At 47.5% G+C, this 57,671-nt stretch carries 53 protein-coding genes, 3 tRNA genes and 1 other RNA gene (2 of these 57 cut by a window edge); 5 read left to right on the plus strand and 52 right to left on the minus strand.

Annotated features, from left to right (window positions below; all coding sequences use genetic code 11):
* The 12 genes from BT127_RS07965 to BT127_RS08020 all read right to left on the minus strand — a co-directional run.
* A protein-coding gene (locus BT127_RS07965) for a translation factor GTPase family protein (protein ID WP_075424497.1) crosses the window boundary here: on the minus strand, nucleotides 1-2,114 show its 5' portion. It extends 454 nt beyond the left edge of the window; only the first 2,114 of its 2,568 coding nucleotides appear in the window; its start codon is at nucleotides 2,112-2,114; its stop codon lies off the left edge, out of view.
* A gap of 12 nt (nucleotides 2,115-2,126) precedes the next feature.
* On the minus strand, nucleotides 2,127-2,666 hold the full coding sequence (locus BT127_RS07970) for a hypothetical protein (protein WP_075424498.1): 540 nt from the start codon (nucleotides 2,664-2,666) through the stop codon (nucleotides 2,127-2,129).
* A complete protein-coding gene (locus BT127_RS07975; RefSeq protein WP_075424499.1) occupies nucleotides 2,663-3,436 on the minus strand; it encodes an SDR family NAD(P)-dependent oxidoreductase in 774 nt (257 codons plus the stop codon). The genes BT127_RS07970 and BT127_RS07975 overlap by 4 nt, the downstream gene beginning before the upstream one ends.
* 2 nt (nucleotides 3,437-3,438) lie before the next feature.
* The gene (locus tag BT127_RS07980) at nucleotides 3,439-4,578 is read right to left on the minus strand and encodes a DHHW family protein (protein ID WP_075424500.1); all 1,140 of its coding nucleotides are present in this window, start codon (nucleotides 4,576-4,578) and stop codon (nucleotides 3,439-3,441) included.
* A gap of 10 nt (nucleotides 4,579-4,588) precedes the next feature.
* Nucleotides 4,589-5,968, minus strand: coding sequence for an MBOAT family O-acyltransferase (locus tag BT127_RS07985; protein ID WP_075424501.1), 1,380 nt, complete (start codon nucleotides 5,966-5,968; stop codon nucleotides 4,589-4,591).
* A complete protein-coding gene (locus BT127_RS07990) occupies nucleotides 5,958-6,557 on the minus strand; it encodes a ribonuclease M5 (RefSeq protein ID WP_075424502.1) in 600 nt (199 codons plus the stop codon). The genes BT127_RS07985 and BT127_RS07990 overlap by 11 nt, the downstream gene beginning before the upstream one ends.
* 10 nt (nucleotides 6,558-6,567) lie before the next feature.
* Nucleotides 6,568-7,632: a DNA polymerase III subunit delta gene (gene holA, locus BT127_RS07995; protein ID WP_075424503.1), complete on the minus strand. Its 1,065-nt coding sequence runs from the start codon at nucleotides 7,630-7,632 to the stop codon at nucleotides 6,568-6,570.
* Nucleotides 7,633-9,687 carry a ComEC/Rec2 family competence protein gene (locus BT127_RS08000; RefSeq protein WP_075424504.1) on the minus strand — a complete coding sequence of 685 codons (2,055 nt, stop codon included), beginning with the start codon at nucleotides 9,685-9,687 and terminating at the stop codon, nucleotides 7,633-7,635.
* Nucleotides 9,688-9,707: 20 nt separating this feature from the next.
* Nucleotides 9,708-10,250: a phosphoribosyltransferase family protein gene (locus BT127_RS08005; RefSeq protein WP_075424505.1), complete on the minus strand. Its 543-nt coding sequence runs from the start codon at nucleotides 10,248-10,250 to the stop codon at nucleotides 9,708-9,710.
* A 12-nt stretch (nucleotides 10,251-10,262) separates the two neighbouring features.
* On the minus strand, nucleotides 10,263-10,616 hold the full coding sequence (locus BT127_RS08010) for a histidine triad nucleotide-binding protein (RefSeq protein ID WP_075424506.1): 354 nt from the start codon (nucleotides 10,614-10,616) through the stop codon (nucleotides 10,263-10,265).
* Nucleotides 10,617-10,691: 75 nt separating this feature from the next.
* Nucleotides 10,692-13,319: an alanine--tRNA ligase gene (gene alaS / locus BT127_RS08015; protein WP_075424507.1), complete on the minus strand. Its 2,628-nt coding sequence runs from the start codon at nucleotides 13,317-13,319 to the stop codon at nucleotides 10,692-10,694.
* Nucleotides 13,320-13,672: 353 nt separating this feature from the next.
* Nucleotides 13,673-13,755 (minus strand) — tRNA-OTHER (locus tag BT127_RS08020).
* A gap of 772 nt (nucleotides 13,756-14,527) precedes the next feature.
* On the opposite strand from BT127_RS08020, the gene BT127_RS08025 reads away from it, so the two are divergent.
* Entirely contained in the window at nucleotides 14,528-15,541 is a 1,014-nt protein-coding gene (locus BT127_RS08025) for an SPFH domain-containing protein (RefSeq protein WP_075424508.1), read from the plus strand.
* 1 nt (nucleotide 15,542) lies between these two features.
* A complete protein-coding gene (locus BT127_RS08030; RefSeq protein ID WP_075424509.1) occupies nucleotides 15,543-15,752 on the plus strand; it encodes a type II toxin-antitoxin system antitoxin in 210 nt (69 codons plus the stop codon).
* Between the two features lie 34 nt (nucleotides 15,753-15,786).
* Here the strand turns inward: BT127_RS08030 and BT127_RS08035 are convergent, their stop codons facing one another.
* The 26 genes from BT127_RS08035 to BT127_RS08160 form a co-directional block, all read right to left on the minus strand.
* Entirely contained in the window at nucleotides 15,787-16,515 is a 729-nt protein-coding gene (locus tag BT127_RS08035; RefSeq protein WP_075424510.1) for a hypothetical protein, read from the minus strand.
* A 65-nt stretch (nucleotides 16,516-16,580) separates the two neighbouring features.
* A complete protein-coding gene (locus tag BT127_RS08040) occupies nucleotides 16,581-18,173 on the minus strand; it encodes a peptidoglycan D,D-transpeptidase FtsI family protein (protein WP_139275474.1) in 1,593 nt (530 codons plus the stop codon).
* A 48-nt stretch (nucleotides 18,174-18,221) separates the two neighbouring features.
* The gene (gene dtd / locus BT127_RS08045) at nucleotides 18,222-18,656 is read right to left on the minus strand and encodes a D-aminoacyl-tRNA deacylase (protein WP_075424512.1); all 435 of its coding nucleotides are present in this window, start codon (nucleotides 18,654-18,656) and stop codon (nucleotides 18,222-18,224) included.
* A 6-nt stretch (nucleotides 18,657-18,662) separates the two neighbouring features.
* On the minus strand, nucleotides 18,663-20,633 hold the full coding sequence (locus BT127_RS08050; RefSeq protein ID WP_075424513.1) for a beta-galactosidase: 1,971 nt from the start codon (nucleotides 20,631-20,633) through the stop codon (nucleotides 18,663-18,665).
* Between the two features lie 34 nt (nucleotides 20,634-20,667).
* Entirely contained in the window at nucleotides 20,668-21,204 is a 537-nt protein-coding gene (locus tag BT127_RS08055) for a histidine phosphatase family protein (protein ID WP_075424514.1), read from the minus strand.
* A 33-nt stretch (nucleotides 21,205-21,237) separates the two neighbouring features.
* On the minus strand, nucleotides 21,238-22,899 hold the full coding sequence (gene recN, locus BT127_RS08060; RefSeq protein ID WP_075424515.1) for a DNA repair protein RecN: 1,662 nt from the start codon (nucleotides 22,897-22,899) through the stop codon (nucleotides 21,238-21,240).
* Nucleotides 22,900-22,910: 11 nt separating this feature from the next.
* Nucleotides 22,911-23,354, minus strand: a complete 444-nt coding sequence (argR, locus tag BT127_RS08065; protein ID WP_075424516.1) for an arginine repressor — start codon at nucleotides 23,352-23,354, stop codon at nucleotides 22,911-22,913.
* Nucleotides 23,355-23,367: 13 nt separating this feature from the next.
* Complete coding sequence (locus BT127_RS08070) at nucleotides 23,368-24,222, minus strand: NAD(+)/NADH kinase (protein WP_075424517.1); 855 nt, start codon at nucleotides 24,220-24,222, stop codon at nucleotides 23,368-23,370.
* 8 nt (nucleotides 24,223-24,230) lie between these two features.
* Complete coding sequence (locus tag BT127_RS08075; protein ID WP_075424518.1) at nucleotides 24,231-25,016, minus strand: TlyA family RNA methyltransferase; 786 nt, start codon at nucleotides 25,014-25,016, stop codon at nucleotides 24,231-24,233.
* A complete protein-coding gene (gene dxs / locus BT127_RS08080) occupies nucleotides 25,003-26,898 on the minus strand; it encodes a 1-deoxy-D-xylulose-5-phosphate synthase (RefSeq protein WP_075424519.1) in 1,896 nt (631 codons plus the stop codon). Before dxs ends, BT127_RS08075 begins: the two co-directional genes overlap by 14 nt.
* 35 nt (nucleotides 26,899-26,933) lie before the next feature.
* Nucleotides 26,934-27,824 (minus strand): polyprenyl synthetase family protein, encoded by an 891-nt coding sequence (locus BT127_RS08085; RefSeq protein ID WP_082334955.1) that lies wholly within the window; start codon nucleotides 27,822-27,824, stop codon nucleotides 26,934-26,936.
* A 2-nt stretch (nucleotides 27,825-27,826) separates the two neighbouring features.
* Nucleotides 27,827-28,027, minus strand: coding sequence for an exodeoxyribonuclease VII small subunit (xseB, locus tag BT127_RS08090; protein WP_075424521.1), 201 nt, complete (start codon nucleotides 28,025-28,027; stop codon nucleotides 27,827-27,829).
* Between the two features lie 4 nt (nucleotides 28,028-28,031).
* Nucleotides 28,032-29,228 carry an exodeoxyribonuclease VII large subunit gene (gene xseA, locus BT127_RS08095; RefSeq protein WP_075424522.1) on the minus strand — a complete coding sequence of 399 codons (1,197 nt, stop codon included), beginning with the start codon at nucleotides 29,226-29,228 and terminating at the stop codon, nucleotides 28,032-28,034.
* On the minus strand, nucleotides 29,229-30,176 hold the full coding sequence (locus BT127_RS08100) for a tRNA (adenosine(37)-N6)-threonylcarbamoyltransferase complex transferase subunit TsaD (protein WP_075424523.1): 948 nt from the start codon (nucleotides 30,174-30,176) through the stop codon (nucleotides 29,229-29,231).
* On the minus strand, nucleotides 30,169-30,576 hold the full coding sequence (nusB, locus tag BT127_RS08105; RefSeq protein WP_075424524.1) for a transcription antitermination factor NusB: 408 nt from the start codon (nucleotides 30,574-30,576) through the stop codon (nucleotides 30,169-30,171). Before nusB ends, BT127_RS08100 begins: the two co-directional genes overlap by 8 nt.
* A gap of 29 nt (nucleotides 30,577-30,605) precedes the next feature.
* A complete protein-coding gene (locus tag BT127_RS08110) occupies nucleotides 30,606-30,941 on the minus strand; it encodes an Asp23/Gls24 family envelope stress response protein (RefSeq protein ID WP_075424525.1) in 336 nt (111 codons plus the stop codon).
* A 99-nt stretch (nucleotides 30,942-31,040) separates the two neighbouring features.
* Nucleotides 31,041-31,598 (minus strand): SpoIIIAH-like family protein, encoded by a 558-nt coding sequence (locus BT127_RS08115; protein WP_075424526.1) that lies wholly within the window; start codon nucleotides 31,596-31,598, stop codon nucleotides 31,041-31,043.
* Between the two features lie 12 nt (nucleotides 31,599-31,610).
* On the minus strand, nucleotides 31,611-32,132 hold the full coding sequence (locus BT127_RS08120) for a SpoIIIAG-related protein (protein WP_075424527.1): 522 nt from the start codon (nucleotides 32,130-32,132) through the stop codon (nucleotides 31,611-31,613).
* Nucleotides 32,116-32,580 carry a hypothetical protein gene (locus BT127_RS08125; protein ID WP_075424528.1) on the minus strand — a complete coding sequence of 155 codons (465 nt, stop codon included), beginning with the start codon at nucleotides 32,578-32,580 and terminating at the stop codon, nucleotides 32,116-32,118. The genes BT127_RS08120 and BT127_RS08125 overlap by 17 nt, the downstream gene beginning before the upstream one ends.
* Nucleotides 32,581-32,589: 9 nt before the next feature.
* Nucleotides 32,590-33,690 (minus strand): stage III sporulation protein AE, encoded by a 1,101-nt coding sequence (locus tag BT127_RS08130; protein WP_075424529.1) that lies wholly within the window; start codon nucleotides 33,688-33,690, stop codon nucleotides 32,590-32,592.
* Nucleotides 33,684-34,076 carry a SpoIIIAC/SpoIIIAD family protein gene (locus BT127_RS08135; RefSeq protein ID WP_075424530.1) on the minus strand — a complete coding sequence of 131 codons (393 nt, stop codon included), beginning with the start codon at nucleotides 34,074-34,076 and terminating at the stop codon, nucleotides 33,684-33,686. The genes BT127_RS08130 and BT127_RS08135 overlap by 7 nt, the downstream gene beginning before the upstream one ends.
* Nucleotides 34,070-34,267, minus strand: coding sequence for a stage III sporulation protein AC (gene spoIIIAC / locus BT127_RS08140; protein ID WP_075424531.1), 198 nt, complete (start codon nucleotides 34,265-34,267; stop codon nucleotides 34,070-34,072). The genes BT127_RS08135 and spoIIIAC overlap by 7 nt, the downstream gene beginning before the upstream one ends.
* Nucleotides 34,268-34,285: 18 nt before the next feature.
* Nucleotides 34,286-34,786 carry a stage III sporulation protein AB gene (locus tag BT127_RS08145; RefSeq protein WP_075424532.1) on the minus strand — a complete coding sequence of 167 codons (501 nt, stop codon included), beginning with the start codon at nucleotides 34,784-34,786 and terminating at the stop codon, nucleotides 34,286-34,288.
* Nucleotides 34,783-35,682, minus strand: a complete 900-nt coding sequence (locus BT127_RS08150; protein ID WP_075424533.1) for an AAA ATPase domain-containing protein — start codon at nucleotides 35,680-35,682, stop codon at nucleotides 34,783-34,785. The genes BT127_RS08145 and BT127_RS08150 overlap by 4 nt, the downstream gene beginning before the upstream one ends.
* A gap of 130 nt (nucleotides 35,683-35,812) precedes the next feature.
* Entirely contained in the window at nucleotides 35,813-38,656 is a 2,844-nt protein-coding gene (locus BT127_RS08155) for a glycoside hydrolase family 9 protein (RefSeq protein ID WP_075424534.1), read from the minus strand.
* Nucleotides 38,657-38,686: 30 nt separating this feature from the next.
* Nucleotides 38,687-38,989: a YerC/YecD family TrpR-related protein gene (locus BT127_RS08160; protein WP_075424535.1), complete on the minus strand. Its 303-nt coding sequence runs from the start codon at nucleotides 38,987-38,989 to the stop codon at nucleotides 38,687-38,689.
* Between the two features lie 339 nt (nucleotides 38,990-39,328).
* Between BT127_RS08160 and BT127_RS08165 the strand changes: the two genes are divergently transcribed.
* On the plus strand, nucleotides 39,329-39,844 hold the full coding sequence (locus BT127_RS08165) for a cob(I)yrinic acid a,c-diamide adenosyltransferase (RefSeq protein ID WP_075424536.1): 516 nt from the start codon (nucleotides 39,329-39,331) through the stop codon (nucleotides 39,842-39,844).
* Between the two features lie 27 nt (nucleotides 39,845-39,871).
* On the opposite strand, the gene rnpB is transcribed toward BT127_RS08165, so the two are convergent.
* Together rnpB and BT127_RS08175 are read right to left on the minus strand one after the other, a co-directional pair.
* Nucleotides 39,872-40,218, minus strand: an RNA gene (gene rnpB, locus BT127_RS08170) — RNase P RNA component class A.
* A gap of 86 nt (nucleotides 40,219-40,304) precedes the next feature.
* Nucleotides 40,305-40,380 (minus strand) — tRNA-Lys (locus BT127_RS08175).
* A gap of 174 nt (nucleotides 40,381-40,554) precedes the next feature.
* Here BT127_RS08175 and BT127_RS08180 point away from each other — a divergent pair.
* Nucleotides 40,555-40,631, plus strand: a tRNA-Arg gene (locus tag BT127_RS08180).
* 249 nt (nucleotides 40,632-40,880) lie between these two features.
* Here the strand turns inward: BT127_RS08180 and gdhA are convergent.
* From gdhA to BT127_RS08215, 7 genes are all read right to left on the minus strand, one after another.
* Nucleotides 40,881-42,248: an NADP-specific glutamate dehydrogenase gene (gene gdhA / locus BT127_RS08185; protein ID WP_075424537.1), complete on the minus strand. Its 1,368-nt coding sequence runs from the start codon at nucleotides 42,246-42,248 to the stop codon at nucleotides 40,881-40,883.
* Nucleotides 42,249-42,412: 164 nt separating this feature from the next.
* Nucleotides 42,413-43,666, minus strand: a complete 1,254-nt coding sequence (locus tag BT127_RS08190) for a bifunctional folylpolyglutamate synthase/dihydrofolate synthase (RefSeq protein WP_075424538.1) — start codon at nucleotides 43,664-43,666, stop codon at nucleotides 42,413-42,415.
* A 319-nt stretch (nucleotides 43,667-43,985) separates the two neighbouring features.
* Nucleotides 43,986-44,519, minus strand: coding sequence for a hypothetical protein (locus BT127_RS08195; RefSeq protein WP_075424539.1), 534 nt, complete (start codon nucleotides 44,517-44,519; stop codon nucleotides 43,986-43,988).
* A gap of 99 nt (nucleotides 44,520-44,618) precedes the next feature.
* Nucleotides 44,619-44,921 (minus strand): Dabb family protein, encoded by a 303-nt coding sequence (locus BT127_RS08200; protein WP_075424540.1) that lies wholly within the window; start codon nucleotides 44,919-44,921, stop codon nucleotides 44,619-44,621.
* Nucleotides 44,922-44,925: 4 nt separating this feature from the next.
* A complete protein-coding gene (locus BT127_RS08205; protein WP_075424541.1) occupies nucleotides 44,926-45,450 on the minus strand; it encodes a GNAT family N-acetyltransferase in 525 nt (174 codons plus the stop codon).
* A 22-nt stretch (nucleotides 45,451-45,472) separates the two neighbouring features.
* Nucleotides 45,473-46,900, minus strand: a complete 1,428-nt coding sequence (gene pyk / locus BT127_RS08210) for a pyruvate kinase (protein ID WP_075424542.1) — start codon at nucleotides 46,898-46,900, stop codon at nucleotides 45,473-45,475.
* 21 nt (nucleotides 46,901-46,921) lie between these two features.
* Complete coding sequence (locus BT127_RS08215) at nucleotides 46,922-49,279, minus strand: ATP-dependent helicase (protein WP_075424543.1); 2,358 nt, start codon at nucleotides 49,277-49,279, stop codon at nucleotides 46,922-46,924.
* A gap of 370 nt (nucleotides 49,280-49,649) precedes the next feature.
* Here BT127_RS08215 and BT127_RS08220 point away from each other — a divergent pair, with 370 nt between their 5' ends.
* Nucleotides 49,650-50,693, plus strand: coding sequence for a zinc dependent phospholipase C family protein (locus BT127_RS08220; RefSeq protein WP_075424544.1), 1,044 nt, complete (start codon nucleotides 49,650-49,652; stop codon nucleotides 50,691-50,693).
* Nucleotides 50,694-51,019: 326 nt separating this feature from the next.
* Here BT127_RS08220 and BT127_RS08225 read toward each other — a convergent pair whose 3' ends face one another.
* The 5 genes from BT127_RS08225 to BT127_RS08250 form a co-directional block, all read right to left on the minus strand.
* Entirely contained in the window at nucleotides 51,020-54,265 is a 3,246-nt protein-coding gene (locus tag BT127_RS08225; protein ID WP_075424545.1) for a leucine-rich repeat protein, read from the minus strand.
* 448 nt (nucleotides 54,266-54,713) lie between these two features.
* Complete coding sequence (locus BT127_RS08235; RefSeq protein WP_075424547.1) at nucleotides 54,714-55,166, minus strand: GNAT family N-acetyltransferase; 453 nt, start codon at nucleotides 55,164-55,166, stop codon at nucleotides 54,714-54,716.
* A gap of 11 nt (nucleotides 55,167-55,177) precedes the next feature.
* On the minus strand, nucleotides 55,178-56,110 hold the full coding sequence (locus BT127_RS08240; RefSeq protein WP_075424548.1) for a calcium/sodium antiporter: 933 nt from the start codon (nucleotides 56,108-56,110) through the stop codon (nucleotides 55,178-55,180).
* Between the two features lie 160 nt (nucleotides 56,111-56,270).
* Nucleotides 56,271-57,170 carry a 1-phosphofructokinase gene (gene pfkB, locus BT127_RS08245; RefSeq protein ID WP_075424583.1) on the minus strand — a complete coding sequence of 300 codons (900 nt, stop codon included), beginning with the start codon at nucleotides 57,168-57,170 and terminating at the stop codon, nucleotides 56,271-56,273.
* 19 nt (nucleotides 57,171-57,189) lie between these two features.
* Nucleotides 57,190-57,671, minus strand: the 3' portion of a protein-coding gene (locus BT127_RS08250) for a glycosyltransferase (RefSeq protein WP_075424549.1). The gene runs 256 nt beyond the window's last position; the window shows 482 of its 738 coding nt (coding positions 257-738); the start codon falls outside the window, past its right edge; the stop codon is at nucleotides 57,190-57,192.

The following is a 57,671-nucleotide window of genomic DNA, read 5'->3' on the forward strand; positions in this document are numbered from 1 at the left end:
GACTTCTTACTGTAGTCCGTCTTTTCCTTGAATGTCTTGAACGAGCGTCTCGGATCGCGATCTATTTTACCGTAGGTACGCTCGAATATCTCCATAAGCTCCTTATCTGATACAGCCGCCGCTACGAATCTCTCAGCACGAAGGCGCTTTTGCGGAGCTTCTTCCTCGGGTTCAGCAGAAAGACACGAGGGCAGATGCATATGGCTTTCTACCTCGTCCCACTTTACAACGAATCCTGCACCATGACTGCAAAAAACCGAATCTGCACTGTTCTCAACGTCGCTGTCGCAGTCGTAGTCTACTGCGGCGATAACTTCCTCTGCATTGTGGCACTCACGGAAGCCCGAGGTGATACAGCTGAGGTGTCCCCTGCCCCTTGTATAGCTTATTACCTGTGACTGATAATCGTTCATTTCAGAAACGGGAGCGCTTCCTGTTATCACGGACATATCTCCCATTGTTTCGGGCGTATCGAACTCCGCGGACATATGCTGAAGATCAGCTATAGCTCTGCCTACGCACTCCGAGGGCACTTCCAGTTCATAGTCGTAATAGGGTTCAAGGAGGATGCTTTCAGCCTTGCGGAGACCGTTTCTTACCGCCCTGTAGGTAGCCTGACGGAAATCTCCACCCTCGGTGTGTTTAAGGTGAGCTCTGCCAGCGGCAAGAGTTATCTTCATATCGGTTATTGGCGAACCCGTAAGGACTCCGATATGAGTCTTTTCTTCAAGGTGAGTGAGGATAAGCCTCTGCCAGTTGCGGTCCAGGTCATCCTCATGGCAGGTGGTATCGAACTTAAGTCCGCTTCCTCTGGGGAGTGGTTCAAGTATCAGGTGTACCTCGGCATAGTGACGGAGCGGTTCATAGTGACCTACTCCCTCGGTGATACCCCTGACAGTCTCCTTGTAGGCAACTGTACCCCTGCCGAATGAAACGCTGTAGCCGAAACGTGACTCTATCCTCTCGGTCAGCACTTCAAGCTGGACTGCACCCATAAGCTGGAGATGTATCTCTCTCAACTGTTCGTTCCAAAGTACGTGGAGCTGCGGATCTTCGTCCTCTAAGCGCCTCATATCCTTAAGTGCATCATATGCGTTCTTGCCCTCTGGAAGCATCACCTGATAGGTCATTACAGGTTCAAGGACAGCTCTCTCGGAGTTCTTAATACTGCCTATCCCCTGACCTGCATACGTGCCGTCAAGTCCCGTCACCGCACATATCATTCCTGCCTCTGCACACTCGGCAGTTGTGAACTTCTCGCCCGAATAGAAACGAACGGAGCTTACCTTGCAGGTGACTTCTTCGCCATCCTGGTTGATATATGTAATCTCTTCCCTGACATGCAGCTCTCCGCCCATCACTTTCATATGAGTCAGACGTACTCCCTTGCTGTCATAGGCTATCTTGTAGACCTTTGCACCGAATTCCTGCTGACGTTCAGGCTCGGAAGTGAATCTGTCAAGGGCAGTGATGAACTCGTCCACACCGTCCATTTTCAGAGCAGAACCGAAAAAGCACGGGAAGATGCGCCTGTCCGAGACTGCCGAAGCAATATCGCCGTCCGAGAGACTGCCCTCTGCGAAATACTTCTCCATAAGCTCCTCACAGCAGCCTGCTGCGGACTCGTATATCTCATCATCGGTGAGAGTGAAATCCACACAGCCCTCCGAAAGCTGTCTGCGGAGTCCTTTGAGTACGGCGCTCCTGTCCGCACCTACAAGGTCCATTTTATTCACGAATATGAATACGGGTACTTCATATTTCCTCAGAAGTTTCCATAAAGTAGTGGTATGGCTCTGAACTCCGTCCGTACCGCTGATAACGAGTATCGCATAGTCCATCACACGCATTGTACGCTCGGTCTCGGCGGAAAAATCAACGTGTCCGGGAGTATCGAGCAGTGTTATCTCAGTATCGCCTGATTTAAGCTGAGCCTGACTTGAAAAAATAGTTATTCCCCTGTCACGCTCTATGGAATCTGTATCAAGGAATGAGTCGCCGTTATCAACTCTGCCTGCTTTGCGGATGCTGCCTGTTTTATAGAGCATGGCCTCTGCAAGAGTGGTCTTGCCTGAATCGACGTGTGCGGTTATTCCGACTGTTATACGCTTCAAATCCTCACCTCCTCACTTCTTTTTCATGAATTTCGGACGCATCCTGTGTCTGTAAATGATACAGATGCGGTCCAGAAGATAATCATACATCACGAATATGAAATTGCATACTATCAGTGCCGCTATCCAGCCGTATCTGCCGATGCCGTTTATACTTTCAAGCATCTGTTCTATGCCGAAAAGGTACACTGTAGTATAGAAAAATGCGGCAAAGCCTGCATTGAAAACTATGAGCTTTACCGCAAACCTCAGCGGACTGAATCTGATGCGCTGAAGGAAATAACGTATTATCGGATAGTGTCCGAATATCATGACGAAGAGCAGTGCAGCTTCCTTATCTGCGGTTATGAACATGGAGAGTATTCCTGTGGATATATAGGTAAGCAGTGCCCATTTTGTACTTACCTCCTCTGCGATTATCATAAGGAACACACCTGCTATCATCGGAAGCAGTATGTAGAGCGCAGGCATTATGCCTGCAAGAAACATAGTTACAAGGCAGAGCGCCGAAACTATTCCGCCAAGCGCTACTCTATAGCTTATATCCTTCATCTGTGCTTTTTATCCTCCGCGACTTTCTTGCTGTGCTGGATGTTATAAGTCACGGCAGATATCAGCTTCTCGGGAGCGAAATTTGATGCAATAACACCTGCATGCACCATAAGTCCGGGAATGGCGATGAGCTTTCCGCGGAAGGCTTTATTCAGTGCAAATTCTGCGGCGTACTGCGGAGATATCGGCTTGACGCTGAACGAAACTCCTGCACGGTCATTGAAATGGGTATCAACAGGTCCGGGACAGAGTACGGTTATGGAAACATTGGACTTATCCCTGCGGAGCTCCTCGGCTATAGCAAGAGATAGTCTTACCACGTAATTTTTTGAAGCATAGTAGGATGAGAGAAGAGGTCCCGTCATGAAGCCTGCACTGGATGCCACATTCAGTATGATACCGCTGTCCTTTGCCTTGAAATCGCGCAGAAACAGCTTTGTAAGTATATGAAGGGCATTTATATTCACGCTGAGCATATTCAGCTCGTCATCAAGGTCGGTCTCGTCGAACTTTCCGAAGAGTCCGTAACCTGCATTATTAACAAGCATATCTATATCCTTGCCGCGGCAGAAGTCATATACCTTCATTACCTCGTCACGGTCTGCAAGATCAGCGGCAACTATCTCGGTATCCTCGCCGAAACGCTTCTTCAGCTTCTTCAGCTCTTCGGTGTTGCGTCCCGTGAGTATCAGGTCCCAGCCTCTGCGGTGGAGGTTGAAGGCAATGCTTCTTCCTATGCCCGATGTTGCTCCTGTAACAAGTGCTTTCATTTTTATTCCTCCTCTTCTTCAAGCGGACTGAGCATATCCTCATCGCCAAGGCTGTCCGCACCTATCAGTATCAGTGTCTGTTCATAATCATCCGCATTTACATATTCTTCAAGCTTTCCCGTCATCTTCTTCGGACATACCACGCCTATCTCGCTGTAGTGCTGTATAAGGAACGGTACAAAATTCCTGCCCATATCATCCGTTATCACAAGAAGCTTCCTGTCGTTGTTGAGCGATGTGCGTATCCGCATGAAGGGACACGTTCCGCAGGTATATATATCATACTTATCACCCGAATCAAGTGCGGAAAGATCGTAAAGCTGTGCAGATTTACTGTCTCCGTTGTTGTAATAGCAGGTGCAGCTCTCTGCTTCTGCACCGTCGCTGTATTCGTAGATATCAAGCATGTCCTTGTTGGACTTCATATACTGCGTTCTGTTGTAAAGGTTGCCGCAGTAGTCATCGGATACATGGCGGACGGTGTACTTGCTGTAAGGGGACGGCAGGAATCCGAGCTTCTGGATCACCGTCTTATAAACACAGTATGCCCCGTAACCTGTCCATTTAGTATCACTTCTTAAGAAAATATAATCGTCCGTCTGCATTTTCAGGATGCTGTAAGCGTCTATCTTTCTTATGCTTCTGTCAAATTCGGCATAGAATCTGTCTATCTGCTGTTTTTCGGTATTATAGGAAAGATAAGCAGGAAGCATCGAGCTGTAGACTCCCGACGAAGTAGGAACTGCTGCAAGATAGACTGCGCCGCTGTAATTTCCTGCAAATCTCTTTATCCTTTCCGCATTCAGTTGAGACTTTCCCCTTTCGGACACCTTGGCATCGATAAGCCTTGTATTTCCGATATAAACGCCGTTGACTACCCTTTCGCACATTCCCGATGCAAGCTTTGCATCGGAAGATACAAAAAAGTGACGGAATGCAAAGTGGTCCGTAAAGCAGCTGCTCAGTCCGCTGAAATAGCTCCCGTCAGCAAGGGCGGACCATGAAAGCTGCGGTATACCCTGAAGCATCCTGTTTTCGTTTTCGGAGTAGGTTTTCTTTGGTACGGTAACTGTAAGCAGTCCGAGCGTTCCTGTTACTGCGATAGCTGCAACAGCTGTTATCTTTTTTATCAGCCTTGTCATACTCTGCCTCCTATAACGTTACAGGTGAAAGCGAAGAAGCTCCGCCGTAAGCGATAAATGCAGTACATACAAGCAGCAGAACGATAACGATAGCGGGAGTTGCTGCCGACAGTACGGAATTCACCTTGTGCTTGCGCGAACGAAGGAGCATATTGCGGAAAAGGTCCGTTGAGGCATAAACAGATACAAGAAGTATGATTATATACGACCTCAGAAGATATACCGTAAGCGAATCCGCAAGCATACGGTTTCCGCCGACCATTGCACCAAGATAGCGTATGGAAGCGGACAGATTATCCCCTGCAAGGAATACTGATGAAACGGTCAGGAACACGAATGTCACTATGATACCTGTTGCATTGAGCATTTTAAGCTTTGCAAACTTTCGTTCAACTACTATGCCGATGCCTAAAAGGAGTCCCCATATAAGTCCGCCTGCCCTGAATGTGTACCAGAATCCGAAGAATCCCCATGTTGCAATGAATATCAGCTTCTTTATCCAGCGTACACTGCTCTGAGCCGAGAGCGGCGAGGAGATATACCTTCTGAACCAGCGGACAGCCTGCATATGCCATCTTGATGCGAAGTACCTGAGTTTACTGACAAACAGCGGATAGTTGAAGCAACGGGGGAAATGCATACCAAAGCACCTTCCGAGACCGATGCCCATATCCGTAAGTCCCGAAACGGTAAAATAAAGACACAGCACATAGGCTATCATGCCGAGCCACGCATTTACTGCCGCAAGCTCTCCCGATTTCACATTCCGTACAGCTGAATACAGCATGAAGAGATTATCGGCTGCAAGGACCTTCTTTGCAAGTCCTTTAACGAAAATGGTCATACCCGTACCTGTTTCCGCAAGACTGCATTTCCTGCGGCTGAGTATCTTCACAAAGCTGTCATAACGCAGAACAGGTCCCATTATGATACGAGGGAACATGAGCATGTAAAGTCCGAACCTTACAGGATCGCTCTCCGCACGTATACGGTCGCTGTATATATCTATGAGGTAACCGACGGCGGACAAAGTGAACAGGGATATACCTACAGGCAGAACTCCCTCGGGCAGTCCGATCTTTTCTCTTAGTTCCGCAAGATCTGCCGCTCTGAACACGAAAAGCATCGCTATATTTGCGGTAATACCTGTTAAAAGGGGCAGAGTTCCGCTTTTTTTCCTGACTCTGTGCGTATCGATGATGTGTCCCACAAGAAAATTGAAAGCCGTATCCAACACAGTAAATGCAAGGCATTTAAGTCCGCAGAATCCGCAGAATATGAGACTAAGTCCCAGAAGTACTGCATTGCGGTATTTCTCCCTTGCAGCGTGGTATATCAGCAGGGACAAGGGCAGGAACCCATATATGAAAATAAGACTGCTATAGGTCATTTTCTGCTCCTTCCAGTTTTTTCATATGCTCCGAAAGCTCTTCCGCAGTCATCATTGTGTTGAGCACTTCCATAAGCGCCGATGCGGACATAAGTGAAGGAAGTCCGAGACTGCTCTGAAGGCGCTTTCTCAGCTCCGAGCTGTTCTTTCCTCCGCTGAGTCCCAGCTCATAGAGTACCGCAGTAGTGATATCGGGAGCAGAAGTACGCTCCTCTGAGGTCACTCCCGCTTTCCTGAAGGCTTCGAGTATCAGCTTCTTGTCTATTCCTTCAACTCCGAGCTTTCCCTCTGCCGAAGGCTTCTCCTTGCGCTTTTCCTTGCCGAAAACATCTGGGATGAATACATTCCTTACGTTGCCGTTTGGTACAGCACCCTTTATATATCCGCGGATCTTGCGACCTGCACTGTCCGAATCAGTAAGTATGAGTATACCCGTTTTTTCGGCGTAGTATCTTATAAGTTCCAGCTTTTCGCTGTCCTTGAATATACCGAATCCGTTGGTAACTATGATAACTGCGTCAACTATGGACGACAGCTTTATCTTATCGTATTTTCCTTCTACTATTATTGCTTCTTTTATGCTTATCATAGTACCTCCGCTAATTGTTTGTCATGAACATCATTGTCACTGCCTGTTCGAGGGCAGTTCTCGGATCGGCAGATGTGGAATTCAGCTTTACCGCGGTATCACGGAGTATGGCAACGCATTTCCTCAGCTTCCTTACGCTCATTCGGCTGCTGTCACGGAAAGCGTTCTTTACCATGAAGTCCCATTTATAGCTGAAATCCGCAGTCATTTCATTGACACCTCTGCCTGACTGTCTTGCACAAGCCGCACGATACATATCTATAAATGTACCTGTTACTGCTCCCAGAACCTCTCCCCTGTTCTTATTGTCTATATTCAGTTCGTCTATAGCTTCATAAGCTGCTCTGCGGTTCATCGAAGCGACAGCGGAAGCAAGCTTGTATACCGTCATATCGCTCTGTACGTGAACAAGCTCACGGAGCATATCCGCAGTTATCTCACGTCCGTTTGCATAAGCGCACAGCTTGTCTATCTCATTGTCGATGGCAAGAGTATCGGAAAGGCACATCTCAGCAAGTCCTCTTGCATTATCAAGGGATATCATTCCTCCCCTTGCCGAGACCTTTGCCGCAATATCCTTTGCAAGCTCATCGGGAGTCTTTGCACCGAACTCGCAGACAATGCCGTTCTTTTCGATAAAGTCCGCAAGCTTCTTGTTCTTGTCTGCTATCTTGCCCTTCTTTACCTTTACCTCGAAGCCTGTGACGTTGAATACAACTACCGTCTGAGGAGGAACTTCCTTAAGCACCTCGATGAGCTTCTTGTTCAGGTCGTCGGCAGTATATCCGCGCATATCCTCACGGGGCTTCTCGCAGTTATAGTCATTTACGAGTATGCAGTTATACTCCGACATCATCGGCATCATCTGGACTGTGTCATACAGCTCGTTGAAGTCGATCTTCTTGCCGTTCATGCGTGTAAGGGCAAATTCCTCGTTATCGCCTACAGCAGCCTTTATTATCTGCTTTGTAAGGCGTTCTACCCTTACAACGTCCGCACCGAATATATAGTAAAGATTCCGAATTTCGCCTTTTTTAAGCTGTGAAGCTATTGTACGTGCATCTGTATAAGCCATTCAGAGTCTCCTTATCTTTATTGTTTCACCGAAAACGATCTCGGTGTTGTTCATGCTGCACAGTACCCCATCCGAGACCTCGTCAAGATACATACTGCGGCTGACGGTAACATTTGTTTTCTTTCCGACATTCCCGTAAAATACGGTAAGTTCGCTGTTAGCATCCGTGTCCTTACCGACAGGCACCACATCCACGCGCTTTCCTCCGCTCTCTACAGTAAGGCAGCCGTCAGCGTAAGTAATGATATACGTACCGTTGTCTATTCTGACCGCATCATTACCAAAGTTAACGCAGTCCTCTCCGCCTGCTACAGGCACCTCTCCGCTGACCATACATTTTTCCGCAGGGAAAAACTCCAGCTGACCTTTATACGCCGCATACTGTGACTGAACATTCTCCCCGAGTATCAAAGAGTCCACATGGTCCGCACCGTTTATGGAAAGGTACTTCCTTACGTATGCCGCTTCCCTGTAGTGACCGCTGAGGTCGATAACGTCCGTCCTGCCTTTACAGGTCACGACAGCGGCAGTGTTGTAACCTTTTCCCAGTACAGCTACCGTAAGTCTGCTGCGCTGTACGAGTCCGATACCCATGTATCCGAATGCAAATACTGCTGCTGAAACTGCTGTTGCGGCAATGACTGCACGGCGTCTGCCTGTGTAGAAATATATCAGCACGACGCATGTACCTGCGGTCAGGAGAAGTACAGGGACAAGCTCTCCGCTGCGGGATGCGTGAAATATGCCGATACGGGAGAGTTTTCCGCTTATATGGAGGACTATGCTGATAAGTCCCCCTGCTGAGGGAAGAATCGGAAGCAGTCCTCCCGTAAGAAGGTATACCACACCGATCACCATTGCAATTGTACAGAGAGGTACGAGCAGCAGATTTGTCAGCGGTGAGATCAGCGAGGTCTCATCGAAATACAGCATGGTAAGAGGAAATACGGATACAGCTGTACATATACCTGCGATAAGCGCATAACGCAGCTTTCCCCATACTCCGCTGTATTTCCTTTTGCCTGCGGCAAAGGGCGCAAATACCGCTATACCGAACGTTCCCGAAAGAGACAACATGAAACCTGCGCTGTATATGGAATACGGTCTGAACAGACATATCAGCAGAGATGCCGCCGCCAGTGAATTAAGGGGATCGTTCTGACGTCTGAACAGCGAGGCAGAGTACATGAAATTCATCATTATTGCCGCTCTGACCGCTGATACGGGAGTATTCGCCATTACCACGAGCAGAACGAGTACTGCATCCATTATTCCGAAAGCCGCGAACCTGTTTACTCTCAGTCTGCGAAGCAAGGTCATGAGAAGTGCAGCTATTATGGAAACATGCAGTCCCGAGACTGCAAGGATGTGACCTATACCGCTGCGGTAAAGAGCGGTCTTGGTGTTATTATCAAGTCCCTGCTTTTCGCCGAATACCATTCCTGCAAGAAAACCGCCGCATTCTGTACCGAGCACGGCATTGAAGCGCTTTATCATGTGCTCCCTGTAGCTGATAAGAGCGTTTTTCAGGGGACGTCTTCCTCTGTGGGTACAGACGGCATCCTTGATATTTCCTGCGGAAAGAAAGACGCCCTGCGCCTTATAATAGGTCTCGGCATCGAAAAGCCAGTCCTTATCGGGAAGCGAAAACCTGCACTGACCGATGGTCACGGTATCACCGTACTCCGCACCGAGGTCACTTCCGTAATAAGTTATCCTTGCCTTCTGACCGTCGCCTGTCCTGCCCTTCAGTATGTATGAAGCGTTTCCGCCGTCATGTACCGAGATATCAGTGACTTCGCCTGTAAAGCTGCCTGTTTTTCCGTCATAGACAACAACTTTGTCATGATACATCAGCGTATAGACGTTGAACACTGCAAAGGCAGCAGTGAACGCAGCCGCAATAACTGCATAGTCCGCTGTTTTAAAGCCTCTGCGCTTTCCGAAGATAACAAGGACCAAAACTGCGGCAGCCACTACAGCAAGGATCATCGGTCCCGTAAAAAACGAAGCGAAAAACAATCCCGACATATATGCTGCTGCCGCTCCAATCATTTTTCGCTTCATAATATTACTTAAAGTTTATAGAAAAGAGGCAGCTTTTCAAGAAAGACTATATCATCTCTTTCAGCAGCGTCGCCTTCAGCAAGAACTGCAGCCTCGCAGACGATATTTCCGCCTGCAGCCTTTGTAAGCTTTTCAAGCGCTATAAGTGATTCGCCTGTACTGATAACGTCATCAAGGATAAGCACCTTTTTGTCTCGCAGCATTGCTGCCTTATCCTCTGCAAGATGCAGCACCTGTTCATGTGCTGTGGTTATGGACTTTACCGTGACCGAGATAGGGTTCTTCATGTAAAGCTTTACCGACTTTCTTGCAACTACATAGGGTTTTCCGCACTGTCTTGCCATTTCAAAGGCAAGAGGTATTCCCTTTGATTCAGCAGTCAGGATAACGTCGAAATCTCCGCACTTTTTCAGAAGCTCGGAAGCTGCCGCAACAGTGAGTTCAACATCGGAAAACATAACAAAAGCCGCAATATCAAGCTTTTCATTCAGTGGACATATCGGCAGTTCTCTTTCAAGTCCTGCAATAGTCATTTTATAAGTTTCTGCCATTTTTATTGCTCCTTATTCAGTCTTGCCCAGTGACTCGGGGCCCCAGCCCATTTTAACTCCGCCGAGAAGATGGAAGTGGAGATGCTTTACGGTCTGACCTGCATCGTCGCCGCAGTTGTTGATTATACGATAGCTCTCATAGCCCTGTTCCTTGGCTATTTTTCCTGCTGCCTCAAATACCTTTGCAACTACAGCTGAATTTTCCTCTGTTATGTCATTTGCACTTGTGATGTGTACCTTTGGGATGATGAGGATGTGCATAGGTGCGATAGGAGCGATGTCCTTGAATGCGTAAACGTATTCGTCCTCATACACCTTTGTGCTTGGTATTTCTCCGTCGATTATCTTGCAGAATAAGCAGTCCATAAATTTTACTCCTTTACTATTTTTCATCGAAGTCCGAAGCCGCCGAAAAGCTGACGGCTTCAGTCTTGAATTTTATTACTTTATGATACCTGATACGATATCTTCAAACTTAGCCAGTGCTTCGTCTACCTTAGTGATATCCCCTGCACCTGCCATAGCTCCGTCGGGCTTTCCGCCGCCCTTTCCGCCTGTTACTGCCGAAACTTCGCGTACTATCTGACCTGCGTTTCCGCCCTTAGCGATAGCGTCCTTTGTACAAACGCAGTAGAATGTGCCCTTCTCGCCGTTTACTGCTGCAAACAGAGCGATGATAGCCTCAGCCTTGTCCTTTACGCTGTCGCCAAGCTTTCTGAGAGCGTCAGGTGCAGAGCCGTCCATTCTTGCGGATATCACCTTAACTCCGTTAACTTCCTTAGCGTTATCGAATATAGCTGCAACCTTTGAGTTAGCTACCTGCTGATTAAGAGATTCAAGCTGCTTTTCCTTGTCCTTGAGCTCGGATGCTACAGAAGCACACTTCTCGGGAAGCTCTGTGATATTTGCAAGCTTGAGAGCCTTTGCGGATCTGATGATAGTGTCCTTGAAGCTGTTAAGCAGTTCAAGTACACCCGAACCTGTAACTGCCTCGATACGTCTTACGCCTGCGGCTACGGAACTTTCGGAAACTATCTTGAAGAGTCCTATCTGAGCGGAATTTGATACGTGAGTACCGCCGCAGAACTCGATAGAATCACCTGCTGTTACAACTCTTACAACATCGCCGTACTTCTCACCGAAGAGAGCCATAGCTCCAAGCTTCTTAGCCTCTTCGATAGGCATTTCCTCCATAGTAACAGGGATAGCGCTGAGTATCTCATTGTTTACAAGGCGCTCTACCTCTGCTATCTCCTCATCGGTCATAGCGCTGAAGTGGTTGAAGTCGAAACGGCAAGCCTTCTCGTTAACGAGCTGTCCTGCCTGATGAACGTGGTCGCCAAGTACCTTGCGGAGTGCGTTCTGGAGAAGATGTGCTGAAGTGTGGTTGCGCATGATAGAGTTTCTTCTTGTAACATCTATCTCAGCTGTTACCTTCTCGCCCTTTGTAACAGTACCCTCGGTAACTGATGCGATGTGGAGGAAGTGTCCCTCGCTCTTGATAGTATCATCCACCGATACAACGTTCGGACCGCATGTGATAGTACCTGTATCGCCTACCTGTCCGCCGCTTTCAGCGTAGAAAGGAGTTCTGTCGAGTACGATAACAACGTCCTCGCCTTCGGAAGCAGAATCCACCTCTGCGCCGTCCTTGTATATAGCAAGTATCTCAGCCTCTGCCGAGTTGTCAGTATAGCCAGTGAATACAGTCTTTGGAGCATCTACCTTGATGCTGTTGTCAGCCCATGATGAACCTGCCTTAGCTGCATGGTCAGCCTTTGCTCTTGCGCGCTGTTCCTTTGCAAGCTCGGTGAAGCGGTCACGGTCAACAGTAAAGCCCTTCTCCTCGCATATCTCTTCTGTAAGGTCTATCGGGAAGCCGTATGTATCAGCAAGCTTGAATGCATCGTCGCCTGAGAGCACTTTTTTGCCCTCTGATGCAAGCTTCTCTGTGAACTGGTTGAGGAGCTCTGTACCCTTGTCTATAGTCTTAGCGAAAGCCTCTTCCTCAACGCTGATTATCTTCTTTATGTAATCCTTCTTTTCAGCAAGCTCAGGGTAAGCGCCTTCGTTCTCCTTGATAACTGTATCGCATACCTCGGAAAGGAAAGGTCTTGTGATGCCTAAGAGTCTGCCGTGACGTGCAGCTCTTCTCAGCAGACGGCGGAGAACATAACCGCGTCCCGAATTTGAAGGCTGTATGCCGTCGCCAACCATTAAAGTAGTGCTTCTGATATGGTCAGTGATAACACGGAGAGAAACATCTGTCTTAGCGTCCTTCTTGTACTCAACGCCTGCGATAGATGAGATGTGCTTCATGATATTCTGAACAGTATCGACCTCGAAGATATTGTCAACGCCCTGCATAACGCAAGCAAGTCTTTCAAGTCCCATACCTGTGTCGATGTTCTTGCTCTTCATTTCCTCGTAGTGACCGTTTCCGTCGCTGTCAAACTGGCTGAAAACGAGGTTCCATATCTCGATGACACGGTCACAGTCGCTTGCCTGCTCGAAGTTCTCGAAAGGGCCGTAAGCCTCACCGCGGTCGAAGTGTATCTCGGAACATGGACCGCATGGACCTGAACCGTGCTCCCAGAAGTTGTCCTTCTTACCGAGACGGATTATCCTGTCGTGAGGGATGCCGATATTGTTCTCCCAAATCTGCTCTGCCTCGTCGTCGCTTTCGTATATAGTTATCCAGAGACGGTCAGCAGGTATCTCCAGTGTCTTTGTAAGGAACTCCCAAGCCCATGCGATAGCCTCGGGCTTGAAGTAGTCGCCGAATGAGAAGTTACCGAGCATCTCGAAGTATGTACCGTGTCTTGCAGTCTTACCAACGCTCTCGATATCGGGAGTACGGATACATTTCTGACATGTTGTTACTCTTACGTTCGGAGGTGTAGCCTGTCCCAGGAAGAACTTCTTAAGGGGAGCCATACCCGAGTTGATAAGAAGGAGGCTCTTGTCGCCCTGAGGGATGAGAGAAGCGCTTGCCATACGAGTATGGTTCTTGCTCTCGAAGAATGATAAATACTTTTCACGTAGATCGTTAAGACCTGTCCACTGCATAAAAATAATCTCCTTTTAATAAAATGCATAATTCATAATTCATAATTCATAATTAATGTGTACTCAGTAACCGCCTTTGGGCGGTTACTGCCCCGAACTTTGTTCGGGGAGCGCAAATTCCCTAAAATATAAAGAATTTGCGCGTCACATTTCTTTATGTCAAGCTCATTTTGCCCGAAAGGGCAAAACAAAGTGCAAGAAAAAACTTTAATATCATTATTTTCTTGCACTTTGACAACTAAAAAATGGCTTTGGAAGCTATAATAAGCCATTTTTTAGTTGTTGAGCAGACATTAATTAAATGCATCTCTGACTTATCAGAAAGATTATGCATTATGAATTATGAATTGAAATGGTGCGCCGTTTAGGAATCGAACCCAAAAAATGCTGTACCTGCCTTACACAAGACAGTTGTTCACCAATTGAACAACGGCGCTTATTGTTAAATTCCGGACTAAATAAAAAGGCCTCGCCGCCAAATGGGACGAAGGCTCTCGTGGTACCACCCAAATTCAAAAGGGGAACTCCCCTTTCCTCGGCTATCCTTAACGCAGAAATACGCTCCGCTTTCGCAGAGAGACTCGGGGGTAGCACCTGTCTGTGATACGAAAGCTCTCACCGTCCGCTTTCTCTCTGAGGTATCACGCATACAGTCAGTCCCTTCACTGCCATACATTAGTATTATAACGCTGTTTCCGTGAAAAGTCAAGTATTTTTCAGCATTTTATCTTTAAAGGTAATTGTACGGACTCCAACGTGCGAGCGCAACTCGTCCCTACATGGGTTCAATAATTGTATCCGGTCATAACGGGCGCAAACTGTGTGCCCCTACACTAAGCTCTGAGTTCTAATAACTGCTCTCTGCACTCTGACAGCACCCCTTTTGTACCTTTTGTACCACCGTCCATGAGCCGCTGCATCAGAAAAATGCTGTTACACAGAATATTCATGCATCAATTAAATAATAATTTAACTATTATTCAAAACAGCTTATTATTGATTTGTCAGATATGGTACAGGTACAAAAGGTTCAAAAGGTACAAAAGGTATGGATAACGCTGCACAGCAATAATGCATATTCTTAACTGCACAGGCTAATAGTTAAATGAAAAATATTTCAGTAATATCTTGACAAAATCATATTTATGTGATATCATAATGATATCAAATCAATACACCACATTCACATCACGAAAGGATGAATAATCATGAAAGAAAAAGTTTTATCAACAAGAAAGAATGGCTGGTCAGCCATCGTTATCATCACACTGCTCTACATAGGCTCGTTCTTTACGTTTATCTTAGGCATTGGCGCTGAATCTCTGCTGCTCATAATACTCTCACTGCTTTGGTTATGCATCGGCTGGGTGCCGTACCTCGGACTTAAAGTACTGAAGCCGCAGGAAGCTCTCGTACTCACCCTCTTCGGCAAGTACAAGGGAACTCTCAAAGGCGACGGCTTCTACTGGGTAAACCCGTTCTGCACAGCCGTTAACCCTGCCGCTTCCACAAAGCTCCGCCAGAGCGGTGACGTGGACGGTAATACACGCGAATCATCAGCAGCTACCGTTAATCTTATGACAGGCTACAGATCAACTCCTGTAATGTCCAAGAAGATATCCCTTAAGATAATGACTCTCAACAACAACCGACAGAAGATAAACGACTGCCTCGGCAACCCTGTTGAGATTGGCATCGCTGTTATCTGGAAGGTTACCGATACTGCTAAGGCTGTTTTCGATGTTGACAACTATAAGGAATACCTCTCGCTCCAGTGCGATACTGCCCTCAGAAATATCGTTCGTCTTTACCCCTATGACGTTGCTCCTAACGTTGATACTACAGGCGACGGCATCGCTGACGAAGGAAGCCTCCGCGGTTCAAGCGAGGTAGTTGCAGCACGTATCCGTGACGAGATACAGTCAAAGGTCGAGAACGCAGGTCTTGAAATAATCGAGGCTCGTATCACTTACCTTGCATACGCTCCCGAGATCGCAGCAGTAATGCTCCAGAGACAGCAGGCTTCCGCCATCATCGACGCAAGAAAAATGATCGTTGACGGTGCTGTAGGCATGGTTGAAATGGCTCTTGAAAGACTCAACGAGAACAACGTTGTTGAACTGGACGAGGAGCGCAAGGCTGCTATGGTATCAAACCTGCTGGTAGTTCTCTGCGGAAACCACGACGCTCAGCCTGTCGTAAACTCAGGCTCGCTCTATTGATATGGCAGCTAAAAAACAAGTTCCGCTCAGATTATCGGAAAAGCTGTATAACGATATCGCTGCATGGGCGGAGGACGACTTCCGTTCGGTCAACGGTCAGATAGAGTACCTGCTGACCGAATGTGTAAAGCAGCGCAAAAAGAACGGCAAATACGTTTCCGATGAGATTGACGCTCCTCTCGATGTGGACGTTGAAAAGTTCGGTAAATAACAATTAAGGGACGCACAGGCGTCCCTTGTTTTTATTATTCGTGAAACTTTGCCTTGTTGAGAGGAAGGTCTGCAAGATACTGCATCTCATCAAGTTCTGACTGTGCATCAGACCTCGTAAATGACATCCACCAGAGAACCTGCTCATTGTCAACAAAAGCATAATTCAAAATATAATGAACTTTTTTCTCTTCACCCCTGAAAGATATATTTCCAGAATAGCGTTTCACTTTGTATCCAAGCATTTCTTTTTCTTCTTCTGTATCAATTGTATCGGCTGGGTAATCATCTGTAAGCCATTCTCCATAAGCATTATTCAATACTTCTTTCGTTTTATTTTTGATTGTATAGTTTATCAGCTCTTCTGCTGATAGATCCTTGTAAGATTCAAGACCGCTCCAATAACTTGGATCATCTGTTCCCCACATATAGAAAACTACATCTTCCACATCATGGTAATCTCGATGGTCAAACCCGTGTGTAGCATAGTAAGAGAGTCCTAAACCTCCGTTTTCCATTCGTTTCGGTATTGGCACATCAATACACTTCATTTCAGGATCAATAGTATCTTCATAGATCAATTCCTCGTCTCCATGAGCGTCGGATTTTTTCTTATCCTCCTTGCTTTCATTATCTGAAACTGCCGAAGAAGCTGTATCAGCCTTTGAGCTTGTATCTGCGGTGCTTCCCCCCGTTGTTGCAGCATTTCCGCAGCCTGTCAGCATGATAGCTGCCATACAGATTGCAAATAAACCCTTTTTCATTATTTCTCCTCCTGAAAAAAATTTTACAGGAAAAGTATATCACACAAACACAGCTTTGTCAAGAATTATCCGATTTTCATTACCCTGTCCGCAATTTCGGCAAATACAGGCGCTGCCGCATCATTTCCGTAGCCGCCGTCCTCAACAAGCACCGTCACCGCATACCTCGGTTTGTCAGCAGGAAAGAACCCCGTTATCCAAGCGTGACAGAACTCCTCTCCCCTCTCATCCATGCGTCCCGTCTGTGCAGTGGAGGTCTTTGCGCCGACCTTTACCCTCTGCGGCTTTGCGTTTGAACCCTCGGTATCGTACACAGCCGATATCATCATATCCCTCAGCTCCTTCGCCTGTATCTCTCCCATAACTCGAGTATACTGCTTCGGCTTTTCGTTGGAGACTGTTTCGCCGTCCGCAGTTATCCCCTTTATAAGCCTTGACATGTAAAGCTTTCCGCCGTTTGCAATTGCCCCGGTCATACGGTTTATCTGAAGCGGTGAAGCAGTAAGCTTTCCCTGACCGAATGAGAAGTTCGCAAGTTCGGCAGGTACAAGGAGTTCCTCAACGGTGGGAAGATGTCCTGCGGAAGCGGTAATCCCCGAACACAGCGGTATCTCTTTACCGAACCCCATGTCATAGGCAGTCCCACGAAGCTTCGGTATATCAAGGCATCTGCTGAGACTGATAAAGTAAGTGTTGCAGGAATTGGCTACAGCTTCGGTCATATCCTGGACTCCGTGACCGTCATAGCGATGGCAGTTGAAAACCTGTCCCGAAATATCGATACTGCCCTTGCAGTCGTATACGAATCCGCCCATTCCCTCGTCCAGAGCTTCACAGGCTGTCACAAGCTTGAATATAGAACCTACGCTGTAGGAATAAAGCGCACGGTCTATAAGGGGACTGTCCCCGTCGGTCAGTGCGGCTTCGATATTATCAGCTGAATACTGCGGATAGCTTGCAAGTCCGAGTATATCGCCGCTGCCGATATCCGAAACTATAACGGTACCCTTTGCAATCTCACGGGAAAAGGACTCGCATACAGCCTGAATTTCCTTGTCCAGCGTTGTAACGACTCCCGTTTTTTCATTGCTGCTTCGCTGTACTCTTTTGCCCTCACCGATAAGCACATTTCCTCTGCCGTCGGTGGTATAGCTTACTGTGTTGCCGACACTTCCGCTGCGAAGAATCTTCTCGTATGCGTACTCTATCCCCGAAGCACCTTTCCCTTCGGACAGATACCCGATAACATGCTGTGCAGTCTGGTTTTCGCCGTATCTTACAGGTATGCGGAAGTAAGTTTTCCTGTCCGTATCCTTCCCCGACTCCCTGCACCTGTAAGCAAAGGGACGTCCCTTAGCATAGTTCTCCGCAAATTCTTCCTTGTCCACAGCATTTTCCATTGCTTCCGCATCCGTCTTTCCGTCAGGCACTATAACGCATACCCACTCGTGACCGCAGTTCACCAGCGGACGCATTTCCCTGTCGTAGACCGTCCCCTGACTGTCTCCCGCATTTACAGTAATATAGGGACTGTTCACCGCAGCGCTTATATATGCGCCGTCCTCGGAAATGCGGTAGTAGTTCAGTACCACACCAGTAAACAGCAAAAGAAACAGCAGTGTAAGTATGAGAATTCCCCTGTCTCCACGATAACGCAAAAAGATCACCTCACGGATATTATGCGTCCCGAAAGGTGATCTTATTCATTATTCAAGAATAACTGTGAACGGTCCGTCATTTTCGAGCGAGACCTTCATATCAGCCGCAAAGATGCCTGTTTCCACATGCTTGCCCTTGCTTCGGCAGTAATCAACGAAGTAGTTGTAAAGGCGTTCCGCTTCATCGGGTTTGCCTGCCTGAATGAAGTTCGGACGGTTTCCCTTGCGGCAGTCCGCATAGAGCGTGAACTGCGATACTACCAGCAGTTCTCCTCCCACATCATTCAGCGAGAGGTTTATCTTATCATTCTCGTCCGAGAAGATACGCAGATTTATTATCTTATCCGCAAGTCTCCGGCAGTCCTCCTCGGTGTCCTCATGACCTACTCCCAGCAGTACCAGATAGCCCTTGCCTATCTGTCCGCATATCTCTCCGTCAACTGTGACGCTTGCGTGGTTAACACGCTGTAAAACTATCCTCATACCTGTTTACTTCCTTACTACATCCATTTCAAACGGCTTAAGCTGAAGCTCGTCTTCTACTATCGAATAAATAACGCTGTACATAGGCTTTGGAAGCGGTATCGAAACGTCCTTTTCGGAGTTGTTGAAGAAGAAGATATACTCATCCTTACCGTTGGTACGGGTAGTTACTTCCACTCCTCGCGGCAGGTCCTTAAGGCGAGGAATACCTGTCTGCATCATGAGGTTTGATGCGAAGCTCTCATAGAAGTCGAGTCCGCAGACTGTTCCGATGTAGTAGGCGATACCGTTGCAGTACCTGTTCATGGTAACAGCAGGCAGACAGCGGTACCAGCCGTCGGTATACTCAGCATAAGCCTTTGCGGAAGTCGCCTGTATAACATCGCACCATGCATGACAGCTGAATTCGTTTCCTGCGAAATCACGGATAACGTGCTTTTGTTCGCCTATCGGATCATATTCGGTTATCTCAATACCTGCAAGCTCCTTGTATACGGTAGGCAGTGTATCGATTATGCAGTTGTTATTGGCGTCCTTTACGCCGCTTCTTGCGGTAAGTACGAGAGTACCGCCGTTTATGACGTATCTGTAGAGATTTTCGGTAACGGCAGAGTTATTCACGTACATTGAAGGTGCGATTACCAGCTTATACTCGCTGAGGTCTGCCTCGCCTGACACCACATCCACATTTGCACCGAAATGACTGAAAGCCGAGTGGAACATCTTAAGCTGCTCCATATAGTCGAATGTTCTGACCTGCGGCTGTATCTTGAAGGCGTGATCGATCTCGGGAGAATAAACAATTGCAATGTCCGCTATGAGGCGTGTACTGAGGAGAGGTGTAAGCTTGACTGCCGACTTGCACAGCTCCGAGAACTCATAGAATCTGCGGTTCGGTACATTGCTGTGGTCGAGAAGTCCGTGCCTGAACATCTCCGCACCTGTTGCGGCAGTTCTCCAGCGGAAATGCAGTACCGCATCCGCACCGTGAGCAAAAGCCTGCATAGCGTAACCCATAATCTGTCCCGGCTTCGGTGCAGGAGACATATATGCGTAGCTTCCCGTGGGACCGCTGAGCTGTTCCATTACCCAGAAATCGGCTCCCTTGACTCCGCGCATCATATCAAGCTCGAAAGCATGCGAGCTAATGGTCTCTTCCTCCGCTTCAAGACTTATCGGAGGATAATTGTCGTATGAAACGAAATCGAGCTCCTCAAAGAGATGATACAGGTCGGGAGTATTATTGCTGAACACCGTATTGGTAGTAAGTATCACTTTAGGATTTTCAAGACGTACAAGCTCCGCTATCTCCTTGACGAAATCAGCCGCACTCTGGGATGTGAACCTGTACCAGTCAAGACACAGTGAAGGGTTCTGCCATGCCTTAGGGTAAGCGGTAGGCGGTTCTATCTGCGATATGTCGCTGTAGTCGCCGCTCCATACGCTTGTACCGTATGCAGCGTTTATGCTGTCGAGGTCATTGTACTTTTCTATCAGCCACTTGCGGAATTTCTCCTTGCAGACATCACAGCAGCAGGGATAAGCTTCCAGTTCACTGTCTATCTGCCATACTATAACGGACTTTTTCTTGCCGTAGCGCTTTACCATCTCGCAGGCGATACGTCTTGCGTACTTGACAAATACGGGCGAATTGACGCAGCGGTGTCCCCTGTTACCTATCTGAAGTCTTTTTCCGTCAGGTCTTATCTGTATTATCTCAGGATAGGACTGGTACATCCACAACGGTGGACAGTTCGTAGGTATAGAAAGGATTATACCTATACCATACCTTGAAAAGATATCTATAACATGGTCGAGCCAGCCGAATGTGAACTCACCCTCACGGGGTTCCAGCTTGGACCACGCAAAATCCGAAAGTCTTACGAGCTTTACGCCTGACTGCGCCATTTTTTCAGCGTCGCTCTGCCACATCGAGCTTTCCCACTGTTCAGGGTAGTAATCAACACCTACTCTCATTTGGTTCCTCCTTATTAATGCATTTTCATCCTTTTCAGATCTGATATTCTATTATCTGACAGTTATCCATGAACCAGCCGCTGAACTCCTTAACGGTCATATCATGGAAATAAGTTTCTATAACGCGGCACACTCCGCCATGACAAACCACAAGCACGTTTTTTCCGCTGTAGTCTCTCCTTATGTCATCAAGAACGGAATAGACTCTGTGTGCAAGCTGCATGAGCGATTCGCCGTTTCTGCCCATTCTTACGCCGAATTCCGTCTTATTCTCTGCGAACCCGTCAGTGAAGCGTGATTTTCCCTCAAACTCACCGTAGTCCCATTCTCTCAGTCTTTCATCGGTGACTATATCAAGTCCGCAGCGCTCTGCAACCGCCTTTGCGGTAGTCTGTGCACGTTTCATGGGCGATGCTATGATGATGTCCACATCTCCGAGCTTTTCCACATTTTCCGCAAGTTCAAGCGCCTGTGCCCGACCTGTTTCATTAAGGGGCAGATCTGTGGTACCGAGTATTATCTCCTGTTTATTGTAATCCGTCTGTCCGTGACGGGTAGAGTATATCTTCAAGTTATTTCCTCCGTGGATATGATTTTACAGCTGTCAGCAGGAGACAGCCTTTTCTATCTCAGCCCTTGCATTATCGAGCATCAGTTCACTCGGATCATCTCCGCCCATGATACGGGCTATCTCGGCAACTCTGCCGTCCATATCGAGCTGAGTTACGTGGGTTTCTGTACGGTCTCCCACTATCTGCTTTTCTATCATAAGGTGGTTATCAGCCATTACCGCTATCTGTGAAAGGTGGGTAACACATATGACCTGTCTTACCTTTCCTATCTCACGCAGTTTTATGCCTATTTTCTGAGCCGCCTTGCCGCTTACACCGGTATCTATCTCGTCGAATATCATGGTGGGGATGCTGTCCTTGTCTGCGATAACGCTTTTCAGCGCCAGCATTATCCTTGAAAGCTCACCGCCCGATGCTATGCGTGATATCGGCTTGGGTTCTTCACCTCTGTTTGCCGAGATAAGGAACTCCACCGTATCCATGCCGTTTACAGTCAGCTTGCCCTTTTCGTGGCGGACTGCTATGACTACTCCCGCCATATTAAGGAACTCCAGTTCTTCTGTTACACGGCGTGTAAAGCGCTCAGCCACTTCCTCGCGGTAGTCATAAAGTGCCTTTGCCTCCTCAGTGACCTTATGAAGAAGCTGTTCACGTTTTTCGCTCAGTGACTTTATCTCGTCCCCCGATCCTTCAAGCTGCATTATCTCACGGCAGGCATCATCGTAGAGCTTTACAAGTCCCTCGCAATCGAGAGCGTATTTGCGCTTCAGCTTATTTATCGTATTCAGCCTGCTGCTGAGATATCCGAGGCGCTGACCGTCCAGCTCTACCTGCTCGGCTGCGGACTCCAGCTCGTCTGCAATGTCCGCAAGCTCTATCTCGGCTGCGGAAAGGCGCTCGTAAAGTGCGGAGATACGTGAGTCTCCGTCCGCAAATGAAGCTATCTCGGTCTCAGCGGACACGAGCATATCTGTAGCCGCATCGTCACCTGTTATCGCCTGAACTGCGTTCTTAAGGGCGATAATGGTCTTTTCGGAGTCACGGGCGGACTCGTACTCCTTTTCAAGTGTCTCATCCTCTCCTGCGGAAAGCTCCAGCTCGCCGATATCGTCGATGATGCCGTTAAGATAACGGCTGCGCTCGATACGGGACTGCTCCTGCTTTTTCAGTTCGCCGAGACGTCTTGCAGTTTTTTGCAGTTCCCTGAAATCGTTCCTGTATGAGTCAAGAAGGGTATTGTCTCCGCCGAAATCATCAAGTATCTGCATATGCTTTTCGCTGTCGAGAAGTATCTGATTGTCATGCTGTCCGTGGATGTTGATAAGAAGGCTTCCAACCTCTCTGAGCATTGCGGCAGTAGCTGTCCTGCCGTTTATTCTTGCAGTGCTTCCGCCGTCCGCACTTATCTCACGGGTGACAGTTATCTCATCGTTATCATAGGGGAAACCGAGTTCATCGAGTTTCTCACCTACCTGTGGAGGTATATCCGTGAAAAGAGCGGTTATTACCGCCTTGTCACATCCTGTACGGACTATGTCCTTATTGCTTCGCTGACCAAGCACAGCGTTGATGCCGTTTATGAGTATCGACTTACCTGCACCTGTTTCACCTGTAAATATATTCAGCGTACCCGTAAGAGGTATCACCGCTTCTTTGATAACTGCAAGATTTCTGATATATATTTCCTTTAACATGACAAGATCCTTTATTTATCCGATAATAATTCGTTTCTGAATTTCTTTGAAAGCCGCTTTGCGTCCGCTTCGCTTCTTACGAGTATGAATATGGTATCGTCACCGGCTATAGTTCCGACTATCCCCTCGTGGTTCACGGAATCGATGGCCGCACAGGTTCCCTGCGCCATACCTGCCCTGCATTTCAGGACTATCGTATTCATGGCGTAGTCTACCGACACGACAGCTTCTGCAAAGAGACTTTTCTCGGTAAGCGCAGAGGCAGGCATAGCATAACGGTAAACGCCGTCCGCGTCCCTCTGCTTGACAAGTGAAAGCTGTTGTATATCACGAGAAAGAGTTGCCTGAGTTGTGACAACTCCCCTCTCGGCAAGAAGCTTCATAAGGACCTCCTGAGTCCCTACAGCCTGTTCATTGATTATTTCAAGTATCAGATCGTGTCTGCGGTTCTTCATATCATTCTCCGTATCATTTTAAGGGCTTGCACATTTTCCTGCAAAGGGATTCATGGAAGGAATTGCCGATAAGGTTCACGAAATTCAGATCGTTCTTTCCGCGGCGTATCTCTATGGATTCATTCTCGCCGAGTATCTTGTTGACCTCTCCGTCAACGCTTATGACCATTGAACCGTCGCCCTTTGTCCTGTCTGTTATCCTCAGCTGTCTGTCAGGAGCGAACAGAGTTGCACGGGAAAACAGTGAGTGGGGACAGATAAGTGTCATTTCGATACATTCAAGGTCGGGTTCAACTATGGGACCGCCTGCCGAAAGGGCATAGGCAGTCGAACCAGAGGGCGTTGAAAAGAGGATACCGTCCGCACGGTATCTTCCTACGAGATAGCCGTCCGAGAACACATCAAAGTCGCATATCCTGAAGCTTCCCGAACGTGCAGAAACTTCGTTGAGAGCGGTATAGACTCTTTCCTCATCGCCGTCATGGATAACGACTTCTATGGTCATGCGTTTTGATATCTCATACTCGCCGTTTGTAAGGAGCACCAGCTTATCCAGCTGGTCAGCCTCGAGACCTGCCATGAATCCGAGAGTACCCGTATTGATGCCCAGAAGCTTTGTATCTGTTCCCATAAGGAATTTAGCACAGCGAAGGATAGTACCGTCGCCGCCGATAGCAATGACTATATCCGCAGTCTGTGCAGAGACCTCGATATCCTCGAAAATAACGAAAGGCTTATCCTTGAAGTCCTCTCTGAATTCTCCGCTTACGGAAACCTCTATACCCGATGCGTTAAGCACGTCACAGGTATCACGCGCACAGCTCAGGGCGTTCTTTTTCTGAAAATTCGGATAAAGTGCAGCTTTCATATTTCCTCCTAAAGCTCAGCGAAGGCATCTCCCACAAGCTTCCTAAGGTCGGTATCAGCCGATACGGAAGCATCTCTCCGCAGATGAGCAAGATATTCTATATTTCCGCTCCCGCCCTTTACGGGAGAATAAGTGTAACCGACGGGTACAAGTCCCGCAAGCCGCATAGCGCTGTCAGTGTCGGAAAGTACTCGTTCGTGGACCTTTCTGTCCTTGACTACGCCCTTTTTGCCGATATCCTTTTTGCCTGCCTCAAACTGCGGCTTTATAAGCACTACAGCCTCGCCGCCGTCCGACATGAGCTCAGCTATCTTGGGAAGCACCTTTGTCAGGGATATAAAGGATACGTCAACACTGACGAAATCGGCTTTTCCGCCGATGTCATCGGGAAAAACGCTGCGGATATCAGTACCCTCCATGTTAACTACTCTGCTGTCACGGCAAAGACTTTCTGCAAGCTGACCGTGTCCCACATCAACGGAAAAGACCTTTTCGGCGCCGCATTTCAGCATATACTCGGTGAAACCGCCTGTGGAAGCACCGATATCAAGGCATTTCCTGCCTTTCAGGTCTATACCGAAAAACGCAACGGCTTTTTCAAGCTTAAGAGCGCCTCTTCCCACATATACATCGGTCTCGGACGAAACTATCTCATCCTCGGGACAGACCTCGTCGGAGGGCTTTTTGGCAGTAATACCGTTGACAGTAACGGCACCTGCCTTTATCATATCCTTGGCGTTCTCACGGCTTCTTGCTATGCCTCGTGAGACAAGTTCAGCATCAAGTCTCGGCATCGGCGTCTATCCTTCCGCGTATATATTCTGCCATTTTATCGCAGGTAAGTCCGAGTTTTTCAAGACACGAGGTCACAGATGCCTGTTTTACGAAGCTTTCGGCAGTTACTCTGCTGTAGTCTCCGTTATATCCTATCTCGGCAAGCTGTTCTCCGAACAGTTCGGAAATACTTCCCTGACCGATAGACTCCTCGAAGAAAACTATCCTCTTGTAGTAAGATGCGGACTCTATCACCTCGGGTACCGCAGGGAATATCCTTGTGAGCTTAAGTACATCGCAGTCAATGTTATCCTTTGCAAGCATCTTAATCGCCTTGTAAGCCTCGTTATACAGCCTTCCGTAGGTTATTATGAGGGTATCGCTCCCGCTTGTCTTGTGGAAGATGTAGTCTGTTGAAACGTAGCTCTTGTTGTAGTCAACCTTTTCAGCACCTCTCGGGTAGCGGACAGCAACAAGTCCCGTTTCGTCGTATATAGCCTTCTTCATGCAGAGTTTGAGTTCATCGTAGCATGAAGGGGAGTAAATAACGGTATTCGGTATAGTAGCAAGCATAGGAACATCGAGAAGTCCCTGATGAGTTTCGCCGTCCTCACCGACGATTCCTGCACGGTCCACCCCGAGAACTACGTGGAGTCCTCCGATAGCAACATCGTGAACGAGCTGGTCGTATGCTCGCTGAAGGAATGTGGAGTAGACTGCAAATACGGGAGTCATCCCCATTGAAGCCAGTCCGCCTGCAAATGTAACTGCATGCTGTTCGGCAATACCAACGTCATAGAAGCGCTCGGGGTGCTTCGATGCAAAGAACTGAAGTCCCGTTCCGTACTTCATAGCCGCAGTTATAGCACATATCTTCTCATCATTGTCAGCGATTCGGGCAAGTTCCTTACCGAAAACGGTTGAGAAGCACTCATCCGCTGATACCTCGGGATTTCCTGTGACTATATCGAACTTCGAGATACCGTGATACTCTCCCGGATTCTTTTCAGCAGGGAGATAGCCCTTTCCCTTAACGGTCTTTACGTGGATGAATACAGGACGGTGGAATGACTTTGCCATGTGTATGACCTGTTCAAGTTCCTGCAGATTGTGACCGTTTACAGGTCCCAGATATATGAATCCCATATCCTCGAACATATTGCTTTCGAGTATTGCGGACTTTACCGAATCCTTGACGTTCTTGATGCCCTTGGCAAAAGGTGCGCCGACTATCGGTACTCTCAGGAGCTTCTTTTCAACGCGTCTTTTAGTCTCAAGGTAGTTCTCGGTATTTCTCAGGTTGGTGAGGTACTTTGAAAGCGCACCGACACTCTTGGATATGGACATATTGTTGTCATTGAGAATGACTATCATGTTCCTGTCCTGATGTCTGCCTGCGTTGTTCATAGCTTCATAGAACATACCGCCTGTCATTGCGCCGTCGCCGATAACCGCAACAGCATAGCCTTCCTTGCCCTGAAGCTTCATAGCCTCCGCCATACCGTATGCCGCAGATACTGATGTACTGCTGTGGCCTGATATGAACGAATCATGCACCGACTCTGACGGCTTCGGGAATCCTGATATACCGTTCTCCTGCCTGAGTGTTGAGAACTGCTCCGCTCTGCCTGTCAGTATCTTATGTACATAAGCCTGATGTCCAACGTCCCAGACTATCTTATCATCAGGCGAATCGAAATTCCTGTGAAGCGCCAGAGTAAGCTCCACAACACCGAGATTTGATGCAAGGTGTCCGCCTGTCTTTGAAACTGTCGATACGAGCAATCCCCTTATCTCACTGCAAAGGTATCTGCACTGCTTATAGGAAAGCTCGCGCAGATCAGCCGGAAGATCAAGCTCAGAAAGAGTGATCCTCTCACTATCTTTTAAATTTTCCTTCATTTTCTCTTTGCGGACTGTTTCCGCAGCTCCTTAAATTATTTTTTACGCTTCAGCAGCATATTCGTCAGCTCTCTCAGGAATGTGCTGTGCTCAATATTGTCAAGGCAGGATAACGCCTGAGCTGTGACGTCATCTGCTATCTGCTGAGCCTTCTCAACGCCGTAAAGTGTTACGAAAGTAGTCTTGTTTTCCTCCTCGTCGCTGCCGACAGGCTTGCCGAGTTCCTCGGTAGTGCTTGTAACATCGAGAATATCGTCGATTATCTGGAAGGCAAGTCCGAGCTTGAAGCCGTACTCCGCAGCGATACCGAGCATAAGGTCCGAAGCGCCTGCACAGATACATCCCATAACGCAGGATATAGCTATGAGCTGACCTGTCTTGCAGCGGTACATATTTCTCAGGTTCTCCTCATCCACATCGGAACGCTCCTCGTTCTCGATATCGATGACCTGGCCTCCGCCCATTCCTTCTCTGCCTGCACCCTTTGCAAGGCAGGAAACTATCTTCACCTTCTGCTCGGGAGTGAGCTTCTCATCATCTGCTATTACCTCGAAAGGCAGCATACAGAGTGCATCACCTGCAAGTATGGCAACAGCCTCTCCGAAAGCCTTGTGGCAGGAGGGCTTACCGCGGCGGAAATCATCGTCATCCATTGCAGGAAGGTCGTCGTGTATAAGTGAAAATGTGTGTATCATCTCGATAGCAGCCGCAGGTGCATCCGCGGAACGCAGATCGCCGCCCAGAGCCTCACAGAAGCCGTAGACCAATGCAGGCCTAACACGTTTTCCGCCTGCTTCAAGCGAATAATTCATGGCATCTATCAGACTTTTCTGCGGCAGCATATCCTCCGACATAGCATTATATTTTTTAAGGTTAGCTTCTGTACGTTCTATATACTCAGCAAGCTTTTCATTGAAGTTCTTCATGATCAGTTCAGCGGCTTTGAGCCGTTATCCTCCGTTATTTTTATTTTAGCCTCGGCAAGCTGTTTCTTGCAGTCTGCGGCAAGCTTTACGCCCTGACTGTACAGCTCTATCGCCTTTTCAAGGGAAATGCTCCCCTGCTCCAGCTGAGAGGTTATCTCGCTCAGCTTTTTCATATTCTCCTCAAAACTGATATTTTCTTCCATATCCTCACCACTTTTTCTTTATCTCAGCCTCTGCTCCGCCCTTAGCGAAACGGAGGGTTATGATATCTCCGCATTCGGTCTCTGCGGAATCCTTTATGAGACTTTCACCCTTATACGCCAGTGAATAGCCTGCTTCCATTATTTTCAGCGGACTTCTTCCCTCCAGCACCGCAATGCAGCGTTCAAGGGAGGAATCAAGGCTCTGAAGCTTTCGTTCAACGGCAGAACCAAGACGATTTTCCATACTGTTAATGCGTTCCTCGGCAAGCTTAAGACGGTTCTCGGGAGAATTTGCCGCAAGTTTAGCCTGTGCAAGCTGAAAAGAGCGTTCCGCATTGCCGATGATATTGTTCATAGCTTTGCCAAGATGCTCCGAGTAAACGGATACGTTACGCATTATCTCGCTTATATCGGGAGAAACCGCTATAGCCGCCCTTGTTGGAGTAGACACGTATCTGTCCGCCACATCGTCTATTATAGTGTGGTTCTGTTCGTGTCCGACCGCAGAAACTACAGGTACAAGGCAGTTATACACCGCTCTTGCAATGCGCTCGTCATTGAAGACGCTCAGTTCCTCATCGGAACCGCCTCCGCGTCCCACGATAATGACGTCACAGCCTGCGGATTCCGCCCTCATGATGCCCCTGACTATCGACTCGGGAGCTCCTGCACCCTGCACCTGGCAGTGTACCGCATAGACCTCGCAGAGAGGATAGCGTGTAGTCAGGGTATCCGTTATATCGTGTACCACCGCACCCGTAAGTGAAGTTACAACGCCTATCTTCTTAGGCATATAGGGCAGAGGTCTTTTATGCTCCTCGGAGAAGAATCCTTCCTTGGCAAGCTTTTTCTTCAGCTCATCAAGTGCAGCAGCAGCAAGTCCTGCACCGTCCGCCGCCATATCCATTATCGTAACGCTGTAAGTGCCTCTCTTTTCATAGACCGAAACGCTGCCCATAACAATGACGGACATTCCCTTTTCGGGACGGAATTTCAGCCTTGAAAGCACTCCGCTGTATAAATTTGCTTTTATCTCGCTCTGCTCGTCCTTAAGGGTAAGGAACAGCATAGTTCCGTTTGCGGCACGGAACAGATCTACCTGTGCGATCTCTGCACGGAGCATAAAGCCTTTCAGCTCACGGTCTCCGCTTACAAGTTCACTTATATGCCTGTTGAGCTGCGAAACTGTTATCATTGACATCTATTTTACCCCATTACTTTTCAGATAGCCGAATATAGCCATACCTGCCGCATTATCGCATGAAAACTGCGGCTCGGCAAAATCGGCTCCGGGAAATTTTTCAAGAAGCCGGTCACGTATTATCACATCGGACATAACTCCGCCTGCAAATACAAGCGGCAGACTGCCGTATCTTTCCAGTGCGGAAGAAGTCATTGCAGCTATGGTCTCAGCGATAGTATCAAGGCAGTATCTTGCGATATTCTCCGGACTCTCGCCCTTTTCAAGCATAGTCCTGCATTTGTTCTCAACTCCCGAAAGGCAGCAGTTCCCGTCCTTCAGCACCGCTTTCGTCTTTATCCGCTTATCCGCACCTGCCGCCAGCTTTTCCAGTTCGGGACCGCATGGGAATCGGAGTCCCAGCATGACGCCTGTACGGTCCACAGCCTGTCCCGCTTTTAGGTCGAGGGAAGTGCCTGCTTCGGTAATGCGGAGAACATCCTCCTCATCGGGTTCACAGAAAAGGCAGTCGGTAGTACCGCCGCTGACGTGGAAGGCAATGAAAGGCTGACGGATAAGGTCGAGCCTGTCCGCCGAATAGAGCGCAGCGAGTATATGGCCTATCTGGTGGGATGTGGTATACAGCGGAATGTGTTCCACCGCCGCAAGAGAGCGTCCGAAGCCCTCGCCCACAAGAAAGCAGGGCATATACGAACCCTCGATATTTCTCGGCCTTGCAGAAGCAGTTACCACGCTTGGCGATATATCACTGTACTGCGCCGAAAGCTGCTCTATCATGTCGGGGAGCTGTTTTGTATGGTGAAAAACTGCATCGCTCTGACGCAGTCCCAGCTCGCCCGCCTTTACGGGAAGGAGCTTTTTCGCCTGTACTATGCGATTCTCCTCACTTATGTAAACTGCCGCAGAGGTAGTGTAATTGCTTGTATCTATGCCGAGGTAATCAGGCATTTTCCTTCTCCAGGTCGCGGGAGAATGCTCCGAGGACTCCGTTTATAAAGGAAGCGTCCTCAGAGTAGGTATAGGTATTTGCAAGCACCATTGCCTCGCTGATAGCCGCATTGACGGGAGTATTCTCATCGTACAGCGACTCGTAAAGAGCTATGCGGAGTATAGCGAGATTCAGCTTAGAAATTCTTGCAAGCTTTCTTGACTTGCTGTAGTTCTCAACTATACGGTCCAACTCTTCACGGTGAGCGAGTGTACCGTCCACGATAGCCTTCACCTGATCATCGACTGTTATCTCATCGATCTCCTCGGCGATATCGTAAAGTTCCTGTATATCATCATCGCGCAGAAGCTGCTCAAAAACCAGCTTGAATGCGCTGTCTCTTACTTCACGTCTTGACATTTAAACTCTCCTTTGCTTTGGATAAGGCGTTATTCAAAAACTGCGCCGCTGATAGTCACGTTCACTCTTGCAACAGCCACACCTGTCATATTCTGGATATTCTCCTTGACTGCGGACTGTACTTCCTCAGCGATAGCAGCTGCCTTTTCGCCGTATTTAACTTTTATCTTCATATCCACTGCTGCAACGTCGCCCATCATGCTGACCTTTATAGGACCGTTATTTCTCAGCTTGCTCATTTTGCCGACCTCTCCTCCGAGACCTGCAACGCCCTTGACGTCAAGGGCAGCGAGTTTGGCAACAGTGATTATTACATCCTCTGATATCTTAAGCTTGCTCTGAGCTTCTTTTTTAACTTCGCCCATAATAAACCTCCGTTGACTCAGATTTGAGTGCATTTTTTAACCAAAGTCAGGCATACACTCTTACTTTTATATTATACCAAATATTTTTCAATTGTTCAACTACTTTACCTCAAAAATTCTGATATTTTCTGCTGAAACTTCAGTTTCACCCAGTATTATGTCCTTTATCGAGGCTGCCTGCGCCTTATCGAGTCCCTCGGTCTTGACCACTACCTTTGCTGTTTCACCGTCCAGATAGGCAACGCAATCCTCGAAACCCTGCGCTTTTACCAGTGATTCGATAGTTCCCTCGGACTCGATGAGACGTGAGACCTCAACCGCATCGATAGCATTCACTACCATTTCCTCGTTCGTGATATCTCCGCCGCCTATCATGGTCTGGAGAGTCTGTACCGCCTCGTCACGGTTCGTCATCTTGTCGAGACGTGCCTGAGCGAAGTAATCCGAGGACGAAGTCTTTGCAAGCTCCGCATCTGCGTTTACGAATTCGGTATCGCCGTAGCTGACTGTATCACCTGTTTCGGCAGTCTGCAATACACCGTCCCTGCCGAGTTCGGGTGCAGCGGCGTAATTTATGTATACCGCTATCGCCAGCATGAGCGTCAGGCAGGTCATGATTATCTGTTTTTTTCCTATAATTACTGTTGGCTTTTTCATAGCTATCTCTCCTTATCCAAGCTTGGTCACGTATATTTTACCTGTTGGCAGTCCGAGTGCTGCCGAAACCGTGCGGTATATCCTTTCCCGCACCTCGGGTATGTCTCCTCCCGTACATATCACAGCCGCACCTGTTATCTCAGGGAGCTCCACTCGCTGTATCACGGGAGTTTTTCCGTTCTCACCTCCTATTATCACGTATTTCTCCTCCTCTTCCGACCTTTCCTCAGTCCGGCTTTTTTTACCTTCGGCAGCGTATACATAACGTTCACTGCTTCCAACCGTGATATATACTCTCACATCGCCTGCACCCTCTATCTGTTCAAGGAATTCACGAAGCTCCTTCTCAGTATCCGAACGATAGTCCTCCGAAAACTGCGGAACATTTTCTTCCTTAATGTTCACGGGACGCTCCTTATCGGGTATAACTGACGACAGAAGTATAAGGAACATCCCCGCCGCTCCGAGAATGACCGCAAGCTTCGTATTTTTTTCTTTTCCGAAGAACTTTTTTATCCTATCCGTCACTTCCATTTACTACCTCCGTATCCGTCCCGAGACTGCTCCTTACAACAGCTGCCGCACTCTCAAAATCCTCAGCTTCTATCTCAACCCTTATAATAGATATGCTCATATCCTCAGAAATATTAATGAACGGCACTATACTTTCGCAGTGACAGCCTGCCGCATCTGTCTGCTCCGCAAGAACTTCCGCTATGTTTTCGACGGTCTGCATTTCAAGCGCCGAGCGGTAAAGCTCCTCGGAGCATGAATAATTATCCGTTATAAACGTATCAGGCTCAGGCATCCCGAACTCTGCACCGCCGCTGACAAAGGGAGTTATTATCACCGTAAGAAGCAGCATATCCATTATCATCAATAGCTGTCCCTTAAGTTTAAGTCCCCCTGCAAATACACTTATAAGTCCCGTAACAGCCGAGACCGCACATACTGCCGCAACAGCAGTTCTCATCGCTTCCATAAAGCCCTCCTAACCCACTGACCGCAGCATAAGTGCAGTACAGATCATGAACATCAGCGAATAACATACCATAAGGCACTGCGCAACTGCCGCAGCACTGCCGAAGCCGTTCAGAAGCCGTGAAACAGCTTCCGCACCGAATATGTCCGCCGCAGCCGCACCTGTTTTAAGCACTATCCTGTAGGCAGCAAGCTCCAGCACAGGGGGAAGCATTATCAGCAGCATCGCCGCTGTACCTGCAAGACCTATTCCGCCGCGGATTATCTCGAAGCTCCCCCTTACTGTGGAATACGCATCCGATACTGCTCCACCGACTATGGGTACCGCTCCCGATATTGCGAACTTTGCCGCCTTGACTGCAAAACCGTCCGTTTTTCCCGATATAGTGCATTTCAGTCCCAAGAATCCCGTAAAAAGGCTCATGGAAACGGTTATACACCACACTGCACCTTTATGTATAAGCTCCGTGAGACTGCTGAGGGAACGTTCGGGGAATACGCTTCCGCTGACGGATAGCACCATTATCATGCTCAGCACAGGCATAAGCCAGCGCTCTGCACAGGTCACGAAAACTTCCGAAGCACCAAGTATCAGCAGGTCGTATACTCCTGCTGAAAGAGTACCTCCGCAGACTGCGGTTATTGCAGCAAAAACAGGTACGAACACCATAACGAAGCCTCCGCCACGTTCCATTACCGTAAGGGCACGCTCAAGAACTCCGAAAAGCTGCGAGGATATGACAGTTACCGCAGTTATGACGCATATCGTATCGTAAAGCTCCGATACGCTGTCTGAAAGCAGTGTACCTCCGAAACTTTTCAGCACTGCTGTAAAAACCGTTATTATGAGCAGCTCACCCAGCAGCCGCAGCGGCGCACGAAGCCTGTCCCTCATCCGCTCCCTGATCTGTTCCGCAACATCAGTCAGCTGTATGTCCTTAAGTTCATCGAACGAACTGCCGATGTCGTATTCCTCCAGAAGCTCGTCCAGCTGTTCGGTTATTTCCTGTTCGGGAGAATACAGCTCTTCACAGCGACCATAAACAGGAACGCAGAAAACCGATACCAGAAGTACTGCTATCAAAAGGGGAAACACAGCCCTTCTCACCATATCGCACCTCCTATCCTGTCTATCAGTTCCCTTAATATGGGCAGGGACATGAAAGCTACCGCACCTCGTCCCCACATCTCAGCAGCAGATGCTACAGCCGTCTCTCCGCTGTCACGGCATACGGAGCAAGTAAGCTGAGTTATGAAACAAACTGCCGCAGCCTTGAAAACTATAGCGATATAGCTGTCAGATATGCCTGCCTCGCTGAAAATGTCCCTGACTTCACTTATCATCGGCGAAAGATACAGCATAAAAGCGGACATTATGCCTACACAGGCACCAAGCGACACAAGGAGCGACTGCTCACAGGCATAGCGTTTAAGCAGTACCGCAGTCAGTGAAGCTGCAACGGAAAACACCGCTACAGATAAGCAATCATTCACCATAGGCCGAACACGCTCTTGACTGTATCGAACAAGCCGCCTATTTCCTGAACTATTATCATAAGCACAACGATAAGTCCTGCAAGAGTAGTCATCATCGCCTGTTCCTCTCTTTCGGCACGTTTCAGCACCAGATTCAGCACTGCAACGATTATCCCTATACCTGCTATCCTGAATATAAGATCAATATCCATTCTGCACCTCTGAAAAAATCATATTACTGCAAGTCCTGCCACTATACCGAGCATCGGACCGATACTGCGGCAGACTCTGCCTTTAGAGCTGTATTCGTCCCTGCGTCTTGAACCGAGTATATCAAGTTCCGAGCGGAGAGCCTCAACAGCGTTATGAAATCCCTCTGCATCGCAGGTTCCGAGGACATTTCCGAAGCGTACAAGGAGATTTTTCTCCTCATCACCGAGTTCATCCTGACTCGTCACCGCACTGCACCACGCTTCGTGAAAATCAACACAGGGAGAGTAATCAACAGGCAGCAGCGATATAAAGTCAAGCGAGCTGAAAGAAGCTGCATCCAGTTCTCTGCATATCTCGTAAACGTCGTCGCAGCGGTACCTTACCCGCATATCAAAAAAGCGCAGCAGTTCATCAAGCTGCACACAGACTTCGACTTTTCTTTTGAGCTGCATGGACCTTGAATTTCCCCACATGAATCCTGACACCGCAAACAGCAGTGCAGCTATAAAACGTATCATGCCAGACTCCTCACTTCCCTGATATTTCCCACTTTGCCGCCAAGAAAAACTACGTCGCTGAACACGCCCTCGGATATAAGACGGCTGCCGACTCGACGTGCCATCAGCTCCTCATAGTTCTCAGCGTGGATAGTCGCCGCAAAACGCACACCGCACCCATGACCGCTGAGTATCGCCTCGCAGTCCTCATCCGAGGCTATCTCGTCGCAGAAAATAAACTGCGGAGAAAGAGTGCGTATCGCCGAAATGATACCGCTGTACCTGCTTATGCCGCATATCACATCGGTGAAGGCTCCCACATCGTTTGCAGGAGTACCGCATACAAGCGCAGATATCTCATTCCGCTCGTCTATCAGTGTAACCTTTTCGCAGTTCCCGACAATACGGCAGAGGTCCCTCAGCAGAGTGGTCTTGCCCGAATTGACACCGCCGCAGATAAGCATTCCCCTCCGACTGTTCAGCAGTACACTTCCAACAGGCTCTGCACAGCCTTTCACTTCTCTTGCTATCCTGAAATTCAGTCCGTTAACTTCGCGTATAACAGGTTCAGCTGAATCGGTATAAGTGCCTGCAAGTCCCACACGTATGCCGCCTTCTATAACGAATACCCCCTGACGGAGCTGTCTCGTGCAGCTGTGCAGCGAATGCCGTGACAGGTTTTCAACTATACGGCAGATATCCTCATAGTCTGCCGTAAGAGCGTTTTTCCGCTCTGTACACCTTCCATTCGAGTCAATAAAAAAGCTTGTACCCTCACAGAAAAAGCTTACAGGTCTGCCGCTTCTTATCCTTATCTCACTGAGTCCGCTGCGCATGGATACACTTACAAGCTCCATTGCACTGCGCAGTTTATGTGGCATATAGTCCAGTATCACTTCATAAGCACTTCGCTTCATATTTTTTCACTCCCGTTTTTTCTTCTGATACATACTATTCAGGCTCGTACAGGAATATGACAAAGGGGACGCAAAATGCGTCCCCACAAAAAAACTGCTGCCCGAAGGCAGCAGTTATAAAGTTCAGTATTTAATCATATGAGACAGGAAGATCTGACTGCTTATATAAACCTGCATCGATCTGCTGGATAACAAGTGCATCAAGAGCAGTTACGCCGTCGCCGTTTCTGTTAACATCGGCATTCTTAAGTCCCTCAGGAGTGATCGTGTACTTCTTTGAATTTGCTACGTACTGGAGTATAAGAAGTGCATCAGAAAGATTAACTTCTCCGTCACATGTAGCATCTCCCCATAAAGGAGTCTTTACCTCAGTAACGACCTGACCATTTGAAGCGGTAGATGAAGACTTTGCAGGATCCGGCTTTGTTCCGTCAGGCTCAACGCCCCATACAAGCTTGTCGTCACAGTAGAGAGTGATCTTGTCAGTGATAGCTGAAGCAGCGTTGTCGTCCTCGAATGAAACGAGGTCAGCGTAACTGTAGTCGTTCTTGGAATCCCATGCGATGTCTTCGTAAGTTTCCTTATCCTGGTTGAATCCCAGAGCGAACTGGTAAACACGGCTTCCGTAGAAGTCGCAGTCCTTCCACTGCATCTCTACGTAGTATGTACCGTTGTCGTCGTACTTTGTAGGACCTGAGAATTTAGCCTCATTCTGGCCGTTTGAGAAGCTCTTCTCCTGATCGTAGTCTATACGTGCGAAGATGTACTCCTCGGGATCGTAGCCCTTGTCAAGGAGTTCCTTGATGTTGAAGTAATATCTTGCCTTCATATCGCTCTCGAACTTAGGAGGATCAACTGTACGGTTGTGAACAACTACCTTGAGCTGAACACTGCCTGTCTGCTCCTGGTTCTTTCCGCCTGAGATGTAAAGGCCTGTAGGAAGCGGATTGCCGTCTGCATCTACCTGATCAAAGCCGTGAGCATTAGCGGACATATCGAAGTCTTCGATTATGTGGTTTTCCTTTTCATCAATGCCGCCCTTTCTGCCGTAGAAATGGTAGAGACCTGCAAGGTCGCCGCAGAAGCCTGCATTGTAGTCGTCTGTAACTTCGTTGTAGATATAGTCCTTAGTCTCGTCGTTATGGAAGTCCTTGAGGTCAGGACCGCCTACGAGAGCACCCCAGAGGGTATGTACCTGTGTGATAGGATCGTCCATTGACTGAGTAGGTGAGCAGTGAGATGAACGGTGGTGAGGATGAGAAGCAAAGCTGTTCTCATAGCCTACCTCATAAGCGTAGCCCATAGGGTTGTCGCCAAGGATATACTGCATCTGAGCTCTTGCCCATGGGAGGAATGTATCATCGCCGGTTGTCTTAGCATATACGCAAGCGCAGAGACCTGCTGCTGTATTGTAACGAGCTGAACCGTAACCTGATACAACTGCCCAACCCTTAGGTGATTTAGCGATAAAGTCGCTGCTTGTATCGCTGTCAGGAAGATCAGGGATCTGATCAGCAGTCATAGGTGTATTCCAGAGATAATCGTCTCTGCCGAAATACTTATGGCCGTGTACAGGCTCATAGTTCCAATCCGAGCAATCAGTTGAGCTGGAACAGCCTGACCAGAACTCAAGGTTGTAACGGAAGATATACCAGTCACGTGCAGTATTTGTAATAGGAGCAAGCTTTGCGAAAACTCCGCCCCAAACAGTATCCCAGCAGTGAACCCAGATATTCTGCCAGCAGTTACCTGTATCAGTGATGATACGTTTCATATAGCCTGTGTAAGCATAAGAAGGCTGCTGACCTGTCTGAGCCTGTTCATCATATGAACCGCTGTCTGAGAGTGGCTTGGAAGTATCAACTCCGATGATATCTTCGATATAATCGTAGTTTTCTGTACAGTAGTAGAGCCATACAGCAGCCCATGCCAGTTCATCGTAGTCATAGCTTGAGGTGTAGAAACCGCCGTCGTAGCCGAGGCTGTAGCAGTTAGGCACCATACCAGGCTCCCATTCCTCAACGTGAGTCTTAACAGCAAAATCGTAAAGAGCGATAGCATAGTCAAGGTTCTTCTTAGCATAGCCAGGATCTGTATCCTTGAAGTTGAGGTAGTTGATAGCCAGTGAAGCTGCTGCACCTGCTGCCTGGTCGGAAGCGGGCATTTCCTCGGTAGCGAAGTAAGCAGGACGCTTAACGCCGCATGAAGAAGAAGCAACGAATGTGCCGTCTATCTGGAGCTCTGGAGGGCACCAGTAGTTATGGTCGTTATTACCTTCGCCGACCTGATAGCAGTAAGCAACAACGTTTCCGTCGTCGTCGAGGAAGGTAGCCTTCATGAAGTAGTCGTTGATCCAGCGGAGCTCGTCCTCAACATGCTCGTCGAGGTTCATTTCCTTGTAGTCCTCACGGAACTCATAGTAGCCCCAGCCTACAGTTGAAGCAGAGTAGCTTCCGGGGAGACCGAATTTAACGTGGTCGCCGGCATCGTGCCAGCCGCCTGTCAGGTCGAGAGTGCCGTTTCCGTCGGGATCAAGATATTTTTTATTCTTGGCGATGAACTCTTCGCTCATGTTAACGCCGACATAGGAATCCGGATTGTTAGAGTCAGTGGCATTCTTGGTCTTACCGTCCTCGCCGGCACCGAGGCCCTGATCTTCCGTAAGTTTATCATCGGTCTTGCCCTTGTTTACCTTAGGCATAGGATCCATTGGTACCAGCGGGATCTCGCCATCCTTTACATGACAATCTTGACGCCATGAATAATAGCCGTCCTCGCCGACCTTATCTCCGCACTTGTTGGCATCATAGAAGCAAAGTGCGAGCTGAAGCGCTTCAGCATAGTTATGGTAATTATTGGGATTTTTTTCGTCAATAACTGCCGCATTAGCATTGGGCGCGATCGTTGCTGAAAAGATCATAGCAACTGATGAAACCGCTGCTGCTGATCTTTTGATAAACCCTGCTTTTTTCATTTAGATCTTTCCCTTCTCAATTAATAAATTTTATTTGAGCAGATCTTTCTTCTTGAGCCTGTCAAAGACTATATTATAGCCGTCATTACCGTCCTTAAGAGAACGATTTACGCGGCTTATAGTAGCCGTACTTGCTCCTGTTTCCGTTACGATGCTGTTATAAACTCTGTGCTCATCAAGAAGCTTTGCAACATGAAGCCGCTGTGCAAACGCCTTCAGTTCGATGCTTGTACAGAGATCATCGAAGAATTTATAGCAGTCGTCCACAGATTCAAGTGTAAGGATCGCCTCAAAAAGTAGATCCATGCTGTCCGATTTGATCTTGTCTATCATTATAGTAACTCCAATCCGCCGTAAGGCTAAAAACTCGGAACAATTTCCTACTTTACATTTTAACACAACAGAGTATAAAAGTAAAGAGTTTTTTGGAGTTTTTTCAAAGCATTCACCTACAGTATAATAATATCACAGCAATAACTGAAAGTAAAGTCAAATCTTGCGATTTATACAATTTTGTTGACTTGGATAAGGTAAAATTATCGATTCAGTGAAATTTAACCAAGCCGTTCTTAAATTACGGATTAAACGATCATATGGATTTAAGTATTTTACCAATTCCTTGCACTCTTATGCTTTATGTGATATAATCAGTTTACAGAAAGGAGTGCTTTTATGATACACATTTACACAGGTGACGGAAAAGGTAAAACAACTGCCGCTGTCGGACTCGCCGTAAGGGCATCAGGTGCAGGCAAAAGAGTGTGCTTTGTGCAGTTCCTCAAAAACGGCACTTCATCAGAGATAGAACAGCTCCGCAAGCTTGGCATTAACGTAATGTGCGCCGAAAGCTGCAGCAAGTTCACCTTTGCCATGAACGAAGAAGAACTCAACGACCTTATCGAGGACCACGATTCTCTCATTCGTGAGGCAGGACGACTGATATCAAAAAAACAGCTCGACTTGCTCGTTCTGGACGAATTCATAGGCGCATACAACAAGGAACTGTTCGATACAGTAAACGCCGAAAAGCTCATAGCGCTGGCATCCGCAGAAGACTGTGAATTAGTGATGACAGGCCGAAACGCTCCCGAGTCCCTTTGCAGTTTTGCCGATTACATAACAGAAATGAAGGCGGTACGCCACCCCTACGAAAAAGGGATACCTGCCCGCCGCGGTATAGAATACTGAATAAAAAAAGAGAGCCGAAGCTCCCTTAAAGTGACCAGACCGATAAGCCGAGTTCTGTCGTGTGCGGCAATTTATCTACTCTTATCGTCGCCGATAAGCTCAAGCCGTCATTACTTCGCATCCGCCGAGCCGACGTTGAGATACGAAGCACCAATAGACGTTGCATCGGATAGGGTTTACATAGCAGTACGGTCTCCCGCACTCTGGTGAGCTTTTACCTCGCCTTTCCACCATCACCGCCACAAGGACGGCAGTATATCTCTGTTGCACTTGCCCTAAGGTCGCCCTCGGCTGCCGTTAACAGCTATCCTGCTCTGTGATGCTCGGACTTTCCTCGTGAACTATAACGTTCCCGCTGCCGCATAGTCTGCTCAATGATTATTCTATCATTTTTTCCGAAATTTGTCAATAGCAAGGAAATGACATAAAAGAAAAAGCGCCCCGTTATTACGGAACGCCCTGGTGAGACATGAGGGACTTGAACCCTCGACCCTACGCTTAAAAGGCGTATGCTCTACCGACTGAGCTAATGTCTCACAACAAATAATATTATACCAAATCTGCACATTAATGTCAAGCGCAAAAACAAGTTTCCCCAAATATGACATTTTATTCAAAGGAGATACTGATTATTTGTTGAATAAGTACATTTTACTTATTTCCCCTTGACTTTTTCCTCCGGATGAGCTATAATATATATCGTTGTGAATGTGCTTGTAGCTCAGCTGGATAGAGTGACTGGCTACGAACCAGTAGGTCGGGGGTTCGAATCCCTCCAGGCACGCCAGCACAGAGCCTGTGCCCGCGACCACGTTGTCGCTCGCAAAGCTCGCTTACCGTTATCGGAAATGATAGTTGTACATCGCTTACGGCACTGTCATCTATTTAGTACAGATAACACACATAAGTCTCATTGATATCAATGAGACTTATTTTTTTGCCCGAATAAAGAATAAGTGATACAGAAAGATCCTCCCGTCGTCAAAAGCAACGGGAGGATCTGTTATTTTACTTTGCTATTATTTCAGCCGATCGATCAAACGCAGCCCTGAGCCTTCATAGCCTCAGCAACCTTGAGGAAGCCAGCAATGTTAGCACCAGCCATGTAGTTGCCTTCCATGCCGTACTCCTTAGCAGCATCGTCGCAAGCCTTGAAGATAGACTTCATGATACCGTGGAGCTTCTCGTCAACTTCTTCAAATGTCCAGCTGAGTCTCTCGCTGTTCTGTGACATTTCAAGACCTGATGTAGCAACACCGCCTGCGTTAGCAGCCTTAGCAGGACCATAGAGAAGACCGTTTGAAAGGTATGTCTCGATAGCCTCCGGAGTTGAAGGCATGTTAGCGCCCTCAGCGATAGCGAAACCGCCGTTAGCAACGATAGCCTTAGCACCGTCGCCGTTGATCTCGTTCTGTGTAGCGCAAGGAAGAGCGATATCGAGCTTGATTCCGCCTGCATTGCACTTAAGTGTCCAAACGCTGCCCTCATGGTACTCAGCGTTCTTATGAGAAGTTCTTGAAGCGTACTCCTTGATACGTCCGCGCTCAACCTCCTTGATCTGCTTAACGAGATCAAGCTCGATTCCGTCTGGATCGTAGATGTAGCCGTTAGAGTCTGAAACTGTAACTACCTTAGCGCCGTACTGAGTAGCCTTCTCTGTAGCATAGATAGCAACGTTACCTGAACCTGAGATAACAACTGTCTTGCCTTCAAAGCTCTTGCCGTTAGCCTGGAGCATTTCGTTTGTGAAGTAGCAGAGACCGTAACCTGTAGCCTCTGTTCTTGCGAGTGAACCGCCGTATGTAAGGCCCTTACCTGTGAGAACGCCAACGAACTCGTTGCGGAGTCTCTTGTACTGACCGAACATGAAGCCGATCTCTCTTGCGCCTGTTCCGATATCACCTGCAGGAACGTCGCAGTCAGCACCGATGTGCTTAGAAAGCTCTGTCATGAAGCTCTGGCAGAAACGCATGATCTCTCCGTCGCTCTTGCCCTTAGGATCGAAGTCGGAACCGCCCTTACCGCCGCCCATAGGCAGAGTTGTAAGGCTGTTCTTGAATACCTGCTCGAAGCCGAGGAACTTGATGATTCCGAGGTATACTGATGGGTGAAGTCTGATACCGCCCTTGTAAGGTCCGATAGCAGAATTGAACTGTACTCTGAAACCTCTGTTTACCTGAACCTTGCCGTTGTCGTCAACCCACGGTACACGGAAAATGATCTGACGCTCAGGCTCAACTATTCTCTCGAATACGCCTGCATCGATAAGATCCTGTCTCTTCTCAGCAACGGGCTGGAGAGTTTCGAGGACTTCTGTAACAGCCTGGATAAACTCAGGCTCGCCTGGATTTCTTTTTTCTACTCTTGCTAAAAGATCGATAAGATACTGATTTTTTAACGCCATTGTTAAAAAACCTCCTTTAATAAATTCTGCTTTCGCAGTTCAAAAGTTATTATATCACTATAGCCAAAAATTTGCAATAGTATTTGTGAGCTTTTTTGCGTTAAAGTGATGTTTTCGTCATTTTGCACATCAAATCAACGTGTTCGATTGTTAACTCTTATGCATCATTTCTCCATGTTAAGATACTTGCTTGCAAGATACAGTGAACCGCAGATAACAACAAGTCCGTCGTTTTCAAGCGCAAGACGTTTTGCCTCTGCAACAGCTTCCGCAAGAGTCGATTCCGCAGTTTCGGTATAGAAGCCTGCGACCTCGTTCATTGTCTCGGCAGGGACCGCATTAGGTGCAAAATCGTCCACTGCAAAAAGCTTGTCCGAATGAGGAGCGATAAGCTTGACGCAGTCCGCAAAATCCTTTGAGTCTATCATGCCCATAACGGTGTATATCTTGCTGCTTCGTGTACTGAGATACATCAGCATAAGTGAAAGCATCCTCACACCTGCAGGATTATGTCCGCCGTCAACGATAACGGGAGGCTCACCTTCGATATACTGCACTCTCGCACATACCTGAGCAGTCTCCACGGATCTGATTATGCTGTTATCCGATACTTCAAAGCCCTTTTCACGAAGGTACAGACAAGCAGTTATAGCGGTCTGGGCATTGTACTTCTGATGCAGTCCGGGCATAGCAGGAGTGAGCTTTATCCCACGGTAGAAGAAAGGCGCATACATACCTCCTTCGTGGTAAGGACGGCAGGGTTCATTCTCTATGTAGAGTGCTCCCCTCTCCTCAGCCGTTTTCCGCATTATTTCAACCACGCTTGCAGGGTTGTCCTCGGAAACAACAACTGCCGAACCACCTTTGATTATGCCTGCCTTATGCACAGCTATCTTCTCCACCGTATCCCCAAGCAGTGCGGTATGGTCCAGTGAAATTGAAGTTATCACCGAAAGAAGCGGCGGAGGGATAACGTTGGTGCAGTCCAGCAGACCGCCTATACCTGTTTCCAGTACGACTATATCGCAGTTTTCCCTTTCGTACCATAGGAACGCGATCGCCATAGTTATCTCGAACTGGGAATAGGGACGGTCTCCTGCATTTTCCTTTACTGTTTCCGCAAGCTCCGCAAGAGAATCATCGTCAATCTCGGTTCCGTTGATTCGTATCCTGTCGTTGTAGCGGAGTATGTAAGGCGACGTGAACTGTCCCGTCTTATAGCCTGACAGTATAAGCGCATCCGAGATGTACTCCACCACCGAACCCTTGCCGTTAGTTCCTGCTATATGCACGAATTTCAGACGCTTCTCGGGATTGCCGATACGTTTCATAAGTTCCTCTGCACGGGATAGATCGGTTATTCTTCCGCCTGACTTGCTGTAGGAATTTATGTACTCCATACACTCGTTTATATTCATATTTTCACTACCTTAATAATGTAATATCTGCATTTTCAAGTATAACACAAACGCATTTAAATTGCAAGCTGCTCGCTGCGGCACATTCTCAGGATAAAGGCATAAAGTTCGGGACCGTATTTCTCGTATATCTCATGGAATTCCTGTTTCATCTTCTCACCTCCTCACTTATTTAGACGAGTGACTTTTGTTTTTATTACAGACTTTTCAAAAAAGTTTCACCTGCGGAGAACTCAGGAAAAAAATTACCGAACCCGTTATTCACAGGCTCGGTAACTCAATTTTTAATTAAGGGAGGCTTAACACTCTTTCAAAAGGTTTATTTATGTACCATATAGTAAAGCCACCCCAAAACTGCTATTCCTATCAGAAGTTTGACTATCAAACCGATCATTTCCGTACCGTTAATGACAGAAGTGACTGTTTTTTCCGACGTATGTATCTTCTTCTGCCTGTAAAGCTCGTCCATGAGGCAGAATTTCGTGTGATCAAGAGGATCAACGCAGATATCTATTGTTTCTCCGCGTCTTACAAGCTCTTCTATTTCCTCTTTCTGCATATAAAACGAACCATCAAGTGTACCGGTGATCCACTCTCCGTCGATCTCATATGTCAGTCTGAGCCGTGCTTCCGAATCCATATCGTACCATATTTTCGGATCACTGCCCTTACAGCTTATGCCTTCAAGCTTATATTTTTTGACGATCTCGGTATCATCAGCCGAAGAAGCGTATTCAGCGCCCGATCTTGTCACGTAAACTATCCCTGCAATTATCCCGCCTGCAATTATCGTAATAACCGTATTTGACAGGGATCCGATATCAAGGAATAAATACACTTCAGCTAAGCTCATACTGCTTCCCCTTTCTTTGATAAAGTCCCGAATCTGATCGGGGCGTACAATGTACGCCCCGATATCATCATTTTATACTGCTGTAACGTCCGCAGTTTTTCAATACTCGTAGTCTATGCATGCTCTGTCAGTCTTTACCGTACCAATGAACTTGCCGAACTCAACATGTGCAGGATGCACCTGATATGCATTCAGGTCGTCAATAGTCTTGAAATCGCAGAGCAGAGAGATAGTGTAGTTGCTCTCGGGAGCGTCCTTCGAGTTGATAACTACCTCGCCCTTTACCAGTTCCTTTACGTTTGCAATGACATTGTCGAAGCGCTTCTGTGCTTCAAGAGCATTCTCGTACTCGCTTCTGCCGTCTGCTTCCTTGAGTTTGAACATTACTATGTGCTTTATCATTGTTTTAACCCTCTTTCGATTCATATATCAGGGAACGGAAGGTCTTTGTTCCGTCCCAGCTTGTATACTCGCCTTTTCCTGCGAGTTCAAGTCCACATTTTTCCATTACTCTTGCAGAGCCTATGTTCTCCTCGGCGCACTCCGCAACAAAGTCCACATTTCCGTATTCGCTTCTTATGAACTTCATCATGCCCTTTACTGCCTCGGTAGTATATCCCATGTTCCAGCAGTCGAAGCGGACATTGTAGCCGAAGGACCACCTGTTCTCGTCGGTACGGAACCTCATGCTTCCCGAGCCGATGAGCTTTCCGTCGGACTTTCTTACAAAGCCCCATGTATACTCGTTTTCCAGTTCGGGTATGGAGCTTAGCCATTCCCTTGTCACCTCGGGACTCTCGTGAGTGGAGTATATCATGTACTTTGCAACTCTCGGATCACCAGTCCACACGAAAGCGGCATCCGCATCGTCCTCTGTCAGGGGACGGAGAGTAAGGCGTTCAGTCTCTATTATCGGTATATCGAATATCATATTATCATCCTTTAAAGTGTTATCATTTACCGCCTATCTTCTCAACCTTCATGAGATTGGTAGTACCCGATACACCAAGGGGTACACCTGCTGTAATTGCAACAAGGTCGCCGTCCTCGACGAGTCTGTGGGACTCGGCAGCTTCCACGGCAGCTGCAAAGAGGTCGTCCGTATTGGTCTTTTCGTCGATGATGAAAGGGATGACTCCCCAGCTCATATTCATCTGACGGCATACCACTTCGCTCATGGTACAGCTGATTATTGGACAGCTCGGACGGTACTTCGAGATAAGACGTGCAGTCTGTCCGCCGAGAGATACGGTTATTATAGCTCTTGCGTTAAGGTCGTGTGCGGTAGTTACGGTAGCATGAGCGATAGCCTCGGCTACAGTACCATTCTGGTCGGCACGTCTTGAAGAGAAGCGAGCCTTGTAATTGATGTTGTTTTCGGTAGTCTCGGCGATAAGTGCCATTGTCTTGACAGCTTCAACAGGGAAAGCACCTGCGGCAGTCTCTCCCGAGAGCATTATAGCGCTTGTGCCGTCGTAGAGAGCATTTGCAACGTCGGTTATCTCCGCACGGGTAGGACGGGGATTGGTTATCATGGATTCAAGCATCTGTGTTGCGGTAATTACCTGCTTTCCTGCGTTATAGCCCTTCTTTATGAGGGACTTCTGTATCGCAGGTATCTGCTCGAATGGTATCTCAACACCCATATCTCCTCTTGCTACCATGATGCCGTCTGCGGCTTCGAGTATCTCGTCGATGTTCTCAACGCCGTCGGTATTCTCTATTTTGGCGATTATCCTTACGTCGAACCAGCCAAGACTCTGAGTGAATTTTCTCAGATAGTTTATATCAGCCGCTGTACGCACAAAGCTTGCGGCTATGAAATCGAATCCCATTTTAGAGCCGAACTCCAGATCGTCCATATCCCTCTCGCTGAGGTAAGGCATAGAGAGCTTGACTCCGGGTACATTTATGCCCTTGTTATTGGAGAGCGTACCGCCGTGAACTACACGGCATACTATCTCATTGGTAGTGACCTTTTCCGCAAGAAGCTCGATAACACCGTCATTGATGAGTATCCTCGTACCCATGCTGACATCCCTCGGAAGCTTCTTGAAGCTGATGCTTCCCACCTTGTCATCACAGAGAACATCCTCGGTAGTAAGAGTATAGGTATCGCCGTCGTGTATCTCAACGGGCTTGTCGTCCACGAATTTGCCGAGTCTTATCTCGGGGCCCTTTGTATCAAGAAGTGTGGCGATAGGAAGGTCCAGTTCCTTTCTCAGCTTTTCAATCACACGGAAGCGCTTCTCATGTGTCTCGTAATCGCCGTGTGAGAAGTTGAATCTTGCAACATTCATGCCTGCAAGCATGAGTTCGCGCATGATATTCTCGTCATCTGTTGCGGGACCTATGGTACATACTATCTTGGTTTTTCTCATTGTGATCAGACTCCTTTGATATTATATCTTCCTGAGTTTAGCATAATTTGCCATGAGTTTCTTTGTTCCGACCTTCTCGAAGGCTATTTCCAGCATGGAATCGTTGGACATCTTCGTAACGGATATGACAGTACCATCGCCGAAGATATTGTGCTGGACCTTTTCGCCTGCTGTAAATTCCACAGCCGTCTGAGTGTTCCTGCCCGACATCATCTTGTTTCTTGCAAGCTGCTGCTGAAGTGACATAGACTGCACCTCAGTAACGGAATTATCGTTCTCTGCAAGACGGCTCTTCATTTCAGCCGCATGGTCGTTCTTGAAGATAAGCTCCTTGCCTATCTCCTTCACGAAACGTGAAGTCACATTGCGCTGTGTCTGACCGAAAAGCATACGTCTGCTTGCACTTGTTATGTAAAGCTGCTTCTTTGCTCTGGTAATGGCAACATAGGCAAGACGGCGTTCCTCCTCCATATCCTCCTCGCTGTCAAGTGAGCGTGAGCTTGGGAAAATGCCCTCTTCAAGGCCTGTTATGAATACATTGCCGAATTCAAGTCCCTTTGCGGAGTGTACCGTAAGAAGAGTTACCTTGTCATCGCTTCCGTCATCACGGTCAGCCTCGGTGTAGAGTGCGACTTCTTCAAGGAATCCGCCCAGTGAAGGCTCTTCAGCCTGCTGCATGTACTGGACCATAGATGTGCGGAGCTCCTCAACGTTCTCTATCTTTGTCTCTGCGTTTTCAAGCGTCTTAAGGTAATCAAGGTATCCCGTCTTGTCAAGCACCTCGTCAAGGAGTTCATCAAGTGGAAGAGTCTCGGCAGCCTCTGTAAGCTCCCTGAACATCTCTCCTGCCTTCTTAAGCGCCGAGACCTTCTTGGAAAGGGGTGCATAGTCCTCGCATGAGCATATAACTTCATAGGGAGATATCTTAAGGTCACGGCTTATATCGTCAATAAGTGCGATAGTCGAATCGCCTATTCCTCGCTTGGGTTCGTTGATTATCCTTCTGAACCTGAGCATATCGTTGTGGTTGTTTATGAAGCTGAGGTATGAGGTAACGTCCTTTATCTCCTTGCGGTCATAGAATCTCATACCGCCGTATACCCTGTATGGTATACCGCTTCTCACAAGGGCACGTTCAACCGTGTTGGACTGTGCGTTCATACGGTAAAGCACCGCATTATCCGCATATTTTCCGCCCTTTTTGTAGTTTTCCTTTATGGTGTCGGCAATAAATGCCGCCTCGTCAGTTTCGTCCACAGCCTTGTACCAGTAGACCTTCTCGCCCTTTTCGCCGGCAGTCCAGAGAGTCTTCTCCTTGCGTCCGAGATTGTTGGATATAACGGAGTTGGCTGCATCCAGCACGGTCTGTGTTGAACGGTAATTCTGTTCAAGGCGGATGACCTTTGCTCCCTCGAACTGCGACTCGAATCCCAGTATATTCTCGATATTTGCACCGCGGAACTTGTAAATACTCTGGTCATCATCGCCGACAACACATATATTCATGTGCTCGCTTGAAAGGAGCGATACAAGTCTGAACTGTACGTGGTTGGTGTCCTGATACTCGTCCACCATTATGTACTTATAGCGGTTGCGGTACTTTTCAAGTACCTCGGGGAACTGCTCGAACAGTTCAACGGTCTTGCAGAGTATATCATCGAAATCAAGTGCGTTTGCAGCTCTCATTCGCTCCATATACTGCTTATAGAGCTTGGCAATGGTCTTTTTGCGGTAATCCGCACCTGCGTCCTCCTTCATTTCCTCGGGAGTTATCATCTTGTCCTTTGCAAAGCTTATCTCGCTGAGGACTGCCTTAGGTGCAAACTGCTTCTCGGATACATCGATATCTGCCATGCAGTTCTTTATCATTCGCTGACTGTCGTCGGAATCGTAAATAGTGAAATCGCTCCTGTAGCCAAGTGCAGTTATCTCGCTTCTGAGTATCCTTACGCATGCCGAATGGAAGGTGGAAGCGTGGATATTTAGTGCTTCCTCTCCGAGCATAGCGCTGAGACGCTCCTTAAGCTCGGCAGCAGCCTTATTCGTGAAGGTTATAGCAAGTATGTTCCAGGGCTTTATAGGTGAAACGGCAACAGCGTCCCTGAGTGTATCAAAGTCGTCAGTTTTTCCCTCTGCGTAGTCGTTGAGGAATGCCGTATCCTCGTCCGTACCCTGTCTGCTCTCGTCGAAGTAAGCATTGCCGAAGTTTATCATATTTGCTATGCGGTTGACTATTACTGTAGTCTTTCCGCTTCCTGCGCCTGCAAGTACAAGCAGAGGTCCGTTAACGGTGAACACCGCTTCCTTCTGTCTGTCGTTCATACGGCTGAAATACCGCTCAAGCGCTTTTCGTTTTGCTTTAATATAATTATTATCCATAAAAAACTCTCCATCATTCAGTAGTACGTTTCTGCCGCAAAGCGGAGCCGCCTCCGAAAATGCTGCGTCTGTTCCCTGTTAGAAAGGTCAGTCATTTTCATTGACTCATCCGAAGGCATCATGTCTTCCGCAGGCAGAAAATTTTTCCAAGATATATCACTTTCTATTATACCACATTTGTCAAGTCATGAAAAGAGGGTTTTGATATTTTTTTGCCCGATCCGATTTTTTCTGTGAAGATCTCACTCTTTGCGACTCTGTTAACCAAAGCTGACTACTTGATTTTTACTGCGGAATGTGTTACTATATTAATATATTGGAGGCTGTTCTCCGCAACAAAGCATCTCTAAGAACATCAAAGGAGCCTTACATGGGAAACGAACTCAATAACACAGTAAGGGCGCTCAACGCTCTGACTCAGCAATACAACGAAAAACGCTGCACGGATATAAAGTGTGTACATAAAACACTTCTCCTGCGTTCACTTATAATACTAAAGCACATCGATCCCGAATCAGAGAAATTCTTCTCGCCTATGGTCAAAGGAATGATGTATTTCTCAAAGCGTCCCGACAGAAAAGGCGACTATGAAAAGGGCATGGGCAGACATTACTACTGTGCCGTAAACTACTCGGGCAGGAAACAGCAAGCCGTAAACGGCTACTACAGAAACGGTATCGGTAACCTCTATTGCAGTGCCCGTACAATGTTCGAGGAAAACTATACAATGGCGCTCACTATGCACCGTGCTGGTCTTACGGAACAGTGTGCGGAGCATCTTGGCAGATCGATACATATGATCTCGGACATCTGCTGTCTCCCCCACTCTACGGGAATGACCTACTACTCCTCAGCAAGGAAAATGCACAAGGCTTACGAGAATTTCGCAGAAGCGATATACCCTGAATTCGTCCCCGAACAGCGTCCCGAAAAGGTAAAGGACCTGTTCCCCGACAGAACGAGCTTCGAGGCCGATATAAACGCCATTGCCGCAGATACTGCCTCTGAGATGGAAGCTCTTTACTCCGATCCGGAAAAAGAAGTGACCGAACGTCTCTACGCTACCGAACGGACGATAGTTTCACTGCTTCAGCGCTTCATGGCAGATACGAGCCTCCCCGAGAAGGAAGCTCACTACATAACAAACAGCTCAGGATTCAAGATACTGCCTGATTCGGCATATCTCACGATAAAAGTAACCGAAAAGGGACTCGTTTTCCACGGCGTCAATCCATCTCCAGAATCCTCACTGAACGTTACCCGCGGTATATTCTACGCCGCACACCGTCACGACGGTCTCTATACTATCTCGCCTGCAAAGAACAGGGAAGGCAAGGTCCTTGAGATAATAAACGGAAAGATATATCTCAGGAAGTTCAACCCCGTACACGGCGAACAGCTTTTCAGGCTCTGAAAGCCTGATACAAACATTACTCCGTTCAGCATAAGAGTAATACTCATACAAAAGTTTGATATGTATTTATCGGGGAAAACCTTTCTGAGGAAAGGTTCTTCCCCGAACCCCTTTCCAAAGACTTTTTGCCCCAAATTTTAAGCCTTACAGGGTACTCACTCATAGTATTACTAAACTGATAGTTTTACATGAGCACCCTGTAAGGCTTAAAATTTAAAGTAGAGGCTCTGAAATGATTAAGGGAGACATTTGCTCAAAACGTCTCCCTCAATAATATACGTAAAAACTTCTATAAGAGCACTGCTCTTAAACTGAACGGAGTATTTTTATACACCATCGACAGTGAATTGTTTTCCGCCGATCATAAAGGATGTGGGCAGAGTTCTGACCAATCCCGCATCACGCTTCTGAAGTACAAGCGCATCCATAGCTGTAATACCGTCGCCGTTATCGAAAACGTCTGCATTTGCTTTTCCCTTTTCGCCCAGACGGTACTTCTTCTCATTTGCGATATGCTGGAGTATTGCAAGGGAATCTGCAAGTCCGACATCACCGTCCTCGTTCGCATCGCCCATTTTGTACGAAAGCTTTTCAAGGCCTGCCGCAATATCCGCAGCCGTAAGCTTTCCGTTGTGGTCGAGATCGCCGACTACGTTGTACTCACTGTTTTCAGCAATAGAGTTGCGAAGCATACTCATATCCATTGCGCCGAAAACGCCGTCTCTGTTCAGGTCTCCCATGAGAGTACTGCACTCTGGAAGTTTTGATGTCTGGAAGGCATGAAGGACCGAAGGACACTGTACTATCCAGCTTGCATGTGGACCGCCTGCATTTTTCATCTGCTGATCTGTAAGCATGAACCAGTTATAGCTGCCTTCCTCATCATCCCATGTAGTATCGATGTGGAAATATTTTCCGTCTATATTCACCACATTCCACGAGTGATCGTCGCCGACAACAAAGCATGTCTCGAGTCCTGCCGCATGGAGAAGAAGATTATACGTCTTTGCGTAGCCGTCACATACTGCTATGCCATTAAGCATGATAGAAGCGTCCGTATGATTTTTCGGATCATCTCTGTTATCAAAGTCATATACTGCGTGATCGCAAACCCAGTCGTGGAGTACTGCGGCTTTTTCTATATCGGACATATCATCATCGATGAGTTCTGATACGATCTTCTGGATATTATTGCAGAGCCAGTCATCAAGAAAAGCGATATTTGCAGCATTGTAGAAGTTTTTCCTGATAAAGCTGTCCAGCTCGGGCACAAATTCTGTGCCGTCCTCATTGAGGACATCAATGCCGTTTATGTATTTCAAAGCGTTGCATCCGTTGAACGCCATACCGTTTATCTCAGCATCCAGCGGACACTCTATCTCTTTTATCTTCTTGCAGTTGCTGAACACCTTGCTTTCAAGCTTTCCCACACGTTTGAAAACTACTTTTTCAAGAGAATTATTTATCCTGAAAGCACTTTCGTCTATCTCAGCATCTGTATCGATAACTACGGAAGTAAGTTTGCTGCAGTTCTCAAAAGCGCTCTTGCCGACTTTTTTTACGCATGAAGGAAGGAACACCTTTTCAATATTAGTATTTGCAAATGCTTTTTCCTTTATATATATTTCCTTGCTGTCCTCGGGGAACACCACTTCTTCAAGCATACGGCAGTCCTCAAAGGCACCGGGACCGATAACTATTTTTCCGCCGCCATTGAAAGATACTTTTTCCAGAGACTCGGGAAGAGAACCGTCGCACTCGAAGTTTGCAGGGAGTTCAAGGGTTCTGAGAGTGTTGTTTCCGAAAACATTGTCTCCCAGTTCCACAGAATCTCCGTTGAATTCGATATTGCAGAGGTAAGGGATAGTTTCAAAGGCTCTATCATCTATCCTTTTCAGGCTTTTCGGACATATAACGGACGTAAGCTTATTGCACTGGAAAAAAGCATAAGTTCCTATACATTCAACACCTTCCTCCACCGTATGTTCGCCCTCTGTATCATCAAGCAAGAGAACAAGTTTTTTCTTATCGGCTGAATAGACAGCACCGTCCTCGATAATAAAATTCTTGTTAGTGTCCTTAAGGCTTATCTTGGGCATATTATCGCGGCTGTAGAACAGCATCGAATCCCAGTTGAAAGAATCAGCCACAACAAGTTCCGATATATTTATCCTCTGGTCGAATGTGAAAATCATACCCGTATAATCGATCTCGGGCATAATAAACGTTCCTTTTTTTCCGCAAGGGAACAGATATATCTGATTGGTAGACTTATCGTAAAGAACTCCGTCGGAAGAAAAATACTTCTCATTCTCTTCAGGAATACTTATCTTTTCAAGCTTGTCTGCGTCTGTAAACGCCTCCTGTGAAAGATCTGTCATGGAAGCAGGCAGGTCTACCGTCTTCAGAGCTGTTTCTCTGAACGTGCCAGAGCCTATCGACTTCATTCCTTCGGGTATATTGCATTCCGAAAGAGCATAGCAGTATTCAAAACAGTAAGAGTCTATCTTTTGTGTGCCTTCATGCAGAATGACCTTTTCAAGCGACTCGCACCCATTGCATGTGCCCGTCTCGAGCACTTTTACACTGCCCGGTATTTCAATGGATACAAGACCGCTTTCTGAAAAAGCATAAGCGCCTAAATATTCAAGTTCTGACGGAAGCTTTACCCTTTCAAGAGCACTGCACTCTGCGCAGAATCCATCGGGAAGTGACTTTATCGTATCAGGTATTTCAAGATATCTCAGTCCCGAACCCAAAAATGCTGATCTGCCTATCGAATTCAGATCCTTTGGCAGTTCTATTGACCTGAGAGACATGCATCCCATGCAGAATCCATCCGGAATGTCTTTTATAGCTTCAGGTATATTGATCCTGGAAAGGGATCTGCATGCTGAGAAAACGTTTGGCTCGATATCGGTCAGAGTATCAGGCAGTTCGATCTCCGTGACACCGCTTCCTGCGAAAGCAGAGTTTCCGAGAGATGTGAGGTTTGCAGGCAGTTTAACCGTTTTAAGTTCCGGGCACATATTACAGAAATTAGGAGGAATCTCTGTGATCTGATCAGGGATCTCGAGTGATTCTACAGCTGTATGGCTCAAAAAACTATCTCCTATTTCTTTAATACTGTCAGGAAGAGTGACCTTCCGCAGATTCTCACAGCCTGAACAGAACATACTTCCTATGCATTCGGTTCCCTCACCGATAGTGACTTCTTCAAGCGTACTGATACCTGTAATAAGATAGCTGTCGATCTCCTTTATTGTTCCCGGAAAAGTTATCGACCTTGCGTTTGAATTAGAAAAATCTATAAGTATGATATCTGTGACAGGATAGCCGTCTATATATTCAGGGATAACGATATCGCCGCCTTCACCCTTATAATCAACTATCATGATCTCTTCGCCGGTTTTATAATAGACAAATCCATCCTCGGTCTCTCCCTCATAAGGAGCAACATAATCAGGATCTTCATAAGAATCAGAGGGTTTTGTGGCAAATGCGGCACATTCACCTACACTCGATGCTGTTATCAGTATCGCAGCAGCTGCCGCAGCAAATTTCTTTATCATTATTCTTTATCCTCCCTTGTAAATTATGTCAAGCCGAACAATTATTCATTAACAGAAACGCACAATTCTGTTTTAATCCTATAACATTAACTATAAATCCATTATAATCCACACTTGTGTTTTTGTCAATACATTTCCCACGTATCAGGCTCAAAAATTATTTCATCGTTTTAATCCGATGTATGTTATAATCATATCTTTAAAACAGATATGTTCCGCAAAATACTGAAAAATGACCTTATGTCCAAAAAGGGACTTAATATCATTCTTTTTATATTCATAACCGTTGCATCGATACTCGTATTCGCCGGTACATGCCGGTTCTGCACTCAGATAACAGACGGTAAACGCACCGCAGAGGGTGAATTGCAAAACAGGCCGGTTGACTGTTTGAAAAAAAGGGAACACCCTGCAAGAGAAGGCGTTCCCTGATCGATTCTTTTTTGATTCATAATTTATACTGCATGAAATTATTATTCTTCGTGAATCCGAAATCTGTGTACAGCAAAACTCCCATATCCGAAGCAGTTATCTGTACAGTTCCGCATCCCTTTTCACGTGCTTCATCTACAACTCTCGAAAGCAGCTCTTTTGCAATGCCCTGCCTACGGTAGGCTCTTTCAGTGAACATACTTGAAAGAAGCCCGATCTTACCGCTGGGACAGCCAAAATACGGCGGTTTTTCGACAATGGACATACCGCTTGTACCAATTATCTTTTCGTCGTCTACAGCAAGCCATGAGAAAAACGTGCCGTCTGCCATGTGACGGGAATAGTAGTCCATAAGCGCAGGACGCAGGTCGATGTCCTCCTTTGCACCTTCCTCACGAAGCTGGATTATTCGCATCTCAATAAATGTATCAAGGTCATTTTCGGTCAGTTTTCTGTAAGTTATGGCCATATTCTAACCTCTCATCTTACGAAGATATAAGCAGTAAAAGCAGCGTACAGTGCAAGCATGGAAGCGCCCTGCCAGCGTACAAGTTTTCCCTTGCGGAAGCAGTAAGCCAGTACCAGCTCACTCATACCTATGAGAAGTGCAGTATCGGTAAGGTTCTCCATTGTGAAGCCTACAGGTGATATAGAAGCTGCTATACCAAGCACGAAAAGTATGTTGAATATATTGGAGCCGACTACATTTCCCAGTGCCATATCGACTTCGTTCTTACGTGCCGCAACTATTGAAGTTACAAGCTCGGGAAGGCTCGTACCAAGTGCCACAATAGTCATTCCGATGAGGTTATCGGACATACCGAAGGCTCTTGCGATGTCAGAAGCGCCGACAACGACCATTCTGCCGCCTCCTGCGATAGCAGCGATTCCGCCTGCAATAAAGAGGGCACATTTCCAGCCCGGAAGCACCTTTATTTCCTCGTCTTCATCTGCCACATCCCTTGCCTTCTTCGCAGAAGCTATCATAACATAGAGGAATACCGCAAATACAGCAAGAAGGATGATACCGTCCAGCCTTCCGACTGTCATACCGATACCGCCGAGTAGCATCAGAAGTCCTGCAACGCCAATTGAGAACGGAAGGTCACGCTTTATCGTATCCCTGCCCACAGCCATCGGACACAACAGCGCACACACTCCGACTACGACCATAAGATTGAATATATTCGACCCGACCACATTACTTATCGCAAGGTCATTTTTTCCTGCGATCGAAGCAAAGACACTTACCGAGGTCTCGGGAAGGCTCGTACCCATAGCAACAATGGTCATACCGATTATAAGCGACGGTACCCTCAGTATTTTGGCAACGCTCGAACTGCCGTCCACAAAGAAGTCGGCGCCCTTTATCAGCAGGACGAATCCGACGATCAGCAAAACATATTTCAGCATATTACAACTCCCTTTGATTTTAAGCACACCAATCATTTAACACGGTGAGCGGTTCGCATGAACCTGTATGTTATTATATCACATTCCACAAAACAATGCAAGTCCTTTTGTGAAAAATGCATGTTAAATCAATGAAAAATTGCAAGTCTGAATATGTACCTCAGAGAGTTTTCAGCAGTTCGTCTATGAGCGCTCTCTTTGCAAGTCCGTCCGAGAAGGCAGTCGCACCGCCGCAGGCAGTGCCAAGCTTAAGAGCGTACTCGAATCCGCCCTGTGAAAGACCTGCAATGAAGCCTGCAAGCATCGAATCCCCTGCCCCGACCGAATTCTTTACCGTACCGCTGCACACTCCGCAGCGGTATTTCTTGCCGCTCTCGTCCAGAAGGAATGCGCCTCTCTCCGCCATAGATACAAGCACGTTGCGGGCTCCCACTTTCTGCAATTCAGCGGCATAGAAGGCTATATCCTCATCGCTGTTTATTTCCTTGCCGAAAAGTCCGCCAAGCTCATAGTCATTCGGCTTTATGAGGAACGGTCTGTATTTCAGTACCTTCATGAGCAGTTCTCCCTCAGCATCCACTACAGTCATAATATCCTTATGGGCAAGACGTTCAAGGATATGCTCGTATATGTCGGAAGGAAGGCTTTTCGGTATGCTTCCTGCAAGTATCAGCGTATCGCCTTCATCAAGACGGTCCAGCTTTTCAAATAGACTATCAAGTGCCTTATCATCGATATCGGGACCTTGTCCGTTCAGTTCGGTCTCCTCGGCGGACTTTATCTTGATGTTTATACGTGAATTGCCCTTTTCAAGCCTTACGAAGTCCGCCTCGATACCCATTGAGCAGACTCCCTGTTCGATAGCCTTGCCCGTGAAACCTGCTGTGAAGCCCATTGCTCTGGACTTTACTCCAAGCTCCGCAAGAACTGCCGAGACGTTTATTCCCTTTCCGCCGAAGTATATCTCCTCCGCTGACGAACGGTTAACGCATCCCAGCTTCATGCCCTCGGTGTGGACAACGTAGTCCACGGCAGGATTGAATGTAACGGTATATATCATAATGTCTCCGCCTTTCGTATCAGTTGTTGTAGTCATAGAACAGCTTGTCTATCAGTTTATCGTACTCCTCGGGGTGTCCGAAAGCAGCCTTCAGCATGGCAGTGATATTGCTGAACATAAGCCTGAAATAGAGCCAGTCGCCCATATCGTCCATTTTTCGGGTGGAATTGATAAGGAAGTTCCGCTTGAGACAGCCGTATTTCCTGCCTGTTTTTCTGCCGAGTGCCTTAAGGTTCTTTGCAGTAGCCACATCTTCCATTGCCCTCTTGTCGGCAAATCCTCCGACCGCTTCAAAGGTGGACTTCTCCGCCCAGAACATACCGCAGTAGAGTCCCGTAACAGCGAACCCTATGCGGCACATGAGTTCGTTGAGCTTAAGGGGAAAGGAAGTCCGCTCGAACCTCATGGGAGCACCTCCGCCTATATATCTTCCGCTTGCAAGGAGCGAACACACTTCACGGATAGTCCCCACAGTCATGCGGTTATCGCAGTCGATAGTTA

It is taken from the genome of Ruminococcus sp. XPD3002 (genome assembly GCA_900119535.1).
Lineage (GTDB): Bacteria > Bacillota > Clostridia > Oscillospirales > Ruminococcaceae > Ruminococcus > Ruminococcus flavefaciens_H.

Bases quoted from the DNA above. Each gene is read 5' to 3' on its own strand.
- gdhA (WP_075424537.1), bottom strand. From the start codon at position 42,248: ATGGCGTTAAAAAATCAGTATCTTATCGATCTTTTAGCAAGAGTAGAA.
- BT127_RS08050 (WP_075424513.1), bottom strand. From the start codon at position 20,633: ATGAGAGTAGGTGTTGATTACTACCCTGAACAGTGGGAAAGCTCGATG.
- BT127_RS08155 (WP_075424534.1), bottom strand. From the start codon at position 38,656: ATGAAAAAAGCAGGGTTTATCAAAAGATCAGCAGCAGCGGTTTCATCA.
- BT127_RS08130 (WP_075424529.1), bottom strand. From the start codon at position 33,690: ATGGTGAGAAGGGCTGTGTTTCCCCTTTTGATAGCAGTACTTCTGGTA.
- BT127_RS07985 (WP_075424501.1), bottom strand. From the start codon at position 5,968: ATGACCTATAGCAGTCTTATTTTCATATATGGGTTCCTGCCCTTGTCC.
- BT127_RS08205 (WP_075424541.1), bottom strand. From the start codon at position 45,450: ATGATATTCGATATACCGATAATAGAGACTGAACGCCTTACTCTCCGT.
- BT127_RS08220 (WP_075424544.1), top strand. From the start codon at position 49,650: ATGGGAAACGAACTCAATAACACAGTAAGGGCGCTCAACGCTCTGACT.
- recN (WP_075424515.1), bottom strand. From the start codon at position 22,899: ATGTTAAAGGAAATATATATCAGAAATCTTGCAGTTATCAAAGAAGCG.
- BT127_RS08165 (WP_075424536.1), top strand. From the start codon at position 39,329: ATGATACACATTTACACAGGTGACGGAAAAGGTAAAACAACTGCCGCT.
- BT127_RS08120 (WP_075424527.1), bottom strand. From the start codon at position 32,132: ATGGAAGTGACGGATAGGATAAAAAAGTTCTTCGGAAAAGAAAAAAAT.
- BT127_RS08215 (WP_075424543.1), bottom strand. From the start codon at position 49,279: ATGGATAATAATTATATTAAAGCAAAACGAAAAGCGCTTGAGCGGTAT.
- BT127_RS08085 (WP_082334955.1), bottom strand. From the start codon at position 27,824: ATGAAGAACTTCAATGAAAAGCTTGCTGAGTATATAGAACGTACAGAA.
- BT127_RS07970 (WP_075424498.1), bottom strand. From the start codon at position 2,666: ATGAAGGATATAAGCTATAGAGTAGCGCTTGGCGGAATAGTTTCGGCG.
- BT127_RS08035 (WP_075424510.1), bottom strand. From the start codon at position 16,515: ATGAAAAAGGGTTTATTTGCAATCTGTATGGCAGCTATCATGCTGACA.
- BT127_RS08150 (WP_075424533.1), bottom strand. From the start codon at position 35,682: ATGAAGCGAAGTGCTTATGAAGTGATACTGGACTATATGCCACATAAA.
- holA (WP_075424503.1), bottom strand. From the start codon at position 7,632: ATGGCTTATACAGATGCACGTACAATAGCTTCACAGCTTAAAAAAGGC.
- BT127_RS08195 (WP_075424539.1), bottom strand. From the start codon at position 44,519: ATGAGCTTAGCTGAAGTGTATTTATTCCTTGATATCGGATCCCTGTCA.
- BT127_RS08235 (WP_075424547.1), bottom strand. From the start codon at position 55,166: ATGGCCATAACTTACAGAAAACTGACCGAAAATGACCTTGATACATTT.
- BT127_RS08145 (WP_075424532.1), bottom strand. From the start codon at position 34,786: ATGATACGTTTTATAGCTGCACTGCTGTTTGCGGTGTCAGGATTCATG.
- BT127_RS08160 (WP_075424535.1), bottom strand. From the start codon at position 38,989: ATGATAGACAAGATCAAATCGGACAGCATGGATCTACTTTTTGAGGCG.
- BT127_RS08225 (WP_075424545.1), bottom strand. From the start codon at position 54,265: ATGATAAAGAAATTTGCTGCGGCAGCTGCTGCGATACTGATAACAGCA.
- dtd (WP_075424512.1), bottom strand. From the start codon at position 18,656: ATGAGGATAGTTTTACAGCGTGTTAACCACGCAAGCGTCACAGTTGAC.
- BT127_RS07980 (WP_075424500.1), bottom strand. From the start codon at position 4,578: ATGACAAGGCTGATAAAAAAGATAACAGCTGTTGCAGCTATCGCAGTA.
- spoIIIAC (WP_075424531.1), bottom strand. From the start codon at position 34,267: ATGGATATTGATCTTATATTCAGGATAGCAGGTATAGGGATAATCGTT.
- BT127_RS08190 (WP_075424538.1), bottom strand. From the start codon at position 43,666: ATGAATATAAACGAGTGTATGGAGTACATAAATTCCTACAGCAAGTCA.
- BT127_RS08030 (WP_075424509.1), top strand. From the start codon at position 15,543: ATGGCAGCTAAAAAACAAGTTCCGCTCAGATTATCGGAAAAGCTGTAT.
- alaS (WP_075424507.1), bottom strand. From the start codon at position 13,319: ATGCAGTGGACAGGTCTTAACGATCTACGTGAAAAGTATTTATCATTC.
- BT127_RS08010 (WP_075424506.1), bottom strand. From the start codon at position 10,616: ATGGACTGCTTATTCTGCAAGATAATCGACGGAGAAATACCAAGCACA.
- BT127_RS08125 (WP_075424528.1), bottom strand. From the start codon at position 32,580: ATGGAAGCGATGAGAACTGCTGTTGCGGCAGTATGTGCGGTCTCGGCT.
- xseA (WP_075424522.1), bottom strand. From the start codon at position 29,228: ATGTCAATGATAACAGTTTCGCAGCTCAACAGGCATATAAGTGAACTT.
- dxs (WP_075424519.1), bottom strand. From the start codon at position 26,898: ATGAAGGAAAATTTAAAAGATAGTGAGAGGATCACTCTTTCTGAGCTT.
- BT127_RS08200 (WP_075424540.1), bottom strand. From the start codon at position 44,921: ATGATAAAGCACATAGTAATGTTCAAACTCAAGGAAGCAGACGGCAGA.
- xseB (WP_075424521.1), bottom strand. From the start codon at position 28,027: ATGGAAGAAAATATCAGTTTTGAGGAGAATATGAAAAAGCTGAGCGAG.
- BT127_RS08005 (WP_075424505.1), bottom strand. From the start codon at position 10,250: ATGGCAGAAACTTATAAAATGACTATTGCAGGACTTGAAAGAGAACTG.
- BT127_RS08135 (WP_075424530.1), bottom strand. From the start codon at position 34,076: ATGGTGAATGATTGCTTATCTGTAGCGGTGTTTTCCGTTGCAGCTTCA.
- BT127_RS08075 (WP_075424518.1), bottom strand. From the start codon at position 25,016: ATGCCGAGACTTGATGCTGAACTTGTCTCACGAGGCATAGCAAGAAGC.
- BT127_RS08115 (WP_075424526.1), bottom strand. From the start codon at position 31,598: ATGAAAAAGCCAACAGTAATTATAGGAAAAAAACAGATAATCATGACC.
- argR (WP_075424516.1), bottom strand. From the start codon at position 23,354: ATGAAGAACCGCAGACACGATCTGATACTTGAAATAATCAATGAACAG.
- BT127_RS08000 (WP_075424504.1), bottom strand. From the start codon at position 9,687: ATGATTGGAGCGGCAGCAGCATATATGTCGGGATTGTTTTTCGCTTCG.
- pyk (WP_075424542.1), bottom strand. From the start codon at position 46,900: ATGAGAAAAACCAAGATAGTATGTACCATAGGTCCCGCAACAGATGAC.
- BT127_RS08240 (WP_075424548.1), bottom strand. From the start codon at position 56,110: ATGCTGAAATATGTTTTGCTGATCGTCGGATTCGTCCTGCTGATAAAG.
- BT127_RS08070 (WP_075424517.1), bottom strand. From the start codon at position 24,222: ATGAAAGCTGCACTTTATCCGAATTTTCAGAAAAAGAACGCCCTGAGC.
- BT127_RS08025 (WP_075424508.1), top strand. From the start codon at position 14,528: ATGAAAGAAAAAGTTTTATCAACAAGAAAGAATGGCTGGTCAGCCATC.
- nusB (WP_075424524.1), bottom strand. From the start codon at position 30,576: ATGTCAAGACGTGAAGTAAGAGACAGCGCATTCAAGCTGGTTTTTGAG.
- BT127_RS07975 (WP_075424499.1), bottom strand. From the start codon at position 3,436: ATGAAAGCACTTGTTACAGGAGCAACATCGGGCATAGGAAGAAGCATT.
- BT127_RS08100 (WP_075424523.1), bottom strand. From the start codon at position 30,176: ATGCCTGATTACCTCGGCATAGATACAAGCAATTACACTACCTCTGCG.
- BT127_RS07990 (WP_075424502.1), bottom strand. From the start codon at position 6,557: ATGATAAGCATAAAAGAAGCAATAATAGTAGAAGGAAAATACGATAAG.
- pfkB (WP_075424583.1), bottom strand. From the start codon at position 57,170: ATGATATATACCGTTACATTCAATCCTGCCGTGGACTACGTTGTCCAC.
- BT127_RS08110 (WP_075424525.1), bottom strand. From the start codon at position 30,941: ATGGGCGAAGTTAAAAAAGAAGCTCAGAGCAAGCTTAAGATATCAGAG.